Source organism: Streptomyces sp. 63XJN7_1_ISO-PGPR-S23-121, from assembly GCF_056173025.1.
Map to the genome: position 1 here is coordinate 3,810,752 of NZ_CM149653.1, position 55,869 is coordinate 3,866,620.

Genomic DNA, 55,869 nt, shown 5'->3' on the forward strand with positions numbered 1-55,869 from the left:
AACACGAAGTCCTTACGCCGCGGCGTCGAACGAGGACTGCCGGGCCATGCGCCGGGCGGCCGAGGCGGGGCTGCGCCGGCCGCGTGAGGACGACGTGCTGCGCTGACGCCGCTCGGCGACCGGCGCGGTGATCGTCACGGGGATGCCGGAGGGCGTCCGGGCGCCGGTGATCCGGCCGAGTGCCTCTTCACCGGCGCGGACCTGGGTGGTCTGGGGCGTGATGCCGGCGGCGGTCATGAGACGGGTCATGTCGCGGCGCTGGTTGGGGGTGACCAGGGTGACGACGCTGCCGGACTCGCCGGCGCGCGCGGTGCGGCCGCCGCGGTGCAGGTAGTCCTTGTGGTCGGTCGGCGGGTCGACGTTGACGACGAGGTCGAGGTTGTCGACGTGGATGCCGCGGGCGGCGACGTTCGTGGCCACGAGCACGGTGACGTGCCCGGTCTTGAACTGGGTCAGGGTTCGGGTGCGCTGCGGCTGTGACTTGCCGCCGTGCAGGGCGGCGGCCCGCACCCCGCTGTTCAGCAGGTCCTGCGTCAACCGGTCGACGGCGTGCTTGGTGTCCAGAAACATGATCACCCGGCCTTCGCGCGCCGCGATCTGCGTCGTCGTCCAGTGCTTGTCCGCGCCGTGGACGTGGAGCACGTGGTGCTCCATCGTGCTGACCGCACCCGCGGACGGGTCGACGGAGTGGACGACCGGGTCGGTGAGATAGCCGCGGACCAGGCGGTCGACGTTGCGGTCGAGGGTGGCGGAGAACAGCATCCGCTGGCCCTCGGGGCGGACCTGGTCCAAGAGCGCGGTGACCTGGGGCATGAAGCCCATGTCAGCCATCTGGTCCGCCTCGTCGAGGACGGTGATCGCGACCTGGTTCAGCCGGCAGTCACCGCGGTCGATGAGGTCCTTGAGCCGGCCCGGCGTCGCGACGACGACCTCGGCTCCACTGCGCAGCGCCTTGGCCTGCCTGCCGATCGACATTCCTCCGACGACCGTGGCGAGACGGAGCCGCACCGAGCGGGCGTAGGGGGTGAGCGCGTCGGTCACCTGCTGGGCCAGCTCACGCGTCGGCACGAGGACCAGCGCCAGCGGCTGGCGGGGCTCGGCGCGCTGTCCGGCGGTGCGGGCCAACAGGGCCAGGCCGAAAGCGAGGGTCTTGCCGGAGCCGGTGCGCCCGCGTCCCAGGGCGTCGCGGCCCGCGAGGGTGTTGGGCAGGGTCGCGCCCTGGATCGGGAACGGGACGCTCACACCTTGCGCGGCCAGCGCGGCCAACAGCTGCTTGGGCATGTCGAGGTCGGCGAACGCCTCGACCGCGGGGAGTGCGGGAGTGATCGTCTTCGGCAGGGCGAACTCGCCCTGGACCACTGCGGGCCGTCGCCCGTAGCCGCCCGAACGGCTCTGACCCCCTGAACGGCTCGGGGTGGACGATCCGAAACGGCCGTCCCGCCTCGAACCGGCACCGTAAGCGGGGCCGTCGCCACGGCTGCGACGGGAAGAAAGGTCATTGGTACGTGCGGAGTTCATGGAGAACCTTCCTTGATGCGGCACGTATCAAGGAATTCCCGCAGCGGAAGCAGCGCGGGGAATCACAAGAACGGACCGAATGGAATGCGAAAAAGAATTAGGAGTGCAGTAGATCTGACGCGGATTGCATCGACGGAATTTCTGACGCCATAGGGGCGTGAAATCCCGGACGCCTACCGGTTGCGCCTTGGACGAGGCGCGCATCCCTGGACGAGGGACCGCGGACGCTTCTCGTCCCGCAGGTCGCACCACTGCGGCAAATGTCCGTAGCTGGGGCCCGCATCCCGAAGGATGCGGGCCCCAGCTACGAAGTGCGCGTCAGCGTCAGGCGAGGACGATGTTCTCGGCCGTCGGGCCCTTCTGGCCCGCCGCGATGTCGAAGGTGACCTTCTGGCCTTCGAGTAGCTCGCGGAAGCCCTGAGCGGCGATGTTCGAGAAGTGGGCGAACACGTCGGCACCCCCACCGTCCTGCTCGATGAAGCCGAAACCCTTGGCTGCGTTGAACCACTTCACAGTGCCTGACGCCATGTCATATCTCCTCTTGGACAGTACGCCGGGACCCGCGATGCACGGATACCGGGTCGCCGCGATGATGCCCCGCCCGGAAAACGACCGGCCATACGAAAAAACGCCGCCAGCGACTGAAGGTGCCGACGAATGCGCTTGAAGTTTTTGGGAACCACAACTGCAACTGGGATCGACAGTAGCATGAGATGGGGGGCCGAGTCCGGTAAATGGCTCCATCCTGCTGATTGCAGCAAAAACACTTTCCGTGCGACGCGTCAAACCCTCACCTCGCGGCCATAGATATTGACCGACCCGAAGCGTAGCGTCTCAGGAACAGTGACCGCCGTTAAGCGCTCAAAAGAGCGCGTATTTCCGGTGGAGATTTCCTGCCCCGGCGTGCGCCCCGGTGGCCCGTGCGCCGGTCTCGCGGCGCATCCGGGCCGCTGGTGAGGCGAGCGGGCGGGCAGGCCGACAGGCCTACAGGCGTGCAGTGATGTGGGGGTCAGCAGGTCGCCAGGAAAATGGCGACGTAGTGCGCGGCGAAGGCTGCCACAGTCAACGCGTGGAACACCTCGTGGAAGCCGAACCAGCGGGGGGAGGGGTCGGGCCGTTGGAGGGCGTAGACGACCGCGCCCGCGCTGTAGAGAAGGCCGCCGGTCACGATCAGGGTGAGGACGGCCACCCCGCCGGTGTGCAGGAAGTCGGGCAGGTAGCGCACCGGCGCCCAGCCCAGGGCCAGGTAGCACGGGGTGTACAGCCAGCGCGGGGCTCCGATCCACAGGACCCGGAATGCGATGCCGGCCAAGGCCCCCGTCCACACGATCCACAGCAGCACGGATCGCTGGTCCGTCGGGAGGAGGAGTACGGCAAGGGGGGTGCAGGTGCCGGCGATGATCAGGAATATGTTGACGTGGTCGAGACGTCGCAGAAGAGCCTCGCCGACCGGCCCCCAGGTGCCGCGGTGGTAGATGGCACTTGTTGCGAACAGCAGCCAGGCGGTGACCGAGTACACGGCGCAGCCCAAGGCCGCCTGCGGGGTAGGAGCCCGGCAGATAAGCGCGACACCTGCGACCAGCGCCGCGGGGACCATCCCGGCATGGAACCAGCCGCGCAGCCTCGGCTTGATCGGTTCCACCAGATCGGCCGCCCGCTCCACCAGAGCGGCAACCGTATGGGCGTTCTCTCCCGCGCCGTCACTTTGTGGTCCGCGGGGCAGACCGGCTTCGCTCTGCTCTCCACGCTCTGAAACGACGTGCACACGCTCGACCTCAGCGGTGTCACGCGACATGGCTTCCCATCCTCCCCCGGACTCCCGGGCGCCCCTGGCAAACATGTGCTCATGCTAGGAGATCTCACCAGACAGCCTTTCGAGAGGCTGGTCCGAAAACCAGACGCCGCCTCAGCCGGGCGTGGGCTCTCTCACGGGGGATCGACGCGGTGCGGCTCCCAGATCCCGCCAATTGGGCCGCCCTAACCCGAGTAGAGCCGCTGGTCCAGGGGAACGATCAGGGCTTCCGAACCGGCATCTCCGCTCGCCTACCCGCAAGGATCACCGATGCTTCCTGAGGTCCGCCCCCACGTGTCCGCCCCGCTCGCAAACCAGTTGGAACACCAATTGGGCCTCGTCTCCGACCTCGAAGCCCGGCATCTCGATGTGGAGCGCGTCGCCGGCATCGCGGTCGTCGCGGCTGCCCACTCCGGCGGCTACGCGTCCACCGGCCATCTCCTCGGGCTGCTGGCCGCGCTCCCTGCTCCCACCGAGGCAGGCGAACACTTCTGGTCGAACCTGTGGAGAGCCTCGGGCACCGCCTACCTGCTACCCGCCAACATCAAGGCCGAGGTGCTGCAAGCCCTGACAGGCGAAGGAACCGCCCTGGCCCGACAGATCCTCTCGGCTGTCGATGAGATGACCCCGCCCCAACGCGTCGCGGCCGGGGAGGTGATCGGTCAAGCGCTCGTCGAGTCCGACCATCTCCCCGACCTCAAAACACAGGTCATCGGAGAACTGTGGCTCCGCGATCTCGAGCTCACCGCCTGGCACGTCCTGCACGCAGACCGCAGGTCGGACGACCCTGCTGGACGGAAAGCCTTCCTCGAAGCCTGGACGAGCGTCTGAACGTCTGCTCCCCAAACCGCACGACAGCCGCACCGGGCATGCGGCGCCCCGCCGCCCGCGGCCTCAATCCTCCGTCCCGGTACCCCTGTCCCTTCCGAGCCACACCCTGGTCGCCAGCGACCAGCACGCAGGCGACCAGGACCGCAGCCTCGTCGCTTCCAGTCTCGGCGACGGTTGAACGCTCTCAGGCGATGCCGACATCCAGGAACTCTCGGCCGAGGCAGCTCCGTCCGTCCCCAGCTGCACCTCGGGTCGCGCGGCCCATGGCCGAGCGACCCCGATCCTGTCTGTGACAGGCCCTCTCCCACCCGCGACAGGGGGCCCCACTGTCCGGCCGACAGCACCGCACGCACGGGCGACGGCAGCTACCGGACGCGGCCATGTCTCAAGCCGTCCAGCCGATGTACGCCTCTCGCAACATGCGCGAGGCCGAGGTGACCACCTGGTCCGGCAGCACAGTTGAACGCCCACGCTGAAGACGTGGGCGAAGGGAACTTCTGAACCATGAGAGCTGACGCAGGCGCCGCAGGCCCGTACACCCTGTCATCTGAGGCAATGACCGGGCACTGCCTCAGGCTGCGGGCGGTTCGGACGCTTCGGCGGCGCGGCGGTGTTCGGCGTTTATGCGCTGGGCTTCTTCGAGTTGGTCTTCGAGGACGATGATGCGCCAGGCAGCCTCGATGGGGGTGCCCTGGTCGACGAGTTCGCGGGCGCGGGCGGCGATGCGCAGCTGGTAGCGGGAATAGCGGCGGTGTCCGCCCGCGGAGCGCAGCGGGGTGATGAGGCGGGCTTCACCGACGGCGAGGAGGAAGCCCTGCGTGGTGCCGGGCATCTCGGCGGCCCGACCCATGGTGCAGGCGGGGTGGTCGTCGTCGAGACGCCCGAAGGAATCGTCTGCCGTCGTTGCACCTCTTTGTGGAACCCGTGGAGGGGCCCTGGCGCCGTACCGGCACCAGAGCCCCGAAGGAACTGCTACACCATCTGCCGGCCCCGGTAATGCGCCGGCCTCCTGTTTCCGCGTGCCCGGCCTGAACTCTGCCGGGAGTGCGGGGATCGCGGATGCGTGACCGGAGACCACCTCACTATCGATGTCCTGCGGTACCCGGACCCACTGCTCGTCCGGGCGATCCTGATGGCGCTCGGCTCCTCCGTTCTTCCCTCTGATCCATGTACGCGCGCCCGCAGTCAAACGCCTTTACCGGGGTACCACTGGAAAACCGCACTGCGGGTACTCAGGTTCGCGGCCTTGGACGCGCTCGGCTGCCGTAGCAGCGGTGAAGTGAGCGCGCAGCGTTGCCTCGGGAAGGGCCGGGGCCAGGTAGGTCAGGCCGACGCTGCCGTACGTTGCCCGGTCATGGACGACTACGAACCTCTCGACCTCGACGAGACGCTCGAGGAGGTCCACGACGTGCTGCGCCTGCTGGTGACGGTCGCGCAGGCGCCTCGCCGGGATCAGGCCAGCCGCGGCCGATCAAGCGCGTCGGTCGCGTGGGCGCACGTCCATGAGGAGAGCCGTGAGCGGTCGTTTTCACTGACGGGCCTGACCTTCGCTCGTGGACGAGATTCGGCCGGCCCGATCGTTACGGCGTAGAGAACAGTCCGGGACCCGGAGGCGAGGAGCCCTCGGCCTGGACGCCGTTGGCGACCCGCAGGAACTCCAGCTTTTCCGCGTCGGCGGAACCCGCGGCCACCGTATAGACGACGAGTCTGATGTCGCAGGAAACCGGATCGTCGCGTAGGCATACCCGATCTGGATGCGCCCGTCCGCCTCGGGTTCGGGACCGTCCGTCTCGGCGTAATCGCGCAGAGCGTCATCGACGTCGAACACGATGGACATGTCGAGCTCGAGCGTGCTGCTCATGGAACAGTCGACCGGTTCGCTCTCGAAGTGGGACGTGAACGGCAGGACGAGCCGATCCCCGCCGGGCAGGCTGACCTTCAGGTGCCGTGCGATCTCGTGGCTGATCAGTGAGCGGGCCTCACCTATCCAGTCGGGCGTGGCCGCTGCCTGCGTGTGGTCTGGGCTGTCGGGGGCGTTCCGCGCAGTGACGGGGTTGCAGAGTGCGAGCGGCCATTGTTCTCAGGATTGCGGGCCGGTCGGGCTCGGCGAGGTCGGTCAGGAGGTCTTTCGCGAGGAAGCCCATGGCGCGGTCCGCGGTGAACAGGCCGAGGGCCCCTTGGGGAGCGGAGGTCAGGTGGCCGTAGTGCTGGGCTGCGGCTTTGAGAAGCGCGGCAGCCGGTAGAGGTGTGTCGGCAGCGCGTTTGTACTGGATGCGCCGGGTAATGCGCTGGGTGTCGTATCGCAGCCGCAGGAGGAGCTCGTCTGCTTCGGCGCCCGGAGCGCCGTCGGTCAGTTGCTGCAGGGCGGTGTCGAAGGTGTGCTCGGAAGGTCGTCGTCGGGGATGCCGAAGACCATGTACCGGTCGAAGTAGTCGATGCCGCGCCGCAGCGCGATGGCCTGGGTGTTGGCGCCGTAGCCCAGTGCTTGGCGAAGTGGTGCGAACAGCATGCCCATCAGGCCGATCACGCCGTCCAGGTGCTGTTCGGCGACTCCGGCGTCCTGCAGCCTGGTGCGCCAGCTCTCGATGCTTTGTTCGGGCCGCTCGTCGCAGCGTGAGGGCAGGGTCACGCTGGGTACCGGTGAGTTCGGCTCGGTGCTGCGTGGTCGAGGAGAGGCTCGTCATTGAAAAAGTGCGCGTCGGTCATCCGCCCATTGTCGGGACAGGACGGAAGCCGGGTGCGGCAGTTCGCGCTAATCAGGTTGCAACGAGGCTGGCTGTGGTGAGGAGGTGTTGTTGGTCGGGGTGGAGGAGTAGCCAGCCGCGGCGCTGGCTCTGAAGCCAGTGGCGGACTGCCGGGTGGCGGGGATGTGCGCGGGCTTGGTGGTAGGCGCGTTGCCTGTGGGGCTACTGCTGATGGGCGGCTGGTCGCGCGTGAGTGAGTCCGCTCCACCGCTCCAGTTCGTCCCAGTGGCTGCCGACCGCTGTTGCCCGAGCGACCTTTTCGGCTTCGTTCGGTGTCGGCTCACCATGGCGGGTGATCAACGTCAGCGGCCAGGTCGGAGTGCCCGACTGCTCACCGTCGAACGGGTGCCAGTCCCAGGCCGCGTCGAACCTCCAGGCGCGTCCGTTCCGGTCAGCAACCGCATCGCCCAGTTCGAGGAAGGCGTACGGACGGAAGAACAGCTCAATGTGTATGGGTTCGCCGCCGGCCGGATCAATCGTGTAGCCCTGGTCCTCAAGGGAGGGATCATGGGTCTCACCCTGCTGCAGGACCTCGAGGTAGGACGCGGGTCGGGGCAGCATGCCAGTGAGCCTTTTCCAACCTGCCGTGCGGATTGAGCAGTTGGCCTGACAGCGAGGCGAAGCCCCTGGTAGATGGGTTTTCGACCAAGAGAACCGTCTCCACCAGAGGCTTCACATGCTTGTCTACTCGTCCGGCATCGACGTGTCCAGTTCCACCCTGCGCTTCCTCGCACGGCAACTGCGGGCGCACCATCGTGCGATCGGCTCCCGGTGGCGGCGGCTGGGCGCGGGCCGGCAGGCCCTTCTCGCGCTCGCTCACCTGCGGGTGGGACACACCTACGCCCAGCTGGCCGCCGGCTTCGGCGTCGGGACCACGACCGCCTACCGCTACGTCACCGAGGCCGTGGACCTCCTGGCCGACCTCGCGCCCACCCTGGCCGACGCCGTCCGCACCGCTTCGACGAAGGCGTTCGTCCTGCTCGACGGCACACTTCTGCCGATCGACCGCATCGCGGCCGACCGCCCCTTCTACTCGGGCAAACACAAGAAGCACGGGATGAACGTGCAGGTCCTCGCCGATCCCTTCGGCCGACTGCTGTGGGCCTCAGCGGCCCTGCCAGGGGCCGTCCACGACATCCGCGCGGCCCGCGAACACGGCATCGTCGACGCCCTCGCCCAAGCCGACGTCACCTGCTGGGCGGACAAGGGCTACCGCGGCGCCGGCGGCACCGTCCGCACCCCGTACTGGGGGCGCTGGAACAGCCTTTCCACCGGCCAGCAGGCGGTCAACCGGTCCCACGCGAAGATCCGTGCCCTCGTCGAGCACGCCATGGCCACCCTCAAGTCCTGGCGGCTCCTGCGGAAGCTCCGATGCTCCACCACCCGGATCACCGCCCTCATCCAAGCCGTCCTGGCCCTGCATCTGGCCAGCTCAGGCCGATGATGGAAAAGGCTCAGTGACCAGGGGCGGATCAAAGCGGTGGACCGCCTGGACGTGCACCACGGTCGTGGGGATACCCACCAGGCAGATATCCCCCGGCTTCAGTGCGGTCTCCGCGGGTTCCGTTTGGAAGATCTCCCATTCGCGGGCCGCGGGCGTTGGAAGCGCCCTCTGGCCGTTCCACCTGATGTTCTCGGCTTGGGGGTCCACTTCCAACCACGGCCACCGCACGGATACGTAGTAACGGGTGACCCCGCTGACGGCGGTCTCAGTGAACGGGCACTCCAGCAACAGCACGTCACCGGGCCTGTAGTCGTGACTCATGAACGCATTGTGCATGCCGTCACTGACGGTGGTGGTCGATTGCCTTGGCCAGGTGCTCAGCATGGTCATCGAGCAGCGGCTTGAGGGCGCCGTAGTAGGGCTGGTGGTCCGCTTTGCGGAGCCACTGGAAGACGTTGTGTCGCTCCCGGGTCCAGAAGGCCCGTAGCGTTGGGTCGGGCGAAGCATGGAGGCGGTGGGCCAGCCACAGGACGAAGCCAGACAGGGACTCGCCCTCCATCGGGTCGAGGCTGAGTCCGAAAGGCCGCAGCCCAGCGCCCGTGGTCGCGTCAGTCACCTGCGGCCGGCCTGCTGGCACAGTGCCCGGTCCGTACGGGTGCGGTTTTCCGCAGGGTGAGTAGTGCGGAAAACACCACCGGACCGGACGGCAATCCGCATACCGCCGCTGAGCTGCGATTTCTAGCTTGGAGGGCAGTCGGGTGCCTGTCCCGGCTGACCCGCCAGCTGGGAGGCTCGCATGCACCTCATGTCCACGGCTTTGCCGAATGAACCCGCCGACGGCATCGCGGGCTGGGCCGCCGATCTCGTCGACACCCTGGGCGGTCCCGGAGCCGGCCTGGCCATCGCGCTGGAAAACCCCTTCCCACCGCTGTCGAGCGAGGTGATCCTGCCGCTGACCGGCTTCGCCGTCGGGCAGGGAGTTCTCACCCAGCTTCGCCTGGCCCGTCCTCTCACCGAGGACTTCCGCCACCCCTGGGAGAAGTCGGCCGAGCCCGGCCGACTCACCCCCGCCTGAGTCCGCCGCGCGTTTCGGAACCTCCGCGCTCACCTGCCTTGCCCGGCACGTGCACCGAAACCGAACCGGCCGGGCCCCGGCCGGCCTCTCGGCTAGAAGCACAGACAGCCCGCCATCCGCTACGACGTGGGCAGAACCGTCAAACGCCCGGAGACCCGGATCGCACGTGCTCAAGCCCGTCGTGCGGCCGTGATCGGGGTCGTCGGTCGTGCCGGGCAAGATACGTTGCCATGAGCCTCCACTACGAAGTCGTCCTCACCTGCGTCCTCCAGGACGACACGCCCGACACGGTCCTGGCAGCCCTGCGATGGCACCTCGGCCTGGCCTTGGAGCGGCCAGCAGAGCTCGACGCGGAGGAGCATTCATATCCGCTGCTCTTTCCGGACCCGGACAGCCGCCTGCCAGGAGGAGAATTTGCATCCTTGCGACGCCAGTCCCGCGGCTTCACCACGGCCGGCGGTGAACGCCACGTATGGGGACTGTTCAGCCGCAACCTCTGGCTCGACGACATGATGGGTGACCTCTACACCGTCATGGACCTGCTCGCACCTCACATCGCAGAACCTGGCCACTGCGGACACTTCCGCGAGGAGTTCGATGCCGAGCCGACCGTCTTCACCTTCCGAGACGGCGCCTTCGGGGCGCTGAAACTCTGATCCAGTTCAGTCCCTGAACAAGCTGAGCTTGTTCTGCAACCTGAGCGCAGTCGGGCGCGCAGGACTGCCGCACCGTGCCCCTCAAGGTCCTCGCAGGCCGCTGCGCGGCCTGCCATCCCCATCACCAGCGAGAGGGTCGGCCCCCGGAGCAGATCCCCCGAGCCGGTGGTGAACGGTCCGTCTGTGGCCTCGACCCGCAAGCCCGCGAGTGCAGTCTTGCTCGCGACGGTGAAATCGCGGCTGGCGAAGAACCGGGCCACGGCGGTCGTCGTGGCCACCGGGGGTGTCCGCACAAGACCCAATGGCCGGCGGATGTCCTCGCTGTGGACGACGATCTCGCCCAGCCAGGCCGCAGTATGTCCTGTCGGCCCGGCGGGCCCGGCGACAACTTCGCGAAATCGCCGCAAGGTCTCTTCAGGTGTAGCACCACGATGCTTTGCGAGCCGTCGGTCGTTGTGCAGATCGGGGTCGAACCGCGCGGCCAGCATGCTCAGCAGCCAGCGCCACATCCTCGTGCTGGCACCTGCCGTCAGATGGGCTACGACCTCCTCCACGGTCCATCGTTCGCACAGTGATACTTTCGCCCACTGGGCCTCGCTGAGGTCGGCGAGGTCTTGAGCGAGCGCCAACCGCTCGACGTGGATCGCCCGTTCCAGAGCTTTCCGAGTTTCCAGAACGTGTGGCTCAGCCATATGGGCAGCCTCCAGAGATCGGGTGTCCCCCATCAGACCCCTATCGCCGCCCAAACTCATCGACTGCGCCGCGTAGCGGGGCCTGTTCGGCCTTCCAGTGTCGAAACGGTCCTCGAACTAAACCGCTCACCTGGGCATTCTCGTGCCGCTGAGGCGGTCTTCGTCTGATCATGTACTCCGATCAAGGTGTGCTGAACGAGACGAAGGTCGTGAGAGTGGGTCTGCTGCCTGAAGCCGCCGTAGGAGAAGCGTCACGCTTCCGGGACGAGTTATACGCCAGTTAGACCGGACGTGGTGATGAGCTGTTCGAGCTGGCGGACGCGGTGCTGTGTGCGCCCGGCGCGGTGCACTCGGCAGTCGAGCTGACCCTCCTGCCGGAACACCGCCGTGGACACGGTGCGATGTACGACGGCCTCAACCAGGGCCGGATCAACATTGACCGGCTGCGGTCGTCGCTGGCTGGCCTGTCGCTGCCACGCTTCCCGGACGGGCGCCTGGTCCTGGCCGTCGACGTGTCGCCGTGGTTGCGGTCGGACGCGCCGTGCTCGCCGGACCGCCTGTTCTGCACGTCTACGGGCGGGCGAAGGCGGCCTCGCAGTTCATCCCCGGCTGGCCGTACTCGTTCGTCGCCGTGCTGGAGATGGGCGCCACCTCGTGGACGCAGATTCTGGACGCGGTCCGTCTGGGACCGGCCGACGACGCCACCGCGGTTACCGCCGCCCAGCTCCGCGGCATTGTCGAACGGCTTGTCGCGGCGGGGCAGTGGGCGCCGGGTGAACCGGACATCGTCATCGTGGCGGACGCCGGCTACGACGTGACCCGTCTGGCCTGGGTGTTGCGCGATCTGCCCGTTGAGCTGGTCGGCCGTGTTCGCGGTGACCGTGTGATGCGGCTGCCGAAGCCGCCGCGTGTCTACGACCCGAAGGGCGGCCGCCCGGCCGAAGCATGGCCCGGAGTTCCGCTTCGCCAAGCCCGAGACCTGGCCCGAGCCCGCCGTCACCACCCGCACTGCCACCGCGAACTACGGCAAGGCGACCGCGCAGGCCTGGGACCGGGTCCACCCGCGTCTGACTCATCGGGCCGCCTGGCTAGACCATGATGGCGAACTCCCGCTGGTCGAGGGCACGCTGATCCGGCTGGAGGTTGAGCACCTGTCGAAGGACCGGGCGGCTCCGGCGGTGTGGTTGTGGTCCTCGAAGACTGGCATCGACAATGCGGACGTCAACCGGGCCTGGCAGGCATTCCTGCGACGCTTGATAAGGAACACACGTTTCGCCTGTTCAAGCAGACGCTGGGTTGGACGCGGCCCCGGCTGGGAGAACCCGAGGCGGCCGACCGGTGGACGTGGCTGATCATCGCCGCCCACACCCAGCTCAGACTCGCCCGCCCGATCACTCTTGATCTGCGACACCCGTGGGAGAAGCCGACCGCACCACACCGGCTCACTCCCGCGCGGGTCCGGCGCACGTTTCGGAACCTCCGCCAGCACATGCCCTGCCCCGCCAGAGCACCAAAACCACACCGGCCCGGCCCCGGGCGACCGCCCGGCACTCCGAACAAGCATCGGGCACCCCGCTATGACGTGGGCAAAACCGTCCGCCGCGAGAAGACCGTTACCGCCCTACAACGGTTGAAAGGTTGAAGAACAAGCTGAGTGCCTGTTTCTGAACTCTGTATCAGCAGGTGAAAGGGTGTCAGTGGTGAGCTGACGCCCCCGAACCGCTACCGGACGAGGTGGCTCTCGATGTGGTCGATCACCGCTGACACGGCCTGCCGGTAGGCGGTGCTCGACCGGCGGACCTGGGACAGCAGCATGCCGCCCTGGATGGCGGCCAGCAGAGCGGTGGCGAGCGCGGCGGTATCGGCGCGCTCGCTCAGCTCGCCCCGTGCCTGCATGCGCGCGAGTCCCGACCTGATGGGGCCTTCCCAGCGGTCGAAGGCGGAGACGAGTCTGGTCCGTGCCGACTGGTCGCTGTCGGCGAGTTCGCTGGCGAGCGAGCCGATCTCGCAGCCGCCTTCGCATTCTCTTGCGTCCTGTCGGCTCCCTGCCCTGTCGCACCACTCGCGCAGGGCCTCGATGCTGTCCAGGTTGTCCAGCAGCGGACGCTGCTGGGCGAGCCGGGTGTCCGTTTGGTAGTCGATGACCGCCAGGACCAGGCCCTGCTTGTCGCCGAAGTAGTGGTAGATCTGCGACGCGCTGACCCCGGCGGCCGCCTGGATGTCCGGGATGCTCGTGCCCCCCGCGCCGCGGTGGAACATCAGCTCCGCAGCGGCCTCGATGATGCGTTCGCGGGTCTTGCGGCCCCCCTTGGTGAGCCGCTGTCTCTTCGACTCTCCGGTCTTCGCTGGTGCGCTCATGTTCCCACGCTACTCAAGTTGGAATTGACATTCCAATTGTGCCCTACCGATGATCCTGGAAAGTTCATTCCATGCCGGGTGGCCGTCTCTTCAGACAGGTGAGTGTCATGCCCCTCGACCCCCAGATCGAGATTCTGCTCAAGGAAGTGGCCGCAGAAGGCGGACCGGCTCCCCAAACCCTGACGGTGGCGGAGAACCGCGCGTTCGGGCGCGCCTTCGGCGCCCTGGCCGGCGCTCCCGTACCGGTCGCCGACGTCCGGGACACCACGGCCGCTGCCAACGGCCGCGACGTACCCATCCGTATCTACCGGCCTTTCACCGAGCCGGATGCCGGGCCGCTGCCCGTGACGCTCTTCTTCCACGGCGGCGGATGGGTTTTCGGCGATCTGGATACCCAGGACAACATGGCTCGCATCGTGACCAGCCGCTCCGGCACGGTCGTGGTCTCCGTCCCGGCGTCGTGTTCGCGGCCCGGGCCAGATCGTTCAGGTGACTGCGCTCGGTGTCGTCGAGCCGCAGAGCCTGCGCAAGCGCGTCCAGCACCCCCTCGGACACCCCGCCGAGATTCCCGCGCTCCAGCCGGGTGTAGTACTCCACACTCACCCCGGCCAACATCGCGACCTCACTCCGCCGCAAACCGCTCACCCGGCGATTTCCGTACGAAGGCAGTCCGGCCTCCTCGGGCGTGATCTTGTCCCGTCGAGATTTGAGGAAAGCACGCACTTCAGCCTGATTGTCCATAGACCCAGGCTAGGCACGAGCCCCCGAAACTGAGAGACCCTGCCAGTACCCCCACCAGCAGTAACCCCCCGCCTGCCGCTACCCTGCGCGCCAGCTATCGCACTCAGAGTGCGGGATGTTGCGTTCTATCGGTGTTGTCATCGCTCGATGGTGTGGCGTTGGGGCATCGCTGCCGGTCAGGAGTTCGGGGTTCGCTCGGGTTATGGCATGAGCATGCGCAAGCCGTACCCGAGCGATCTCACCGATGAGCAGTGGGAGCTCGTCGAACCCGTGATCACGGCATGGAAGGCCCGGCATCCGTCGGTCAGCGGGCATCAGGGGAAGTGCGCGATGCGGGAGATCGTGAACGCGATCCTCTCTCAGAACCGCACGGGCTGTCAGTGGGAGTTCCTGCCCCATGACATGCCCCACCCGGAGCGGTGAAGTACTACTTCTACCTCTGGCGCGACGAGGGCACCGACCAGGACATTCACGGCCTGCTGCGCTGGCAGCTGCGGGAGAAGCGGAAACGATTACCGCGCGCGGCCTTCGCGAGTTCGTCGCGGATCTGCTCGAAGGAGTAGGGCATGGGGCTGTTCATGAGGCGCTCTGAGGTTGAACTCGCGGTGTCGTAGGGGCTGACGGCTCGTCGCCCGTGCGGTATCACGGGGGCATGCGGTATCCACAAGGGGGCGGACTGACCGTCGAACGGCAGCAGTTCCGCGAGGAGTTACGGCTCAAGGCGGCCGAGAGGTTCGCCCAGGGCGAGGCGAGCTCGGTGATCGCCAAGGACCTGCGGGTCAGCGTCCGCTCGGTGCAGCGATGGCGGCGGATGTGGGATGAGGGCGGTCCGCGGGCTCTGCGGTCACAGGGGCCGGCGTCGCTGCCGAGGCTGAGCCAGAAGCAGTTCGCCCAGCTGGAGGCGGAGCTGGCCAAGGGGCCTGCCGCGCACGGCTGGGAGGACCAACGCTGGACGCTCGCGCGGATCAAGACGGTGATCGGCCGGCGCTTCCACCTGACCTACACCATCCAGGGCGTGCGGAAACTGCTGGTGCGAGGCGGCTGGTCCTGCCAGGTCCCGGCCCGACGTGCCATGGAGCGGGACGACGACGCGGTGGCCGGATGGGTGAAGGAGGTGTGGCCCTGCGCGGAAGGCTCGCGGCGGCCCGTGGAGCCTGGCTCGTCTTCGAGGACGAGGCCGGATTCTCCATGACGCCGCCGCAGGCCAGGACCTGGTCCCAGCGCGGCCGGACCCCGGTGGTGCGGGTGCGGGGCCGTTCCCGCAGACGGGTGTCCATCGCCGCGCTGACCTGCTGCAAACCCGGCCACCGGTCCTGAGCTGCCCCGAGTTTCGTAGAGTCCGGTGATCGTGTTTCAGGCGGACTGGGGGGTGGCTTCCTGTTGTCGCCACCAGTCACGTTCGTACTCGGCGGGTGGTACGTAGTCGAGGGCGGAGTGGAGCCGTTCCTCGTTGTACCAGGTGACCCACTGGAAGATCGCACGCTCGACCTGGTCGACGTCCCGCCAAGGGCCTTGCATCTCTATCAGCTCAGCCTTGAAGGTGCCGTTCAGCGCCTCGGCCATCGCGTTGTCGTAGCTGTCCGCGACCGAGCCGACCGACGCTGAAGCCCCGATCTCGGACAGCCTCTCGGTATACCGGATTGATACGTATTGCGACCCGCGGTCGCTGTGATGAATGAGGCCGGAGTCCTTCTTGATCCGGCGTCTCCACAACGCCATCTCCAGTGCGTCCAGAGGCAGTTCGGTCCGCATGTGGTTCGCGACCTGCCAGCCGACAATCATCCGCGAGTACACGTCCAGGACGAACGCCACGTACGCCCAGCCGGACCAGGTGCGCACATACGTCATGTCCGCCACCCACAGCTGATCCGGGCGCGAGGCCGTGAAGTCGCGGTCGACCAGGTCCGGGGGCCTGGGTGCCGACGGCTCAGGCACGGTGGTCCGCCGCCGCTGACCGCGGATGACGCCCTCCATGCCCAGCTCAGCCATCAGCCGCTCGACGGTGCAGCGGGCCACCTGCACACCCTTGCGCCTGAGCGCGCGGGTGATCCGGCGGACACCATAGGTGCCGCCGGACTCGGCATGGACCTGTTCGATCAGCGGGATGAGCTGCTCGTCGCGCAGCCGGCGGGCCGACTTCGGCCGCTTCTTGCGCGCGTAGTACGCCGACTCCGAAAGCCCCAGCACCCGGCAGGCGAACCCGACCCCGAGGCCCTTGTCCCTGAGGTGCTCGATCACCTGGTCGGCCTCGTCCGGGGACGGTCGAGTTCCGCCGCAAAAAACGCGCTCGCGGCTTTGAGGATCTCGTTCGTCCGCCTCAACTCCGCTACTTCTTTGCGGAGTTGCTTCAGTTCCTCGTGCTCGGCGGTGGTCAGCCGGTCGTCGCGTTCGCCGGCGTCCGCCTCGGCCTGGCGGACCCAGCCGCGCAGGGCCTCCTTGTGGATGCCCAGGTCCTTCGCGACATGAGCGATCGGACGGCCCGTGGTGCGGACCTCGCGCACGGCCCGCTCGCGGAGCTCGTCCGGATATTTGCGTGGTGCTGGCACTGCTCGTGGTTCTCCTTCGGGCCAGGATCATAAGCCTGGCTTCAGGGACTCCACGAATCCGGGGTCAGCTCAGTCCCGGCTGATCTACCGGCCCCGCCGTGACGACGGCAACCGCGACGGCCGCAAGAGTTTCTCCTGGCGTGACTACCGGGACCTGCTGATCGCCGCCCACCAGCAGCTCGGCGGCCCGATCGTGCTCGTCTGGGACAACCTCAACGTCCACAAGGCCGCCGACCTGCGGAAGTTCGCCGAAGCCCGGGACTGGCTGACCATCTACTACCTGCCGCCCTACGCACCCGACCTCAACCCCGTCGAAGGGATCTGGTCACTGCTGCGGCGCGGCTGGCTCTCCAACGTCGCCTTCCACACCCCTGAACACCTCGTTCAGCGCATCCGACGCGGCCTACGGCACATCCAGTACCGCAGCGACCTCATAGACGGCTGCCTCGCCGAGACCGGCCTGACCATCACGCCCACCTGAGCAACGGCACGACATCACGAGTTCAACCTCAGTAGCCGACCCGAGCCTGGTGGTCCTGGACACGCAGAGCATCCACGTGGCCGTCGGCGTCCCGGCCACGACGACGGGCCGGGACGCCGCGAAAAGGGTGCCGGGCAGGAAGAGATGCCTGGCCGTGGACGTGCTGGGCTCTGCCTGCTCTTCGCCGAGTTGACGCAGGTCGTCGTTGAGGTCCGCCGAGTCGTCCACCAGGAACAACCGTCGTACCGTCACCCCCCCCGCGCTATCGATTCCACGGGCACGTCCAGGTCGATCAGCTGGTCCACATACCGCCGCACAGTGCGCCCTTCGACGCCGAGCCGGTCGGCGAGTTCGGCTGCAGTCCGGGTTCCGCCCGACTGAGCAGCTCCAGGAGGGTCAGCACGCGGGCGGTCGGGCGAGGCATGTTCGCAGCCTAAGCGAATACAGGACCGATTCTGTCCACTATTTCTCCTAGCCTGCGACGTGCACGCCTCCAGCACAGCCAAGGAGATCCCCATGGACTTCGTCTCGATCCGCATCATCACCAGCGACGTAGCGCGCCTCGTCGAGTTCTACGAGCGAGTCACCGGGGCGCGGGCGACGTGGGCCACCGAGGACTTCGCCGAACTCAAGGCCGCAGGCGCCACCCTCGCGATCGCCGGCACCCGCACCGTCCCGCTGTTCGCCCCGGGCTCTGCCCGCCCGGCGGACAACCACAGCGTGATCACCGAGTTCCTCGTCGACGACGTGGACCGCGTTCACCAGAACCTGACCGGCTTCGTCACCGACTTCGTCAACGAGCCCACCACGATGCCCTGGGGCAACAGGTCGCTGCTGTTCCGCGACCCCGACGGCAACCTCGTCAACTTCTTCACCCCCGTCACCCCGGCGGCCATCGAAAAGTTCGCACGCTGACACCACGCGAGGCCGCTCACCCGGGGTCCTGGGATTCCAGGGCTCCTGGGTGAGCACGGCCGCCGAGTCCGAAAGCGCCAGAGACATGACAGTCGATGGTTGAGCCAGTCGCCCTCCCCTGCCGTCAGACCGCGGGATGAACACCTGACGAGATCTGTGCACCGTTGCGGAGATCACCGTCCACACCAACCCAGGTGCCGGGCGGCCGTTCCTGGCCCATCAGGCTCGCGGCCACGACCGCCAGTTCCATGCCTACCGCCAGTTACGACAGGCGCTATGTCGACACCGATCCTGAAAGGGCTCCGATGAGCAAGCCGTACAGCGACGCCGCCAACATCCCGGTCAACGCGTCGCAACCCCTCCTCACCTACTACCCGATCACCCTCGACGTTCCCGGCCGGCCCGTGCCGCTGGAGGTCAAGGTGTCGATCCCCGCGACCGGCACCGACCTGCCGCTCATCCTCCTGTCCCACGGGCACGGGCCGGCGAACTTTCTGTCCTCCTACAACGGCTACGGGCCGCTGGCGAACTTCTTCGCCGCCCACGGGTTCGCGGTCATCCAGCCGACCCACCTGGACTCGACGGCCCTCGGTCTGCGCGACACCGACCTCAAGGACGCGCCCCTGTTCTGGCGTGACCGCGCTACCGACATGCACAACATCCTCGACCGCCTCGACGACATCGAGGCCGCCGTCCCTGGTCTTGCCGAACGGCGGATCGACAGGGACCGTGTCGGTGCCGTAGGACACTCCCTGGGCGGCAACACCGTCTCCCTCCTCCTCGGAGCCCAGATGCTGGACCCGGACGACGACCGGCCGAAGGACCTCTCCGACTCTCGTGTCAAGGCGGGAGTGCTCATCGGAGCTCCAGGTATCGGCAACGACGAGCACTTCGCCGAGTGGGCCAAGACGAACTACCCGGTGCTGTATTACACCGACTTCGAGCAGATGACAGGCACCGGCCTGATCATCGTGGGCGATCAGGACCTCAACCCCAACTTCTCCAATCGGCTCAGCTACCGTGCTGACGCTTACTCGGCCAGCCCCGGCGGCAACAAAACCATGGTGACCATGTACGGCGCTGGTCACATCTTCGGTGGCATATCCGGATACGACGCGGCAGAGACGGACGACGAGAATCCCGAGCGCGTGGCGACTCTGCGGGCTCTCGTGTGGGCCTACTTGCGCAGCCAGCTCTACTCGGCCGACCCGTCCTGGAAGAACGCGGTGAACGCCCTGGAGAACGGTGAAGACCCGATGGCCCAGGTCGAAACGAGGTAGTTCCGCGCGGTGGGCGGCGGCGCGACGGCCGCCGCCCACCGCACTTCATCGCACCGCGACCTTCCACCCCAGCACGGATCGCACAGGAGCAACCGCCATGTGGACCACGTTCGCTGCAACCGTCGGCGGAAGCGCCGCCGGCCTCACCGGCCTCACCTTCATCGTTGTCGCCTTCCGCTTCGACGTCGTCGCCACCTCCCAGGAATACCGCAACCGCGCCGCGCAAACCGTCTCCCTGTTCCTGACAACCACAGTCACCGCATCGCTGGTCACCCTGCCGCAACCGACCTGGGCGCTCGGGGTCGAACTGTTGGTCGCCGCAGCAGCAAGCGCAAGTCTGCTCTCGGTGCTCGACCACGCAGCCCGCCGTGGCACGTCCCAGCATGCGCGGCCCATCCTCGTCGTCGCGCTCGTCGTGTTCGCGGCAGGTATCGCCGCCGCCGGACTGTTCGCCACCGTCGGCTCCACCAACGGAATGGGCTTCTACGCCGCGAGTTCGCTGCTCGGCCTCATGTGGGGCGTCTACGGGACGTGGGTCTTCCTCACCCAGGCGGGCACAGATCAGATCAACGCGGTGGCAAACGTGCATGACCAGCCCGGCACCGTGCCGGCCGCCTGACCGTCTTCAGGGCACTTCTAGAAGGGTGGTTGTCGCAGTCCCCGCTGTTGTGGCGATGAAAACCCAGACGTCTGTCATGCCGTAAGTCTGGCCAGGGGAGAACTGCCGGGGGAAGACGCCGGCGAGTCTTCGCGTGGGATCTGCAATCCATATAACCGAGGGGGCGTAATCGGTCGTTTGTGCCTCCCCTCGCTCGCGATCAGAACGCCAGTGTGGTCTCCGTGGCCGTGAGTCCGTGTCCGATGCCGAGCCGTACCGCGGTCGGGTCGTGCGCGCCCCGCGGGGGGCGCCGGCCATGTAGCTTGGGCCAGCCGGCGTCGCGTTCAGTCGATGCGAGCAGTGAGTCAGGCTGTGGTGATGGTGAATACCTGGTCGGAGGCGCCGGTGCAGGCGGTCTGTATGGCTTCGGCGCCGTCGGTGACTGGGGGGAGGAATCCGATGCACAGGCCGCTGTGGAGTGGGCGGAGCCGGAAGCCGCCGGTGGAGGCCTCCAGGCGGAATTTCTGGCTGTCGTTTGCCTGGCAGTTGTCCCACGGGACGAGCAGGGCGCCGGGAGAGGTGGAGGCGTCGTCGACGGTGAGGCATCCCAGGCCCTTGTCGGGGTCGGGGTGGTACCAGCGGATGCGGTAGACGTCTTGGCTCAGCTTTTCGAGTGTGACGCGGGGCAGGGGGGAGTCGGCGCAGGAGTGCTGGACGGCGATCGGGTCGGTGTGCCCGTTGCGTTCGCGGCCTTCGGTGAGGCAGCGGGAGGGTGTGGAGGCGGGATGGATGCGGGCCGCTCCGGAGGCCGGCATCCGGGTGGTTGTCGCTGTGTGCGCGGGAGTGGGGTCGGTGCTCGGCGTTGTTTCTTCCCGTCCGGCCGGCGGGTCGGCAGGCGGGGGGACAGGCTCGGTGGTGGGGGAGGGGCCGGGGTCCTTCGTCTGTCTTCCCGTGCCGGGCGTGGTATTCGAGGGCTGGTCGCCGGCGGGCGCGCTGGTCGTGGTGCTCGAGGAGGGAATGCTGGTGGGTGTGCTGTCCGCGCGGTTGCCGTCGGAGTGGTTGTCGTGTGGCCAGAACGTCAGTGCCAGCACCCCGGCGACGGCGCAGGCGGCGATCGCGATCTGAGGTTTGTGGCGCCGCCACACCGACGGGGCGGGCGTGGCACGGGCCGGGTTTTCAGCCGGGTGAGGGTCTGCTTGCTCCGCCGGGCGGGACGCGGGTGTCGCGTCACAGGAGCCGGTTTCTTCGGCTGGCTGGTCGCCGTCGCCGGTATCCGGGGCGTCCTGGTCCTCGTGGGCATGGGCCGCGAGGTCCTGCGGTGACTCCTGGGGGGGGGTGTCCTCGTCGCCCGGGGCAGCGGCGGTCGCGGGTGCGCCCTCGGGAACGGGCGGTGGTGCCGTGGGGTCGGACATCGACAGGCGCCGGCGGGCCTGAGCCAGGCGGCCACCGTTTCGTCGTCGCCGCCGCAGGCTCGCACGTAGGCGGCCAGGAGTTCCTCGCGGGGCAGGTCGTCACGGCCGAGGGCGGCCGAGATCGTCGCGCGGGGCAGGACGTCGCCGGCATCGGTGGCGTTGCGTTCCAGCTGCCGGTAGCTCACGTCCGCCCAGCGGCGTAACTGCCGCATCACTGCCACGAATTCAGCCGGGCTGCTTGCCGCAGCCGGTTCCGGCCCCCGCTCCATCAGCTCTCCCCTGTCTCTCGGGTACCAGGGGAGCCTAAAGCCCGTTGATCTGTTCATGAGTACCGTTTCCCAGCTTCGTTCGGATCGTTCGACTGCTCGGTGGCGAAACCCGTCCACGGCCGCGTCAGCACGCGTTGCGTGCGGTTCGGTCAGGCTCGTATGTGGCGGTAGGCGACGACGTCGGCGGGGGCGGGCAGCGGCGCGGTGGTGACGGTGGTGCCGGGCCGGGGGGCGTGGATGACCCTGCCCTTGCCGATGTACAGCCCCACGTGGCCGCCGCCGTAGGACAGGACCAGGTCACCGGGCACCAGGCGGCTGCGGGTGGTGGCGCGGCCGGCGCGGATCTGGTCCCAGGTGGTGCGCGGGAGCTGCACCCCGGCTGTGGCCCAGGCCCGCATCACCAGCCCGGAGCAGTCGAAGCCGCGAGGGCCGGTGCCGCCCCAGACGTAGGGCTTGCCCAACTGCTTCTCGGCGTAGGCGATGACGGTGCTCGGCGCCGACTTCGCGGACCTGGAGGTCTTGGGCTCGGCCGTCTGGGGCTTGGAGGTCTTGGGCTTGGCCGTCTGGGCGGACGGCCTGTCGTGCGCGGGAGCTGACGCCGGGGACTGCTGCTGTGCCGAGTGGGCTGCCGTCTTGCCGGCGGGCACGTTCAGTTTCTTCCCGGCGTAGATCAGCGTCGAGGAGCCCAGGGCGTTGAGCCGCTGCAGGACTTCCACGCTGGTGTGGTGGGTGCGGGCCAGCTTCCACAGCGTGTCACCGGACTGCAGGGTGACCTTCTCGACGTTCTTCGGTTCCTTGCCGCCATCGGGCTTGGCGGGCGCGGGCGGCACCTGCGAGGGCTCGGTGCTGGACGGCGGTTCCTGCTGGAGGGTGACCGACGGGCTGTCGGCAGCCGACGACGAGTCCGTCGGGCCGTGCACGGCCAGCAGCGCACCGGTGATCAGGGACAGCACGAAGGCCGCGGCCAGTCCGGCCGTGCCCCACACGAAGCCGCGGCCCCTTCTGGTGTCGGTGATTCGAATGCGCGGCTTGCGGTGGGTCCGTAGGGCCGGCCGGGCCTCGGGCTTGGGGGCCGGCTTCCGGTGAGTCCGCGCCGGGGGCGGGAGCAGGGTCCGCTGTGCCATGACGACCTCCTTGGGCAGGGCCGCGATCTGCGGCCTGGAAGGAGGCTGTTGCGCCGTGCGGGTGTCTCGCTAGCTCTGGTGGCGTCCGGGACAGTCCCGGCCTGTCCACGCCCCGCAGCACCGCGGCGAGAGGGCGGCGTCTACCTGTGGGCACCGGCTGTGACCTGCATGGACGATGCGGGACTGTCCGAGCCGCCGCTATCTGTTGCCCCGCGCTCAGCGGCTGGGCAAAGCTTCTCTCACCGCCCCGCACCGCCCGGTTGGTGCCTCGTTCAGGCGCCCTCCCGGCGACGGGTGCTGGTCCCCTCCCGTCCGCCCGGCATGCGCTCTCGCCCGGGCCCGGCAGGAGCGTCCCTCTTCCCCGCTTGGTCGCCGTCCTTCGGGGATGCGAGGAAGTCCATCACTGTCACGAGGAGCATCAGCATGCGCAGCACACGAATGTCCAAGACCCGGGCGATGGCCGTCGCCGCCGTCGCCACGGGGCTGCTGGCCGGCGGGGTGGCCGCCGGCACGAGTGGCGCCTTCACCACCGCCAAGTCCGCGAGCACCACCACCGACACGGTCGTCAACGCGGGCTCCGCGGCGGCCCAGAAGAAGTTCTACGGCACCTTCCAGCAGATGGACGGCTGCCCGTACCTCGTCACCTCGGGTGGCACCCACTACTACCTCGAGGGCTACACGATCGGCGGCAACGGGGGGCTCTACAAGAAGCGGGGCGGCTTCATCGCCTACCCCGGCTGGCGCATCCAGGCCAACGGCACCAAGAAGTACCGCTCCGCCAGGAGCACGACCCTGTGCACCACCTGGGGCTCCAGCCCGTACCTCAAGGCGAAGTCGATCTACAGCATCCGCTGACCCACACGAGACACCGCCACCCGCAGCGAAGCCTGCGGGACGAGAACCACCCGCAGCGCGATGCCGTCACCGCCCTGCGGCATGGCATCGCACCATTCCTCACACACAAGGAGTATCAGCATGCGCAGCACCCGTACGAGAAGGACCCGCGTGCTGGCGGTGGTCGCCGTCGCCTCGGGGCTGCTGGCCGGCGGGATCGCCGCCGGCGGCGTCTTTTCCGTGGCTGGCCCCACGGATACCGCCACGGACACCATCGCCAACGCAGCGGCGGGCGAACCCGGGAAACCGTCTGCCGTGAAGGGGCTGAAGTTCACCCTGAGCGACCGTTCAGTGAAGCTGGACTGGAAGAAGGTCGCCGGTGCCGACGACTACCGCATCTACGCCGAGTACTCCTGCGACAACGTGCCCCGCAGCACCAGCAGCTACCAGCTCATCAAGGACCGCCTCGGGAAGACGACCGAGTGGACCCACCAGAACATCAAGACACCCTGCGTCAACTACGCGGTCGCCGCGGTGCGCGACAGCCAGCAGGGCGTTCTGCCCTCGGTCGGTAAACGGGTGGTGATCTTGATGTCCAACCGCGACCACTCCGCGGCCGACCAGCGGTTCTTCAGCGCCGTCCCCCGCTCCGGCGACCAGGTCGCCAGGACCCGCGTCGCCCCCGGCAAGGACCGCGGGATCGTGCTGACCCGCGCCTACATCCGGAACAAGACCGGTTTCACCGACGCCATCGGTGACCACCGCAGCTGGACCGCAGACCCGGCCGCCTCCGCGAAGATAACCCTCGCATGGAACACCGGCACCGGTGAAGTCGCCGCATACGCCCACAAGTCATGCGCCGTCGGCGCCACCGTCCCCAGCGGCTCCGTGGAGACCCTGTGCCGTGACGCCCTCCCCCTCGCGTTCGTCTCCGATGCCGCCTCCGTGGGCGACACGTCAAAGGACGCGCGCAACCTGATCAGCGTCTCGCGCACCAGTTCCGGCGGCCTGTCCGTAGGCGTCTCCGCCATGAACTCCTGGGAGCGCACCTGCGTCGGCGATACGTGCGTCGGCCCCGGCTTCGGCCGGATCAACGCGCGGTTGACCCTTTCACCGAGAAAGGACACCTTCACCGCGTCCCTCACCGCCGACAAGTTCCCTGCGTGGGAAATCCTCCGCTACCCCCACTTCGTTCAGGGCGCACCCCTCGGTGAGGCCCAGATCATCGGCTTCCGCGACCAGACCGAGATCGGGGACCTCACCAGCGGCCGGCAGTCCACCTGCACCAGCAAGGGACCCGAGAACCTGCAGTTCACCAACCCCATGTCCTGCTGACCTCAGTACAGCGCAACAGGCCGTTCCCCCTGCTGAAACAGGACGCGGCATCGGGCCGGGGCCCCACCCCGGCCCGATCCCGTCCCTGCGGGCGGGACCTGGTTCGGGTTCGTGGACCAGGCGGCCGTAGCTGCGGGCGTCCGTCATGGCCGGATGGGCGCCGTGGTGCAGAAGGTGTCCTGGCCGACTGTCCCGAACTCAAGGCCCTTGCCGGACACGTCCGGTCCTTCGCCCAGATACTCACCGAGCGCCAGGGCGAGCGGTTGCCCGAGTGGCTCGACGCCGTCCGGCGAGACGACCTGCCCAGCCTGCACACCCTCGCCGCAGGCATCGATCGTGACCGCGACGCCGTGATCGCCGGCCTTACCCTGCCCTGGAGCTCGGGCGTCGTCGAAGGACACGTCAACCGGATCAAGATGCTCAAGCGCCAGATGTTCGGCCGCGCAGGCTTTGCCCTCCTGCGGAAGCGCGTCCTGCTTTCCTCATGACAGCCGCTGTCAGTGGTCGCTGCAATGATCACCGCACGTCAGCGCGAGGAGATCATCATGGGAACTTGGGATATCGGCCCTTTCGAGAACGACATGGCCGCGGACTTCGCCTACACCCTGGACGAGACAGCCCCGGACAAACGCGAGGGCCTGGTGCGAGCGATGCTCAGCCGCACCATCCAAGCCCAGGACTACCTCGAAAGCCCAGAGGGCGCAGAGGCTGTCGCAGCTGCCGCTCTCATCGCGGCACAGTGCCCGGGCGGTGAACCGATCAGTACAAGCTACGGGCCCGAGGAAGCCCTTCCGACCTTCACCGACGATCTTCGGCCGCTTGCTGTCGAGGCACTCGACCGAGTGGTCGCCGAGAAGTCCGAGCTCGCCGAACTCTGGGATGAGACACCAAGTGGCCCGACGTGGCGGCAGAGCATCAGCCGCCTTCGTGCCGTCCTCGCACCCGAATCCAATTATCAGGAAGAGGCTCTGTTCGATATCTGACTTGGTAACCCACTGTTACTGATCACGGAAGTTGTGCCAGAACCCATTTTCGTTCAAAACGCGGTCACTTGCGGTCATTCATTGTGATCAGCACATTTATGGTCTGACTCTCGGTAATGAGCGGGTCGTGTCCGCGTCACGGGCTCCAGTTCCGTGCCCCGGCCCGCATGGGTGGTGGAACACCATGCCGGAGGAGATCGACAAGGTCGGAAGTGTCAGTCAGCGCCGCTACGAACAGATCGTGGCCGAGCTGCGGGAAGTGGTTGAGCAGCAGACACAGGGCTCGTTCACGATCGGTGACCGCGCTCTGGAGATCGAGCCGATGCGTGAGCGGGGCGGTGGCCAGCAGGTCGCTCCGGGCCAGGAGTTGTTCACGGTCAGCGAGACACTGCACCGTCTCACCGAGGACATCGGACTGGCCTACCGGACCGTGGAAAAGGCGAGGTGGACGGCGTCTCGGTGGCCGAAGGACAAGCGGCAGAAGGGCGTGTCGTTCCGGGTCCACAGAGTCCTGGCCCAGATCGCGGATGAGGCTGAGCGGTTCGCAACCATCGCCAAACCCCCCCCGCGGACAGGTCGCGGTGGACGTCGGACGAGGCCAATCGTAAGGTGGGCCGACAGGTCGAACGTCCGGCATCGCCGCAGGAGAAGATTACCGCGATCCACCATCTGGCCCGGGACGAGGACGTCGCCGCGACGGTGACCACGGACTCCCTCAAGCGTCCGACGGTGGCGGCCAAGGTCTCCGACCAGGACAAGGTCCGGGTGGTGGAGGAGTTCACCCGGGACGAGCACGTCGCCAGCCAGGTGACGACCGGTCTGCTGCGTCGTCCCGAGGTCGCGTTCAAGGCGATGAGCGACGACACCGCCCGCAACCAGGTCAATCACGCCCAGGTCGAGCGGGGCCGGCAGGCCCGCGAGCACTTCGAGGACACCAGCCCGGTCGCTCCGGCGGTCCGCCACATCGACCGGACGGTGGAGTTCCTGGACTTGGTCACCGCCTGCCACTCGTTCGTGGCCGCGGTCGGCCGGGCGGTCCCTGGTCTGCGCGACCGCACCCTGGGCGAGGACGAACGTGCGATCGTCCACGAGAACGTGGCCAAGGTGCGGGCGACGCTCGACTGGATCGAGACCGCCGTCGACACCGGCAAGGTCGACATGGAATTGTGACCCTCGCCCCGCCCCTCCAGCCGATGCTCGCCGAGGCCCGCTCCGAGCTGCCGCCCGAGCGGGCGCTGCCGGGCGGGCTGGCCTACGAGCAGAAACCCGACGGCTACCGGGCGCTGCTCTTCGCGGGCCCCGGCCGCGCGCACCTGCAGTCGAGGAACGGAGCCGACCTCAGCGGCGCCTTCCCCGAGATCACCGCTGCCGGGCGGGCCCTGCGCGAACCCCTGGTCCTGGACGGAGAGCTGGTCGTCGCCACGGAGGGCTGTCTCGACTTCGGTGGGCTTCAGGACCGGGCCCGCCGCCGTGGCGCCGGTGCCCGGCAGGCCGCCGCACCGCGCCTGCACATCCGATCGTGTTCGACGTCCTCGACACCGCCGATGGCTTGCTGCTGGATGAGCCGTACCAGGCGCGGCGGGCCCGGCTGGAGAAACTGTTCGCTGACAGGGTGCTGGCCGCGCCGTTCGTCCTGTGCCCGGCCACCACCGACCGGGCGATGGCCGAGGACTGGCTGGATCCGGCGTGGGGCGCTGCCGGTATCGAGGGCGTCGTCGTGAAAGGCCTGGCCCAGAAGTACCAGCCGGCCCGCCGGGGCTGGATCAAGGTGCGTGCCCGTGCCAGCGCGGAGGCGGTCGTGGCCTCGGTGACGGGCCGGGTGGCTGCGCCGTCGACGCTGCTGCTGGGCCGCTACGACCAGGCGGGCCGGCTGCGGTTCATCGCGCGCACGGCACCCCTGTCGGCGACGGTACGGCGCGAGGTCGGCAGCCTCCTCTCCCCGGGCGGCGCCGAGCATCCGTGGCAGCACCGCCGCTTCTCCGTCGGCTGGGGCACCCGCGAGGCGATCGACCACCGGCCGGTCGCGCCCGACATCGTGGTCGAGTTGGCAGGGGACACCGCAGTGGACGAGGGCCGCTACCGCCACCCCGTCCGCTACCTGCGCGTCCGCGACGACCTGGACCCCGAGCAGCTGCCGCCCCCAGGTGTGTAGCCCGGCGCCACGCCCGCCCCCCTCGGGGCGGACCAGGACGGGTCAGCTGCAGTCGGCCAGGAAGCGGCCTTCGCGATGGTCGGGGCTGAGGAAGATGAATCCGCTGCCGTAGCCGAAGTTGAGGAAGAAGGGATCGTCGCCCGGTTCCTCGCCGCGGTCGGTGAACTGGCACAGGAACAGCCAGGAGTCGTCGTCGAGGCCCCAGGCGCGGCCGTTGGGCAGTACCGCGGTGCCGCCGAGGAAGTCTTCGGGCTCGTCGCCGGACGGCAGGCCGACCTCCGGGCCCCCGTGCCGGATGAAACGCCACCAGGCGGCGTGGTGGTCGGCTGCCGCACCCATGTCGGGCGGTACGGGCTCCAGTTCGACGAGCCATTCCACCGGGATCCGCGTCTCGTCACGGCCCCAGCGCCACAGTGACCGGCCCCGGGTCCCGACAGGCCCGATCACTGCGAACGGGGGCACTCTGCCGTCGGGCTGGATGAGCACGACGGTTTCACCGGACGTCGGGTCCATGCCCATGACCCCGTCGTCTTCCGCCAGGAACAGGTTCGCCAGACGCACCTCGTCCCCGGGCACCCGGAACTGGCCGATGAACACCAGCGGCTCGCCGGTCTGCGGATCCACCGGCCAGGCCGGCTCCTGAAGCCACACCGGCTGCCCGCCGAACTTCGACACCGGTACCGTCACCGGCTCCTCGGCTTCCCGCAGGCTCATCAGCATCCGAGGCAGGAAAGCGGCGTCGTAGGGGCCCTGAGCCTGGCCCGTCGGTCGCGAGATCACCGCTGGACCGTACGACACGGCACCGACACATCGCGCAGGGGGCACCTGACCTACCGCCTCCAGGGCGATGGCCCGCGTGGACGCCGCCCTGCGCGCCGTCCAGGACGTGTAGGCCGCAGGCAAGTCACTAGAAGACTTCTTCTGGCTGGAATGCGGCTTTCGGCTACGGACCCCGCCGCAGCTCCGATCATGGGTAAGCAGGCAGGTAGGACGCTGTTACAGGGAGCAGATGTGGACACGCGGAGCGACACCGGCCAGCATCACGGGGCCGATTACACCGCCTACGTCGACCACCTGAAGAACTGCACCGAATGCGGGCGCACACGCTGCCCGGTCGGTGAGACCTTGTGTACTGCCTACCTCACCCGCGTCCGGACGATGACCCGCACGGCTCTTCCCTGACCGGACACCCAGCGCCGTGCCGCGGCTGCGGGACGCAGGACGGTGAGGTGAACAGAACCCTGGCCGTCAGCGCCGTGGGCGTTCGTAGCGTCTGTCGCTCGCGCCCACGGCAAAGTTCCAGAACAGGCCCCGAGGGCCCGCGTCGGCCGGTGCCACGCGCATCCGCACCAGCTGGTCCACCGAGGCGCAGATCCTGGGCGTCGCTGCTACCGCGGGCCTTGGCCCCGGCCCGGTGCGGGTGGGGGAGAGGGCCGCTGGGACGGTGGCCGTGGCGGCGACGGTGCGGTGGGCGGCTGCGCGGGCCGGGTGCGCTGTTCCCGGGCGGTCAGGAGCCGGTCGGCCATGGCGCGGATCTCCTCGGCCCGGTCGGCGTAGGGTCCGGCGGCGGCAGGCTGTGCGGTATCGGGGGCAAGCCGGTATCCGGCTTCGTCGTAGCGGGCCCGGTAGGCCGCGCTGGCCTCCTGTGGCCAGTGCGGTGCGATGGCCGCGGCGACCGGCTCCGTGAGGGCAGCGGTGTGTGTCACCGCCGGCTGCCCAGCCGCGCGCCAGGACAGTGCGGCCACCTCGACCGCGATGTCGGCGCCGGCGAGGAAATCGATGCTGGAGGGCAGGGCGGCGAAAGCGGGCAGGCCGGCGGCCGCCAACGGGTTCAGGGTGAACACCAGGTGGGTGGCTATTTGTGCGGGGACCGAGTCCTGGAAGATCTCCTCGTGGAAGGCATCCGCGAACGCCGCGTGCCGGGTGGTGTTCCAGTAGGTACGCGGCAGGTTGCCGTGCCCGAGGTGCTCCAGCAGCGCGCGGGCCCGGTCTGCAGCCTCCTGGGCGGGGTCATGGACGTAGGCATCAAGAGACGGCGGCAGGAACAGCCGTACCGCCCCGTGCAGTTGCTGCCTCGCCGGGTCCATGCCCGCAGGCCGGGCCGGCAGGAGGAAGCGAGTGTAGTCGTCGGCTTCCTGTCCCAGACGCTCGCCGTAGCGGTAGACGTCGCTTCGGTGGCCGTCCAGGGCGTAAAAGGCGTTCAGGTGGGCATTCTGCGCCTTGTCGGCGGCCACCTCGACGGCGTCGAAGTAGACGGCCCACTCGGCGGGCGGCCGGTTGTGCACGTTGCGCTGCGGGTCGGGCTCACGGTAGCTGTTCCACCACCAGGTCCCCTCCCTGCTCCGGGCACCATGATTGATCCACGCCGCCGGGTAGGCCTCGTACAGCGTGTCCATGAGCAGACTGCCCACGCCACGCCGCCGGAAGCCGGGCTGGACATCGAGCATCCACACCGCCACGGCCTCCTTCTCGGGATGGACATGGACATCGAGGTGACCGGCGACTCTCTGGCCCACCAGCGCCACCAGCCGGCGCCCCTCCCACGACAGCCCGGTGGGTACCTTCCAGTCGGTCAGCCACAACGACAGCCCCTCCTCAGGCAGGCCGCCCCCATGCCCGGGCACGGCTATCCGGCCACATCAGATGCACCGGTGACGGCGATGACACGGCTGCGGGCCGCCAGCAGGCCGGGCACCCCCGCCAGCGCCGCGCGGGAGGCCTCCTCCAGCCGCAAGGCGCCTGCGCGGCCGTCGGCACCGGGCCAGGAAGCAGTGTCGACGGTGAGCGCGCACTGCATGACGACCTCCGCACGCCCGCCAGCCGCCACCGGCCCCGGCAGGGGACGGGTGGCCACCCGGGCCGTGCAGGCGACATCGCCCCGCGCATCCGGCTCCGTGCGATGCTCGAAGATGATCTCGCCGACCCCGCCCAGCGCGGCCATCAGACGGCCGACCGCCTCGGGCGGACCGGTGAACTGGACCCTGGTGTAGGAGGGGCCCGGATTCTCGAAGGCCGAACTCACAGCTGCTCCCCACGTGGTGCGGACGGTTCCATGACCACAACCTCTCTCCCTAGCCCCTCAGTTCCCCCGCAGCGGCTTCGGTGTTCCTGGCACGCTCCGCACACTGCACTCACAGGAGCCCCGGCCAGGCACGGCCTGCCAGCCGCCGCCACGGCGACCAGCGCGCAGCCCTGTCTGGTCACCCACCGCATCCGCACGGCCGACCCACCCGCCCGCTCCGCGCCCAGTTCACCGCGCCCGCAGAACAGGCGGAACGCTGCGCGCAGCACCCCCAGTCTCCAGACCGTACGCCGTCACCTGCAGTACTACTGCCGACGGCCGCACCTGGACACGACTGCCGCTGCACGCCCTGCGCGCGGACGCTGGCGCAGCCACTCCGGCCGGGGCGCCGAGCAGGCCGCCTGGGACACAACCGACCACGCGAACCGCGTCGACGACCTCGCCCGCGCCCACACCACCGAGGGAACACCACGCCAGAGAGGCGAAGGCATCGTAGCCGCCCAGCGAAACCTCACCGCTGTCACCCACCACCACGACGACCACGTGACCACCCACGCCGCTCGCGGACACCTGCACAGGCTGGCCGCCACCCTGGTCACCCTCGACAAGGCCCAGCGCACCCTTCACGAAGGTATCTGGGACATCGCCGCCGCACGCCGCGTCCAGCACGACCACGCAAGGGGGCCTGGAACGGCTACGACGAACAGCGGGCCACGGCCGACCTCACCCCCGCCCTCACCGCCGGCGAAGCCCGAATCGCCCACCTGCGCCGGCGCCATCTCGACGCCACCCACGAAGCCCTGACCGTCCTGATTCCGCAGCTCACCGACCTCCCGCGAGACGGCCACCGCCACTATGCGATGCGCAATCACCTGGCGCCCCTGGACCTGCTGCGCCAGGACCTCAACACCCTGGCCTCGCTCATCGACACGCGACGCCGCACCTGCACCGAATTGCGCACCCGCCTGGACAGGGGCCCGCGTTACGGCCAGGACCCCGCCACTGCCCACGACCTGGCCGCCGCCGAAGAAGACCTGCAGAGCCTCGAGCGGCGCTACGCCGACACCCAGACCGAATTCGCCCTGTCCGTCACCCTCGGCCGCACCTTCGACCAGGTACGCAACCCCACGCCCCCCGATGCAACCGCCGTCGCCCCGCACTCCGCCGGCGCCGCACCACGCCCCTCCCGCCGCACCGCCCCCTCCACACCGACAGGCCACGACCAGGCCACCGTCGCAGTGCTACGCCCGGGTCCTGCCGCTCACGGCAGGACGGCAGGCGCCTGACCGAGCTGCCGCAGCAGGCTCGCAGCCCGAACAGGCCCTCTCACACACGGCGCGCAGCATGCGGCCACGGCCGTCGACACGGCGGTACGGAGCGGCGTTCATGCACGTGACGTTCATCTGGTCAGCCTGAGACACCAGTGCACGATGCCCGACACGACGGCCCTGGCCCAGATGAGTACCCCGAGTCCCACAAGCAGGGGACCCAGAGCCACAGCACCGAGAGGGGCACCTGGCAGCTGCCCGCTCCCGGGCCCTCGCGGTTCGCTCACAGAGGGGACACTTCGCTGTCCGGGCCTCTAGTCGAAGACACCCAGAGCGGTGTCGGGACGGCACTGCGGGCACGGTTTGACCCCGTCCGCGAGGGCGCGCCTGGCTTCGTCCCGTGCGATGCCCTTGCTGCGCTTGCCCGCATTCCAGCAGCCGCCGGCGTGCACGTAGACCGGTGGGCTGTGTCCGTTCAGGCCGTGTTCCACAAGCCAGTCGGGCGGGGCCGGCTTCGCCTCGATGCCGCGCTGGTGCTCGGCCTCGCGGCGTTCCACCGCCGGGTGCGTTCCAGGTCACGCAGCTGCACGCGCTCCAGGAAGCGGAGCAGCACGAGACGGGTCGGACCTGGATCGTTCACATGTTCGATTCTATGATGTGCTGGTCACGCAGCAATCCAGGGGTGGGCGAATGTCCTCTGACAGGTGATCTTGACCGTTTGCCAGGTGAGTTTGACCGCTGCTGGGTTCCTGCCACCCGATCTCGGCCAGCGGCCGGCGCTCGGTGAGGGGCGGTGGGATCAGTGGTTGCGGAACGGTGCCCAGGGGTCGGGGAGGGGAGCGCTCGGGTCCTCACCCTCGGTGGACAGTCCGACATAGGCGCGTAGGGCGGGGTGGGTACCGGGGAGGCCGTACTGGGTGAACCGCTCGTGGAGGTCGGAGCCGAACGGCACGGGCTGGAAGTCCGCGGTGGTCAGCAGCTCGGCCAGGACCCTCAGCAGCTCCCGGCACCCAGGGGAGAGCTCGGCGAACACCGGTACGGTGTCCGCGGGGTCGAACAGGGCTTCCAGCAGGTTGTCGGCGCGGACCGCCAGCGGGCGGGGCACGACTCCGGTCTCCTTCGATACGAGGCAGGACCCGGACGATCTCCAGGAGGACCCCGTCCGGGTCCTCGGCGGCACCCATCAGGTGCAGCAGACTGCGGACGGTGTAGCTGCGCATGTCGCCCGCGTGGTGGGCGGTGGCGGTCTCGGGGGCCGGCCCGGCGCCGAAGGCCGCCAGCTCGGCGGCGATGCGCTCCGCCGGCGGCAGGCCGGACGCGGTGGCCGGGTGTGCGACAGCAAGCGGGTCAGGGCGGTGGCGGCGGCCCAGCGCGGCAAGGGGTGCTCGTGGTCGAGGTGGTGCCGGAGTCGGCCGTCCGGGTCGTGGTCGGTGATCAGCCCGACCGAGACGAGGACCGTGGCGACGCAGACTGGGTCCCGCTCGCCGTCGAGGCAGGCCAGCAATGGGAGCAGGGTGGCGTCGGCCTCCTCGGGGAACCAGCCGAGGAGGTACGCGGTCTTGGTGCGGATCTCCGGGTCCTGGTCGTCGAGTAGTTCGAGCAGGACGGGAAGCTGGGCGCGGACCGCGTCATAGGAGCGCAGTGCGCCCTCGCGGGCGTCGACAGGGTGCCCCGCCGCACAGTACGCCCGTCCCTCGCGCAGGTTCTTCAGCCGCTCCTCGTCGGTCTCGGCGGCGATCTGCTCGTCGTACCAGCGCAGATTCTCTTCGGGGCTGATGGCTGCGGCGCGCCACGCGGCGGTATCGATGCCGAGCGGGAGATCGTACTCGTCGTGCCAATCAACAGCCAGACGGGTCAGCAGCAGCAGCGCGTCGGCCCGGGCGCCGACCGGTCCCGCGACGGCGATTCGGGTGAGGAACGGCACGGCGTACGGAGAGGCCGAGTACCGGGTGCCCTGGTGGAAGATGTTGCCGAACAGACTGCGGAAGGCGCTCTCCCGGGCCTCCTCGTCCAGCCCGCACACCGTCCGGAGCTGGCCGGGCACGTCCTCGGCGCTGCCATAGGCGTGCCCCAGGGCTGCCCAGTCGATGTCGTCCAGCCCTGCCAGAAGATCGTCGGACCCTGCCAGGAGATCGTCGGATCGTTTCATGATCCGTATGCTCGCAGGGACCGCCGACACCGATCCCGCAGGCGAGCTGTCATCAATCGCAAGATCGCCTGTCAGAGGACATGGGCGAACGGAGACGCCATGGAGCCCGCCGACCTGGTCACCCGGCACGGCATCGACCCCACGCATTCGGGCTCGGCCCCCCGCCCCTCCCGCACGCGCGCAGGCCCTCGCCGGCCTGCCGGCAGCGGCGCGTTTGGCGTTCTCTTCTTCGTTCGAGGCAGCCGAAGCCGGCCGCCGATACGAGGAACCACGATGACCGCCCCTGTACCGATCCGGACGCCTCCGCGTGCATCTGCCCCGGCGACCAGATCGGCCCGTGCGCCGCATGCCGCCACCCACAAGTACGGGCGTGGCGCCCGTTCGCCATTGTGCGAGTACTGCGATGCGAAGACCGTTGAGCGGTGAGGCAGGAAGCTGCGCGCCAGCTGATCCGACCGTCGGGCCCGATGCCTGACCATCAGGTACGCAAGGGCTGACGAGTACGCCGCTGCGCTGGCTCGTTAACACGGCCTTGTTTGTTTCGATCCGCAGGGAGAATGCCTGCGGCCGTAGGTAGGACCCCGCTACACAGCCGCATCGGTGGGGGGTGCGTCCCACTCCGGAAGCAGCTCGGGCATCCCCTCGACCAGTACCACGACGCCGACTACCTCACGGGCCTCGGAACGGCCGACCCAAACCGGGTAGGTGCCGTCCCCGGTCGTCGCGAAGGACATGAACTCGCCGCCGGAAGCCTTGTCCCAAGTGCGCTGCATGAACATGGAACCGTCGTCGATGTCCTCGTACCCGTCCAGGTCCGACTCCCCCCGGACCAGCCCCCGCTCGAAGAGCGCGATGAGCGGCTCCCAGGCCCCGGCGTCGGCGAAGCAGCCGGTGGCGCCGTCGGTGTCGAAGCCGGCTATCTGCTGCTCGATGAACAGCCGGGCATCGTCGTCCGGACCGAGGGCCATCTCCCAGGTCGCTGCGGGCGTCTCGCTGGTGAGCAGGCGGACGGCCGTGGGTTGCGTGGTCGTGACCTCGGCGTCCCGCCACTCGCAGTGGTAGCTGAAGCGGACCCGCGCCTCGTCGAGTACGTACTCTCCAGGCGGGACGGGGACCGTGATGCGCGGCCCGTCGCCGTGGTCGATGTCCGGGCCGGAGACGGCCAGCAGCCCGCTGGGTACACGCAGGGTGCCGACCCGGCGCGGCTCCACGACGGTCATCTCGGGGTGGTACCCGTCGGTCACGCGCACCCCGGGCCGGAACAACTCGTTGATCGGCCCGGGCTGCGCGGGACGCGGCGGACGCCAGCAGGTGACGGGTGCGTCTCCGTCACCTGGCTCGGCCAGCTCAGCCGCCTCGAAGGCCGGCGGCTCAATGAGCCCGTGTACCTGGGCCGAGAGCAGCGGCCACTCCCCGAAGGCAGGACGGTTTGTCCAGCGCTCGTCATCCCGGAGTCCGGGCGAGGTGACGTAGGAGCCCCCGCCCTGCCCCTGCCGCTCCTCCGTCCGTCGGCCCCTCCCGTCCGGGAAGCGGTCCATAGTGATGCGTGGGCACGCCTGGTCGAACTCCGCCATCTCTGGGCCTGTGTAGTACCAGCCGACGGAGTACCGGCGCAGCAGCCGCGAAGGCTCGTCCAGCAGCCGCATGTCCAGGTAGTAGGTGCGGCGGCCTTGGGCATCGTAGACCCACAGCCCGACGTAGTGGTCTCGCCAGGAAACGAGCCGCACTTCCAACGGAGCCTCCCGGCCCGGCTCCCGGTACACCACCACGTATGGAAGCCCGGCGGCATCCCGCTTGCAGGCCTCTTCGGCGGATACCGGCCGCCAGGGCGCACAGGCCTCCAGGTCCCACGCCTGCGCGTACCCCACCTTGACGACCATTGCCGCTCCTCTTCCTGCAACCTGCCCTGGTTCTGTGCTGAGCTGCAAGGTAGTCGTTGCCTGTGACAACGGCTCTACTGACAACACCCCCTGGACTGCCTGCCGCTGCGCATCGAAGGCCACGAACAGGGGTGACCGCTCTCCCGCGCAGGATCAACCCGCTGGTCATACCCGCACCGCGCAGGCCGTCTCCTTGCCCGGCATCTGAACGCCCCCGCCCACGGCAGGGGCCGGGCCCGTATGCTGCGCCCGTCCGGCGCACTGCCCGCAGGAGGGAAACCGCCCCACCGTGTTTTCGCAGACCCCTGTCTACGACCGCCTGATCGCCGAACGCGGCGACATCCCCGTCCAGGTCCGCGGCGAAGCCGACCGGATCCACCGCGACCTCGCACACGTACTGCGCCAGACGTCCGCCGCCCAGCCGGATGCGCCACGAAGCGCTTTCGAACCGAAGCAGCCTCCCACCGCCCTATAGCGGCTCAGGCCCAGGGGTTCTGTCAGGCCAAGGCCCGGCAGAACCGGTGGTCCGGGCGGTGCCGCACCTGCCGCCGCACCATGACTGTGGCAGAGCGCTATGAGGTCATGCGGACAGGTGGCGCCCCCCGCAGCCCGCGGCGCGGGCCAGCGGTCTTGTCTGTTTTGATCCGCTGGGAGAACGCCTGCGGCCGTGAGCTGCTATCGCTGCTCCTGTGTGACGGCTCCGCCGCTGTGATCGCCACGTGGTGATCAGCAAACCGTGCGCGCCTCAGGGGCCGGCCGCTGAGAGGGCCGTTCGGACACGTTCCAGCCGTATCCGGTTCTCCTCCAGCCAGTCGTCGGCGACGTCGACCGGCACGAGGACTGCGATCTGTGTGGACGGTGAGTCGTGGACGGTCACCTCGAACGGGTCGTCGGGAACGATGTCCATCCAGGCGCTGCGGTCACCGGCCGGCCACACGGCTCCCTCCTCGGCCTCCAGGGCGTCGAGGCAAGCGTTCCCACTCGTCCAGATCCGCGGGGGACACGACCAGGCGGGCCCGTCCGTTGACGAAGTCGCTCTGCACAACGATCTCTGCCGGGTAGTACCGCTCCTCACCGTCCGTCCAGGGCGCGTCGCATCTCACCTCCACAGTGACGCTCTGACCTGCGTCTGCGAACCGGAACAGCTCCAGCGTCTGCGCGTCGGTGACCACGGTTGCCTCTCGAACGTGTGACGAGCCAGGGTGTCCTTGATCCTCTCGCATACGGCCCATGCCACGCTCGCAGGCCGGAACTGCCGTACGTATCGCGTACACATTGCGTACCTTGCCCGTATAAGTAGGCCGACGAAGGGCGGAGTGCTTGCTCGGTAGGGTGCCTTCATCGGCTGTGCTGCCTGCTGCCTGCTCCGGATCGAGGATGAGCGTGATGACCCTGGTCGAGTTGCCGAGGTCCGGCCGCCCGGTGAGGCAGGTTCTTTTTCCTGATCAGGTGGAGGCCGTCGAGCGGCTGGTGCGGCATCTGCACCGTCCGGGCTCGCGGGGTCTGTTCGTGTCGGCGACGGGGACCGGTAAGACCCTGGTGTCGGTGCGGGTGGCGGACGGGCTGGGTGCCCGTTTAGTGCTGTTCGTGGTGCCGACGCTGGATCTGGCGGCGCAGACCGCGCTGGCCTGGCGCCGCGACCATCACATGGAGCACATGGTGATCGTCTCGTCCCTGGACGCCAGTGGCCGTGACGACCTGGTCGCGGCGAGGGTCATGTCGACGACGAGTCCGCATGCGCTGGGCGGGCTGATGTCGGTGGTGGGGGAGGGGCAGGACCAGATTCCCGCGCTCACCGTCATCTGCACCTACGACTCCCTCGACAAGATCGAGGCAACGCAGCGCAGCGGGTTCGAGGTGCCGGCGTTCGATCTGGCGGTGATGGACGAGGCGCACCGGATCGCCGGTAGGGCGGACAAGAAGTGGGCGGTCGTCAACGACGCGCAGCGGATCCGGGCGGAGCGGCGCCTCTACATGACCGCCACCCCGCGGATTTTCGCCGCCCCGGAGTTGGCCGAGTCCGCCGATACGACCCGCCCGCGCCGCCGCGCCTCGGAACCGGGGCCGGAGGTGGATGCGTTCGCCAACTCCATGGACAACGAGGCCGTTTACGGACGGAAGGTCTTCGAGTATCCGCTTGCGCAGGCAGTGGCCGACGGCCGCGCTGCGGACTACCGCGTCGTGGTGCCCACCCTCACCGACGCCGACCTGCGCCGCCGCCTGAACCTCCCCACCCCCACCACCCCCGGCGACGGCCGCGGGGACGGCGGCGGGGAGGACCAGGACGGTGCGCTGCGCACCACCGCCCTGCACCTCGCGGTCCTGCGGGCGATGACCGAGCACGATCTGAAGAAGGTGCTGGTCTACTTCAACCTCGTCTCCGACGCCCGCCGCTTCGCCCGCGAACTCCCCCACACCCTGCGCCTGCTGGCCCGCACCGACCCCCACCTGACCCCGGACGCCGCCCCGGCCCTGTTCTTCGCCCACGGCGAGCACACCCCCGCACAGCGCGCCGGCATCTTCAACGGCTTCGCTACTGCTGACCGTGCGGTCCTCGCGAACTCGAAGCTGATCGCCGAGGGCGTCGACATCCCCAGCGTCGACGCCATCGTCTTCGCCGACCCCACCCGCAGCGTCATCCGCTGCGCCCAAGCCCTCGGCCGCGCCCTGCGCCTGGACGTCTCCGGCAAGACCGCTTCGCTGATCGTCCCCGTCTACATCCCGCCCGGCGCCGACAGTGAGGACATTCTCGGCACCGCGTATGAGCCGGTGTGGGCGATCGCCTCGGCGCTGGCCGGCCACGATCACCGCATCCTCGAACGCCTCCCCGACAAAGCCAACCGGCTGCCCCGCGAGACCAGCCAGGTCATCCAGCGCCGCTGGCACTTCGACTTCACCGTCCACCCCGAACGCATCGCCCGCGCGATGGACCTGATCTCCCTCGACCCCCGCGGCCCCGGAGTCTCCCGCTCCCGGCGCCTCGGCCTCGCCGCCGCCCAGGCCTACCGCGACCACTACGGCCACCTCGACGTGCCCGCCGACCACACCGACCCCACCGGCTACAGACTCGGCACCTTCATCACCACCATGCGCGACGCCGCCAAGACCGGCCGCCTCGAGACGGACTGGATCGCCGAACTCGACGCCCTCGGCATGATCTGGGACAAACACGACGCCGCCTGGCGCTCCCGCCTCACCGCGGCCACCGACTACCTGCGCGCCCACGGCCACCTCGCCGCCCTCGCCACCACCCCCGTCGGCGCCTGGCTCGCCGAACAACGCCACCTGCACGCCAACCACAAGCTCGACCCCGCCCGCGCCGACGCCCTCACCCGCCTCGCCCCCGACTGGCGCCTCCCGCACGGCCCGGACTGGCACCGCAAATACCACCTGCTCCGCGCCCACCTCGCCACAGGCGCCGACCCCGCCACCCTCACCCGCGACACCCTCCTGGCCGGCGTGAAGATCGGCTCCTGGCTCCACCGCCAGCTCACCACCTGGCCCATCCTCCACCCCGGCCAGCAGCAGATGATGACCGCCCTTGGCCTCACACCCGACACCAACCCCCTCACCCCCGCCCGCCGCCCCCGCCGCACCTTCGAGGAGACCGTCCAGCTCCTGGAACTCTTCCTCCACCGCGAAGGCCGCGCCCCCACAGCCCGCGAGACCATCCGCGTCGACGGCGACACCGTCAAGATCGGCGCCTGGCTCGCCAAGGCCCGCACCAAGCACCGGACCGGCCAGCTCCCCGACGACCACGCCCGCCTGGTCGCCGCGCTCTTCGACGGCGACTGGACCACCGAGAGTGTCGCCCCGGCCGTCCTCGCGTAGGCGCTGTCGGCCGCCCATTGGTGGGTCGGCACTGGCGTAGTGCGGGCACCCAGGGTCGCACCTGTATTCGATTTTCGGGTTTCTGGGAGCATCGCCTGTACCGGATGATTGGATGCCGGTATCCGGTGGTGCGGCGCTTCGTTCGCAGGGCGGGGCATGGCCCGCACCACCGTGAAAGGGTGCGGTTCGAGAGGATGGAGGGCCGGCCGGTGAGTGACCGCAGCGCGATCGAGTGGACCGAGGCGACGTGGAACCCGACCACGGGATGCGACCGCGTCTCGGCAGGCTGCGACAACTGCTACGCGCTCGCGCTGGCCAGGCGGCTGAAGGCCATGGGATCGGCGAAGTACCAGGCCGACGGTGATCCACGCACCTCCGGGCCGGGGTTCGGGCTGACACTGCACCCGGGGGCACTGGATGTCCCCTACGGCTGGAAGAGCCCGCGCACGGTGTTCGTGAACTCCATGAGCGACCTCTTCCATGCCCGCGTGCCACTGGACTACGTCCGCCGCGTTTTCCAGGTGATCGCCGACACCCCTCAGCACACCTATCAAGTCCTCACCAAGCGTGCCCGGCGTCTTCGGCAGGTCGCAGACCGGCTTGAGTGGCCGGCCAACCTCTGGATGGGCGTGTCGGTGGAGAGTGCGAAGGAACTGGCCCGCGTCGATGACTTGCGGCAGGTCCCCGCCGCGGTGAAGTTCCTCTCGTGCGAGCCTCTGCTGGGCCCGTTGCACGGGCTGGAACTGTCCGGGATCGACTGGGTGATCGCCGGAGGCGAGTCCGGTCCCGGCCACCGACCGCTCGAGGCGGCCTGGGTCACGCACATCCGCGACACCTGTCAGCAGGCCGAGGTGGCCTTCTTCTTCAAGCAGTGGGGCGGGCGCACGCCCAAGGCCGGCGGCCGCGAACTGGAAGGCCGCACCTGGGACGCCATGCCTCACCGCGCCCTGGCCCTGCCCACACGCTGAGGCCGGATTACCAGCAGTGTCACCCCACTTCGGGGTCCGCAGCAGCCGTGCACTCCGTGTCCCCGGAATCCGGACTCCGTCCACAGCGTGCGGGCATGCAGGAGAGGACTCAGGTCGGCCACCATCAGGCCGGAAGCAGTCATTCCACGTCTGTAGCCGCACAGTCGGCCGGACTTGGACAAGCCATTTGTGCGCAACACCGGTACACGACCGCGGTATCTGTCGCAAAATCAGCCTAATCATGTCCTTCGAGCTGGCAGGGCGGGATCTTGGGCGCATCAGAGGCAGTGCTCGACGACGACGTTCTCGATCTGAGCGGTGAAAGCGCCGGTGAAAGGGGGCTCGACAGCAGCAGCCCGTTCTTCGTCAGCAAGAAGGCCGCCGCCGTCCTCAAGCACGCCATTCTCGACAGCTACGTCGTGCCCTTCGCCAGCAAGGTCGGCCGGTACGCCCCGGACGGCCGCGTGGTCTACCTGGACGGCTACGCCGGACCCGGCCGCTACGAGGACGGAACCCCCGGCTCGCCCGCCCTGATCCTGGACTCCGCAGCCCGCATCGCCGGCTTCCGCCAGCTCGACTGCTACTTCGTCGAACGCGCACCCAAGAATTACCAGTCCCTGGCCGCCCTCGTCGGCGAAGCCAGCGCCCAGGGCCTGGCCGCCCACGCCCTGAAGGGACACGTCGAGAAGCACCTCGGACAGATACTCGACCGCGCCGCAGGGGCACCCCTGTTCGCCTTCCTGGACCCCTTCGGCCTCGGACTGAGCTTCGAGACCCTCACCCAGCAGATCTTCGGCTCCCGCAGCGTCCACGGAACCACCGGACGCCACGCGACAGAGGTACTGCTCAACTTCAACGCCAACGCCGTACGCCGCATCGGAGGATTGCTCACCAGCCCCAAGGACACTCCCGGCAAACCGGCCACGCTCCGCGCCATGGACGCGGCCTGCGGGGGCTCCTGGTGGCGCGAAGAGTTCCTGGCTTCCCAGAACAACACCGAAGCCGTCAGACGCATCACCACCGGTTTCGCCGACCGCGTCGCCCGCGCCGTCCGCGGCGGCTACTGGACCATCGACGTCCGCAACCGCGCCCACCACCAGGTCGCCTACTACCTGGTCCACTTCAGCCGTCACAAGGAAGGCATGTGGCTGTTCGGCGAAGCCGCCAGCCTCGCCCAGGTCGAATGGCGCCGCGCCTGTCTTCCTCCGCCCGAGGAGGGCACGCTCTTCAACGCCGGCGACACCTTCGACGACGAAGAAGAACAACGCGCCCGCGCATGGGTGGCAAGAATTCGCAAGAACCTCGAAGCCCTTCAGCAGCAGCTCGGTACCTTCACCATCGACGACCATCAGAGCGAGATCCTCGCCGGCGTCCTCGGCCAGGCCCGCAACAAGCACATCAGAGCCGCGGTGAAGCAACTCCACAAAGACGGCAAGACCAGCTGCAACGGAGTCGGCGACGTACGCAAACTGCGCGTCACCCCGCCCCCACAACGGCGGCAACCATGACCGCAAACCGCCGCGACATCCAACGGCTCACCGACCACCTGCGCTCCACCCTCGGCGACGGACCGTTCCCCGCGCCCGGCGGCTGGACGCACATGGGCGCCGTCATCTGCGACGCCAGCTTCCAGGCGCGCCGCAACTACGAGACGACGATCCGCCCGCGGCTCCTCGCACTGCAAACGGCCTGGCCGGACGCCTCTACCGTGCAGGGCTTCCGAGCACGCCTGGGCACCTGTGACCTCGCCACCGCCATGAACTTCCACGATTCCCGCAGGGTCACCATCGCCCACCGCATCACCGACCTGCTGGCCGCCCACCACGTCGACACCCGCGACGACCTGAACGCCTGGCTCGACCACGCAGCAAACCGCGCTGCCCTGCGGACCGTCCACGGCGTCGGCCCAAGACGGTGGACTACATCGGCAACCTCGTCGGCCGCTCCCAGATCGCCGTCGACGTCCACCTGCGCGCCTTCGCCGCCGACGCCGGCCTCCCCGCCCTGAGCTACCAGCAACTGCGTGCCGTGTACGAGGCCGCTGCCGCCCAGCTCGGACACGACCCAGCAGGCCTCGAGCACGCCGTCTGGCGCATCAAGGCGCAGGCGCACTAGGGGGACCGCCAGACCTGCGAGCTCGCCGTTTCCGGAGAGCTCAGCGTTCCCGAGCCGCACGCCGCCATCGGATGACGCGTCCCTTCTGAGTACAAGAGTCCAAGCCCTGTTCACGGGGCGGGGGCATCCATGAGATCCGCCAACGATGCTGCCGTCCGGTCGTTCAGCGAAGGGAATTTGGCACGCCAGCGGGCACACGCTCTGGCTACGCTCCCGGGCATGAGCACTTCCGCCGCCCACTGCGACTGGCTACCGGATCACCAACTGCATGTGGTGCCCACCCTGGCCCACGTGGATCAGCTGATCGCGCACATCTCGCGAATCGTCCACGACTACACCGACCAGGGCCCGTTGACCCTCGCGGAGACCGTGCAGGGCGACCGGATGCACCTCGAAGTGACCGCCGTGGCGCCGATACCCGAGGTACTGCCCCGCCTGGTCGCGGATGCCCTTACCCAGCTCCGTGCCGCCCTGGAGCACACCCTGTATGCCGAAGTCGAGCACTGTCTTAAGCGCCCGCTGACTGACCAGGAGGCACGATGCATCGAGATGCCGGCGTGCTCCGAGTCGGCCCGCTTCGACGCCTGGCTCGCCCACGGGCAACGGCGCCGACTGGCTCCACTAGCAGTCGGTGCTGAGCTCACCGAGCGCATCCGAGGACTGCAGCCCTTCCAGCGCCGCGACGTCGAGGACCACCCGCTCCGGCTCCTGGCTGAGCACACGAACCTGGCCAAGCACCGCACCCCGGCCGTCGCCGCGACCCGCCTCGGCGCCGTCTATCCCGACCATCAGCACCCCGATCTCACCGTCGCTCTTCCTCTGGAGCGCAATCCGCAGCCAGGCCACGGCCTTCCTCTCCAGCCCGGAGACATCCTGGCCAGTGGCCCCCGTTACACCCGTATCGCGCTCTCGATTGTTCCGACCGTCTGTGTGCAGCGCCCGCACACCCAGGTCTGGCACATAGCGCTGAAAGAGCTGGGCTACCTCGAAGACTGGGTTCGGACCACGGCCATCCCGATCCTCATCACCGGATCCCGCCAGGGCACCGCGATCCCGCCTCAGCTCGATATCACGATCGGACACCCTGACCTCCGGCAAGCCCTTCAGTCGGCGGGCACCACGCCTGCAGCGGACCGGGGCGTCCTGAGCATGCAGGCCACCATCGCCCGCCGCGATCTCCCCGAAATCCTCGCCATGCCACCAGTGGGAGCCGACAGAGAGGTGATCACAGCATGGGTGGCCTCTCTGGATGACGCGACGGTCGCGACTGCGCTCACCCGAATCGCGGAGGTGAGGTCGAACCCCACGGCTCTGCTGGACTGTCTACGTCAGTTGAGCGCTGAGGCTCACGCCTCCCAGAGCCGATAGCGGAGCGACCAAGGCCCGCGTCGTGACGTCGGCCCGCAGCCAGGCGATTGTCAGTGGGGGGTGAGAACCTGCCGTCTTGACCAGAGGAGAACGAGGGGGAGAAGTGTGGGGGAATGACGGGCCGGAACGACGAGACCTGCCCACCTGGCTGCGAGGACGACAGGCACTACGTCCGGCATCCGGAGAAGACCGCCGAGCTGGCCTGGGACGGTTCGGCATGGGCTACAAGCTGGCCACACAGACTGGCGTCGGCCTGGGAAAGACCGTGGAAGCAGGTCTGATCGTCGCCGCAACGGTCGCTGAACGCCGCCTGTCTCCCCTCGACTACCTGACGGTCCTGGACGGGCAGCACCGAACGCTGTGGCTCGGACGACAACGGGAGGCGGATCACCACGTGGGCGCGGCCCGCGCTGAGCTGTCCCTGCGGCCACAGCCGTTCTCCCGTCGACGGATCCGTGCGCGGACGGTGCCACTGCAGGAGCGGTACCGCGAGCTGCGACGCAGGGTAGAGGAGCGCGAGGCAGACGGACGTCACGAGCAGCGCGCCGACACCGCAGGCTCCCGCCGGGCGCGCGACCGCGAGGCACGCGAGGCGGTCCTGCTGCGCAGTGAGGGCCGGTGTGAGAACCCGTGGTGTCTCCTGCCCGCGCTTCCCTACCGGACGGCGGCAGGCGGCTCCCTGCTGGAAGTCGACCACATCGACGACCATGCCCGAGGAGGCCGCGATCACCCCAGCGCCATGATCGCCCTGTGTCCTAACTGCCATGCCAACAAGACCCGCGGAGCCGGCCGTGCCGCGCTGCGAGAGCACCTCAGGCCTGTAGCGAGGGAACTGGACGCTGCTCAGGACAGCGACGCTGCCCGGGCCAAGGGCGCGATGGCGCCACGCAGCAAGGCCGTCCTGGAACAGTGCGCCGCGCTCCTCGCGTCTTTGGACGACGCCGACCGCGACCGGGCCCTCGCCTCCCTCACCGACCGCTTCGAGTAAGCCCACACGAAGCGTCAGCGCGGCCCGGCTCTCCCCGTCGGCGCCGGGCCGCGCTTCTGACCAACTCGAGCCGGCAGAAAGGAATGAACAGGCCGGATGCGTCTTCCCTGGACCGTGCCCCGGCCGATAATCACGCTGTGGCTGTCCATCCGAAGACCACGGAGACCAACGTCCGGCTCCCGTCGTGCGCCTTCGATGCGCTGACCGCGGTCATGGCCAGACGCGGCACCTCGCGGGATGCGACCGCGCGCGGGCTGCTGGCCGAGTACGTCGAGCGGCAGGAGCAGACGGGCCCCGACGGCAGGCTGACGCACGTCTCCACCGTGCTGCGCTATCCGCCGCCGCCGCGCTGGCGGAAGGACCCCCGCCAGGACCGCCCCTTGCGGCTTCGGGCCAGCGCCGACCTGTTGGAGAGGTCCCGCGCGGTCTCGCTGGTACTGCCAGGGCAGTACCAGCGTGCCTTCCGTGACTACCAGAGCCGGGCATTGACCGACGCCGTGATGACCGCCATCGCGGTTGCCGAACCGTTCACGGACGGCTTTCTGGACGGGCTGCTTCCCTTCCTGCGCCACGGCGCTGCTCGCAACTTGTGGAGGTTGGCGACCGCCGGGCTCTGCACCGGTCCGGAGCGCGCACTGCTGGAGGCTGCTGTTGCGGTGCGTGAAACGACAGCCGGGACACCCGAAACCGCGCTGGACCCAGACACGCAGCACCTGCTGGCTGTTGCGAAGGTCCTCGAGAAGGACGTGGCCTGGCACTCCCCGGCCCGCTTTCAGGTCGCGGCCAATCTCGCCCGCGAACTACTCACCGGTCCGCAGGCCGAGGCCAACGAGCGGCTGCTGCAGGAGGAGGGCGAGGGCTGGGACGATCTATACCTGGACACCCTCTACGCCGACGGAAACCGTCGGGCCCACCTGCAGCGGGGAACGACGAGCTACGACTGGAGCGGGCGCGGCGGGGGAGCGGTATGGCGGGCCGAGCGCCAGGTCAGCCTGGACAACCTCGGGGACTGGCTCACCAGCCGCATCCAGACGGACACGGACCAGTACGTGGTCCGTCCGCCCGGCTGGGTGCTGTCCCGCCCGCCGGGCTGGCACGCGCTCGTCCCCGACCCCACACACACCGGCCAACTGCCGCAGCCGTACGCAACATGGACGCCGCAGCCGTACGCAACATGGACGGGCCAGGGCCGCGCCCTGGTCTTCCCCTCCCGCGACGGGCAGGCCGTGTGGCCGCTGCAGCGCCAGCCCAACCGGCTGGGCTTCGAACCCGTGCTCGGCGTCGAAGCACTTCTTGCCCCCGCGACCGGCCTCAAGCCCGAGCAGGTCGTCAGCTACATCGAGGCCCTGCTCGTCGACTGGAACCACCATTTCGACGCCGACGACGACCCCGACCTCCGCCTTGCCCTGGACATCCCCGTTGGCCCAGCGTACGACTTCGGCCTCATCAGCGCCGAGGAACGCCAGCGCGCTATGGCTGAGGCACGCGCGGCGACCCTGACCAGCATGGACGAGGTCATCGACCTCCTCACCGACGGCGATTGCGGCGAGGAGGATCTGCAGTCCCTACGACACGTGCGTGGCAACGTCCGCCAGTTCACGCAGGTAGCCACCCGCCTCGACCCGTCGATCGGTGCACGGTTCCGGGCACACAAGGCGACCTGGCGGTGGCCCGGACTGTCGGCGGCCGGCGAGTTCCTCGCCGGAACCTCCACCGACCTGGTGGAGTGGCTGGCCACCGTCGCGCACGCACGCAGCTCCCTGATCACACAGCAGTCCATGCAACAGGCATGGACCTACGCGTTCGACCGCTACGCCCCCAGAGCTCGCAGTGCCCGCCGCCGCATGTGACACCCACCGATACAACACCGAAGAACCCTCGCCGTAGAACTGGATGCAGGCCGAGCAGAAAGCGCCCGGATTCCTGACATCCCGCGTACCGCACCCGTACGCCCGCCCGAGGGGGAAACCTTCGATGCCCAACCCGAACCGACCACTGATCTCGTCCGCTGCCACCGGCATCAGCGGCATCCTCCTAGCCCTGACCGGCGCCCAGTGGTGGCTGACCGCCCTGGCGTTCACCTGCTTCGCCCTCGGCCTGCTCGTCACCGCCATCCAGTCGGTCTTCCCCCAGGAATCCGCCCACCGGCTGGCCTGGTGGCGCGCCCGCTGGAACCATCAGCAGCGGCGCGGCACCCGCTACCCGGCTCCTCAGACCACACGGCAGGCTCCCGTCCCGGGTCCCGGTGCCGTTGACCGCCATGGTGAGTGACCGTCCACCAGCCAGACGTCGAGCAGACCAGACGCGGTGGCCACCGGCGGACCGGCGGTAACCGGCCCGTCGGTGGTGGCCGGAGAGTTACGGTGCTGCGGTGAGCAACGAGGTGGGGGCGCCGGTCGGCGCGAGCGGGCTGCCGGAGGTCGACGATGTCCTGGCAGCGGCTCTTGAGACTCAGGGGGAGCCGGGCGTACGGGCGCTGGGGCTGCTGCGGGACGCATACCGGATGCTGACAGGGAAGGGGTTCGTACGGCCGGCGGAGGTGGCTGCGGCGTGTGTTCGCTCCGCGGCGGACGCGCTGCTGAGCCTGCCTGGCTCCCCGGCCACGGCAGGCCTGAAGCCCGCAGCGCAGGACCTGCTGGCTGCCGTGGACGCCTTCCCGCCGCCGACCGCCGAGGACTCCTCGCCCGGCAAGCCGGCCGCCTTGGCCGACACCCCCGGCACCAACTCCAGCTCCGGGGCACCACAGGGCCCGCCGACCGCGGCGCGCGTCGGATGGGAACGGGTGTCGGCGGCGGCCGACGTGCTGCGCGGCGAACTGCAACGCCCGGGTGGCTTCCACCGGGCACGGGCCCGCGGCATCGTCGAACGGCTGACCGGGGTCACGCTCGGCACGGCGCAGGAGACCGCCCTGGACGTGTGGGGAGCCGTCTACGGAGTGGCGTCGGGCATCCTGCACGGCGGCGCCGCCAGCCCTGGCGAGGCAGTCCGGCTGTACACCGAAATCCTCGGCGCGGCGCGCGAGCTGCTCGTGCCGCTTGCCGACAGGGCGGCCCGCGTCCTGGAACTCTCCGCGCTGCAGCAGCCGGGCGCCGCCGAGGCTGCCGAGCTCGCCCGGTGGGCGGACCCGCGCGCCACCGACTACTTCTTCCGCTGCGGCCCGGCGACGGCGTGGCTGGAGGTTCTGCAGGCGCACGCACCGCACCTGCTGATGCCGGACGGGGCGGTGGGCGGACGCTGGCCGGCCGCCCCGTTCCTCAACCACGTCGCCCAGAAAGACACGAATACCGTCCGAGCATGGCTGGCCGCACCGACCGACGATGACCCGGCGACCGCCCGCGCCCAACAGGTCGCCGCAGCCGGCCGGCCGGCCCTGGATGCGCTGCTCACTCTGGCCGTACGCCACCGGGACGCCGTCGACGCAGGCCAGCTGCGCGCCGTCCTCGCCGACCCCGGCGTACGGGACGGCGGGGGTGCGGCGGTGGGGACGACGCTGCGCCTGGCCGCGAGGTGGGCGCGCGCCATCCCGCGCACCGAGCGGACGCGCGAGTGGATCCTGGTGGTTGAGGCGCTGCTGGCCGGCGCGGTCGAGGACGAGCACGCCGGCCACCAGACGCTGAGGGCGGTCGCCGAGCGCATGGCCGCCGCCGAGGCCCAGGCCGCCAATACCCTGGCCGACGGCGGGAACGTCGCCGCGGCCAAAGAGGTGCTTGCGGCCGCGCTGATGCACGAGGAGGACATACGGGAGCTGATCGCCGAGGAGGCGTCCGCGCGGCTGCCCGGTCACGAGGTCGCGGTGCTGTTGCGTGAACTCGCCTGCACCGCCTACCCGGCAGGCCGCGCCGCCGCCCAGCATCCGAACATCCGCATGATCCGGGCCGCGCTGGCCGGCCTGCTCGCCCGCGACACCGAGCTGCTGCCCGCCGCCCGCCCGCTCGTCTACGGCGCCGACCTCGCCCAGGGGAACGCCCAGGACCCGGCCGCGTACGGCGGGCCGCGGCTGGCGCGCACCCTGCTCGACCTCGCCGCGGCGGACGCGGACGTTGGCGTACACCTAGCCGAGCGCACCCGCCGGCTGGCCCGGGTGGCCGCGGTTGACGGCCGGCTGCACGACAGGCTGCTCGCCGCCCACCTGGCTGCCCACCCGCCCGCCGACTGTGCGGCGGCCGCCGACGGGCTGGGCGGGCAGGAGTGGTGGGATCAGGCCGTCGTACTCGTCGTACGCCTGGTGGCCGATGAGCCCGCGCCGGAGACGGCCCGCCTCGTCGACCTCGTACTCGACGCGTGCCCGCCCGAGCGCGCTGCGCAGCTGGAAGCGGACGTCCACACTGCGCTCGGCACCCCGCCGCCGCCCGTCCTGCTGGAGGAGGTGCTTCCCGCCGACGCCGAGCAGGCCGACGGGAAGGCCGAGCCGCTCGCCGGCTGGCTGCGAGTGTGGGACTGGTCGCCCGTCCTGCCTGCGCGGCTGCTGGCCGGCTGGGAGCCGGTGCTGGACGCAGTACGCCGCCTGAAGCCCGCCTGCCCGCCCGACCCGCGCACCGCGCCCGTGCTGGAGCCGGTCACCGAGACCACGGTGCTGGACGCCGAGGACCTGGCCGAGGTGGCCGCAGCCCGCAGGCCGACGGCGGCTGCTACCGCCCTGGCCGCCGCCGAGGACGCCGGCGCCGACGGCTACGCGATGGTCCTGCACCGCCTCGTAGCCGCCGACCCGGCCGCCTGGATGGCCGACGTGCCCGCAGTCTTGGCCGCCCTGCAGCTGCCGGAGCTCGGCGCGTTCTACCTCGCCGCGGCCGCCGTCCTCGCCGACCGCCCCGACGCTCTCTACGACGGTGCCCTCGCGGACGCCGTCACCGCGGTACTCGACGTGCGCCGCCGCCTCGACGAGACAGCCCCCACCACCGGCGCCGCGACTGCCGAGAACCGGTCCGCCGCAAGGTCCTTCGCAGACCAGGCGCTGTTCGACCTGATCACCACCGTGTGGCGCACCGACACCACCATTCCCGGCGACCAGGAGAAGACGATCCTGGCCCGCCTGCACGCCCTGGCCACCCCGCTGACCCGTTCCGCCGTCGTCCCGGCCGCGGACACCCCAGTTGACGCCCCCGGCCCGGCAGACGGCGGGACAGCGGACGCGCCGCTGTTGGGCTCGAGTCCGTCCGTGCGGGCGCTGGGGTGCCTGCTCGAGTACGCCGTCCACCAGGCCCGCACGCGGGGAGAGATGCCCGCCGACGTCCTTCAGGCGCTGTCCGGCGCGCTGACCGCGCGCGGGAACCAGGACGCGGTGGCCACTGCTATAGGGGTGCACCTGCCCGCCCTGCACCGGTACGCCCCGGCGTTCACCGCCGCACACCGCACCGCGCTCCACGGTCTCGCCCTTGGCAGGCCCTCGCCAGCCGCCTCCTGGCTGCGTTGGGGCGCGCCCGACCGAGAGGTCCTCGTCGCCCTGGAGCGCGCCGAGCTGCTTGCCACGCTGCGCGACGCCCGCCCCGGTGCCGCAGCCCACACGGCGGCCGCGCTCCTGGCCGACCCCGCCCTCCTTGGCGATCCCACCACCTTCTGGGCCGAGTTGGCCACCGGCGCCGGGGGAGTGGAAGCGACCGTTCTGCTGCTGGCCGCGATCGCCTCCCGCACCCCACACACCGACGGTCCCCTCCCGCCCGACGCCTCCGGCCGACTGGCCGCAGCGGCCGATCTGTGGCGCGCCGCGCTCACGGCCGGCCTGCCGCCCGGGGCCCTCGCCGGCGCGGGCGCCTTCGCGGACGCCGGCCTCGACGAGGATCTGTGGCTGCCACTGATGCGGGCGAGCGCCGAGCACACCCCCACCCTGGCGGACGCCGACCTCGTCGCCGAACGCGCCGCCCGCCACCCGGACCGCGAGGACGCGCTCCACCTGACCGCACAGATGGTCATCCATTCCGCCGGGACCGGGCAGAACGCAGCCGTACGACGTCACGCCCGCGCCCTGCTGGACGCCGCAACGGCACTGTCGCAGGACGAACGCCTCTCCGAGGTACAGAAGCTGAGGACGGCGCTGGTCAACGCGGGCGACGTTGATGCCGCCGCCCGCGGGTGAGTCCCCCCGGTCCTCGGCCCACCGCGGCTGCAGCCGTTCAGCACCTGGACAGCCTCACCGGCACCGTGGCGGTGAGGCCGCCGGAACCATGGGCGCGGGCTGTAGGCACGGCCGGAGCTAGCGTCGCGGGCTACTCGGCGACTACCGCAGAGAGCGCACCCCGCCTGCGGCATGGGGCATGCCTCGTCTATTGGACACTTTGACAGGAGAGAGCCCTCGAAACGTGCCAGGAGGCCGGGCGGAAACCTCGTAGGGGGCGGGCGCCTGTGCGGTGCTAGGGGGTACGCGTTTCCCGAGGGCTGTCCCGCAGCGGTCGACAGCTGCACGTTTTCGGCGCGGATCCCTGTACGGAAACGCCGCAAAATCCTACGTTGGATTGTCGGGCATTCGCCGCACACAATCTTGTACTAGAAACCCTCTGACCTGCATAGACGCCATTTGAAATACCGCCGAAGGGATGCGATGGTCTCTCTCGGCGCAACTCGGCGCAACTCGGCGCCACTGAGCAAGGGGGAATTATGTACGCCTTCATCGGGGCCATCATCGGAGCCGTCATCACCGGTGGCTGCACCGTCATCGCCGCGCACATCACCGCGCGGCGGCGGCATTCGGGGGAGGATGCGCCCTGAGGTGACGTGACGCGAATCCGCAGCTCTGACCGCGTCACATCACCTCGTGGAGAGGCGACCGAAGAGCGCGCCTGGCCGGGCGCAGCAGAAGGCGCCGGTTGGCCTAGGTGCAGAGGGACTTGCGGCTGACGCGCAGGAACGGCCTCGTCCAGCAAGCGGGCAGGCCCGGCGGGACCGGTGAGGGCGTCGTCGCTCAGGCCGTCGACAAGGTGCCTGACGTCCTCGAGGAACTGCTGCGCGGAGTCCAGTACCTCACGGCCAGCCAGCGCCGACATCCTCGGTTTCTGCGTTCCTTACCAGCTTGGACCCCGGGCCGAGCCTGCCATCCGCGTAGGCTCCCCCGCTGACTTACGCCCGTAAGGCCGCAGGGTGTCAGTGCTGCGCCGTAGTGTCGTGACCTATGAACTTTCAGCACATACCGCCGGTCCCGGCAGAGCAGATCCGTCAGTTGCCCACCCGAGACATCGCCCTCCTTCTCCTGCGACATCTCGCCAGCAGCACCGGACACCTGCAGTACGTGGGGACCGTAAACTCGGCACGCCGGGCGTTCCAGGAAGAGCCGGATACGGACGCGCTCGTGAACCGGCTGTCCGATGCCTGGTCCTGGCTGGAGGCGCAAGCGCTGCTAACTCGCGAGCCCAGCCAGTCCGAGGCGTTCCGCCGGATCTCCCGCGACGGTATGGACCTGGCGAAGGACCCCCAGGGCATCACCAGGTTCGAGGCCCGCGAACGACTCTCCGGCCCGCTCCACCCGGACCTGGAAGACACGGTACGCACCAACTTCGACCTGGGGGACTACGAGACGGCCTGCTTCGCCGCGATGAAGGCGGTCGAGGTCGCCGTCCGCGATGCCTCCGGACTCGACAACTCCCTGGTCGGAGTGAGGCTGATGCGCGAAGCGTTCCGGCCGCACGAGAACGGCAAGGCCGGCGGCGCACTCGCCGACGCAGAAGCCGAAGGCGGCGAACAGACAGCCACCGCCAACCTGTTCGCCGGCGCCATGGGCGCCTACAAGAACCCTGCCAGCCACCGCACCGTCGACTTCGATGATCCGATCGAGGCAGCAGAGATCATTCAATTCGCCGACCTGCTGCTGCGCCAAGCGGAACGGGCCAAACGCCGCCAGGCGGCGGCAACGACATAGACCCGTCCCAGTGCCTGCGGGCGGGTCAGCCAGAAGACCAATCAGCCCTAAGTCTTGATGCGTCGGTGTATCAGGTGCATGCCGAGGACGAGCAGGAGCTGGTGTCCGGCCTGGTCGAACTGGTGCTGGAGGGTGGGCTGGCGGAAGAGGTCGGTCAGCTGCCCGGCTTCGGCGGCGAGGCCACTGCGCACGGCGAGGTAGTCGGCGGTGGAAGCTCGGTAGACGGCCCGGCCCCGTTCCAGCAGCGCGCCGTCCACCTTCCCGTCCAGGGTGCGGGACAGCGCCGTGCGCAGGGCCTCGACGTGGGTCACGACAGTGTCGACGGTCATCGGCGCCCCCGCGGGGCCGAGTGCGCGGACGAGGCCGCTGGCGGCGAACACCGTCTCCGGCTCCATCACGTCCCGTACGGCGTCCAGCAGTTCGGCCCGCCCGCGCACCGTCAGTGCCTTGCCGTTGCCCAGCTCGGTGACGATCCGCACGAACCGGGCCCCGGGCGGTCGGCGTGGCCAGCTGATGCCCGACCTGTTCCAGCAGACCGACCGCCCCCTCACGCGCCACCTCCTGACTGCGCCGGCCGCGCCCCACCCACGTCACCCACGCCCGCTGCGCCTGCCGGGTGGACACGTAGCCGTCCCACCACAGCCACGTAGCCAGCGGCACCTGCGCGAGCGCGTTCAGATGCGCGACATGCTGATGCTTGTCCAGGAGCAGAAGCCGACGCTGGTTGGCGCTGTGCTCGGCCTTGTCCGAGCCACGCCGCCGCGTACGCAGACGCGGCTGGTCCAGCAGCCCCTTCGCGATCCAGTCGTGGATCCGCCGCACGGTCATGTCCGGATGGCCGGCCGCATGGGCGTCCGCGACAAGATCGTCGATGGTGCCGGGCCCGCTGATGCTCTCCCACGTGTACACGAGGTGGAAATTACATCGTTCTCCCGCCAACCAGGGCCCAGTTGAGGATGCATCACTCACCACCCCACTGCCACGATCAAACACAGCAGCACAACACCCCGGCCGCCTCCCGCGGACCGCCCGCTGCACCACCCAACCCTGCAGGGCGCGCCGCCGCGCCCTGCTCGAGCGAAGGACACCCGCCATGCCGAAGAAGAACCGCACCCCCTCCGCCCACCAGGACCGTGTGGCGCCGGCCCCCGTCTCGTGGCGGCGCCTGGTCTCCGTAGCGCTCCTCACCGGAGCTATTCGCCATATCGGAGCCCTCCTGGCAGGCCTCGCAGTGACCTGGTGGCAGCATGACTGACCCCCTACGAAGACAGCCCCAACAACCCTGTCCTCGACTTTGGCTGACGTCACCTCACCCACACGGTGCCCATCCGACCGACCTCAAGGGCACACCCCCAAATCCGGATCGACCGAAAGTTCCGAGCTAAAGGAAACAGACGACGAACCCGCGCGGACCACTCTTGGGGTCGGAGGACCTCCCCACCTCTAGCCAAGCGCCCCCAGCCACCCCCTTCCCTTGTAGCTGCCGGGGCCGAAGGCCCGTTGGCCGGCCCGCGCAGCGGGCCCGGCTTTGTGGTGCGCAGCATCACCAGGTGGCTGGAGCGCAGCGGAGGCGGCCCCTCGGGGGGCAGGCCCCGTAGCTCCGGGAGCGCAGCGGACGGAGCGTCACCCGCCCTGCAAAGCAGGGCGGGTAGGGGATCGCGCAGCGATCCCCAGCGCTCCCGCGGAGCGGGAGCGCAACACCCGCGCGCAGCGCGGGTGTTCGCTTGCTCATCGCGCAGCGATGAGGTCTGAGCTGCGGTGGCCTGCGGCCCCCGGTGGTGGCTTCCGCTGCGCTCCAGCCCACCTGGTGGCGCTGCGCGCCACAAGACGGACCCGCTGCGCGGGCCCGTCAACGGGCCTTCGGCCCGGGCATCTACAGGGGTGAGGGGTGTGGTGCTCCGGCAGTGGACTGTCAGCAGACCGTGGACTCCGCCCCCGGTGAGGCGGGAGTCGGGGCCCGGATTGACTCGTAGGAAGAGTGATGGGCCCTCAGGCAGGCGCGTGACGGCGGGTGCTCGGCAGCCTGTGCGGGGCAGCGTGGTGTACGGGCCGGCCCGTGGCGGGAACGGCGAGACGCCGCAGGGCGAGGCTCGCGGTGACGAGCAGGACGGTGAAGACGGCCAGAAGGAGGACGGACACCCACATCTGACGGCTCCCCGGGGCCTGCCAGCCGGTCCAGGCCGCGGACCCTGCCCACAGGAGGATGGCCGCAGCGTAGAAGGAGCGGATGCGGCGCAGTTGCCGCCCGGCCCGCAGGAACTGGATGCGTTCGGTCTTCGGTGCCATGCGGCACCGTGTACCCCGATGCACGCCGGCCATCAGGGTCGGACGAGATCTCGCGGAGGGGATCGGTCGAGGGTTCCGCAAGACTGCATCTCAATGTGATGCAGCATGTAACATTGGCGTATACCAGGGACACCCCAGTAGGCAGGTGTCCGCAACGTCCTGGCAAGGCCGGCGGAGAGGGAAACATGGTGGATTCCGATGCGCTGAGGCCGAGCTCTTTTCCCAAAGTGGAGCCGTGGACGCCGGCGCACCAGGCCGTGGAGGTGAGTGAGTACGAGACCCTTTCTGTGCTCCTGGACGCTGGGGCCGATCCGGACGAGGTGTGTTTCGGGCTCACGCTGCTGACTCACGCGATCGACACAGAAGGTGAC

Annotated in this window: 48 protein-coding genes and 14 pseudogenes; 35 read left to right on the top strand and 27 right to left on the bottom strand. The window is 69.3% G+C overall.

Annotated features, from left to right (window positions below):
- Positions 1-12: 12 nt before the first annotated feature.
- From AC0VYN_RS16790 to trhA, 3 genes are all read right to left on the bottom strand, one after another.
- On the bottom strand, positions 13-1,518 hold the full coding sequence (locus AC0VYN_RS16790; protein WP_475536712.1) for a DEAD/DEAH box helicase: 1,506 nt from the start codon (positions 1,516-1,518) through the stop codon (positions 13-15).
- A 324-nt stretch (positions 1,519-1,842) separates the two neighbouring features.
- Positions 1,843-2,046 (bottom strand): cold-shock protein, encoded by a 204-nt coding sequence (locus tag AC0VYN_RS16795; RefSeq protein WP_007387007.1) that lies wholly within the window; start codon positions 2,044-2,046, stop codon positions 1,843-1,845.
- A 481-nt stretch (positions 2,047-2,527) separates the two neighbouring features.
- Entirely contained in the window at positions 2,528-3,313 is a 786-nt protein-coding gene (gene trhA, locus AC0VYN_RS16800) for a PAQR family membrane homeostasis protein TrhA (RefSeq protein ID WP_475536713.1), read from the bottom strand.
- A gap of 267 nt (positions 3,314-3,580) precedes the next feature.
- Between trhA and AC0VYN_RS16805 the strand changes: the two genes are divergently transcribed.
- Positions 3,581-4,141, top strand: a complete 561-nt coding sequence (locus AC0VYN_RS16805) for a hypothetical protein (RefSeq protein ID WP_475536714.1) — start codon at positions 3,581-3,583, stop codon at positions 4,139-4,141.
- Between the two features lie 571 nt (positions 4,142-4,712).
- Here the strand turns inward: AC0VYN_RS16805 and AC0VYN_RS16810 are convergent.
- Complete coding sequence (locus tag AC0VYN_RS16810) at positions 4,713-4,991, bottom strand: MerR family transcriptional regulator (RefSeq protein ID WP_475536715.1); 279 nt, start codon at positions 4,989-4,991, stop codon at positions 4,713-4,715.
- Between the two features lie 504 nt (positions 4,992-5,495).
- On the opposite strand from AC0VYN_RS16810, the gene AC0VYN_RS16815 reads away from it, so the two are divergent.
- The gene (locus AC0VYN_RS16815) at positions 5,496-5,732 is read left to right on the top strand and encodes a hypothetical protein (protein WP_475536716.1); all 237 of its coding nucleotides are present in this window, start codon (positions 5,496-5,498) and stop codon (positions 5,730-5,732) included.
- A 759-nt stretch (positions 5,733-6,491) separates the two neighbouring features.
- Here the strand turns inward: AC0VYN_RS16815 and AC0VYN_RS16820 are convergent.
- Together AC0VYN_RS16820 and AC0VYN_RS16825 are read right to left on the bottom strand one after the other, a co-directional pair.
- On the bottom strand, positions 6,492-6,770 hold the full coding sequence (locus tag AC0VYN_RS16820; RefSeq protein ID WP_475536717.1) for a hypothetical protein: 279 nt from the start codon (positions 6,768-6,770) through the stop codon (positions 6,492-6,494).
- Between the two features lie 277 nt (positions 6,771-7,047).
- Positions 7,048-7,446 (bottom strand): hypothetical protein, encoded by a 399-nt coding sequence (locus AC0VYN_RS16825; RefSeq protein ID WP_475536718.1) that lies wholly within the window; start codon positions 7,444-7,446, stop codon positions 7,048-7,050.
- A gap of 115 nt (positions 7,447-7,561) precedes the next feature.
- Here AC0VYN_RS16825 and AC0VYN_RS16830 point away from each other — a divergent pair, with 115 nt between their 5' ends.
- On the top strand, positions 7,562-8,329 hold the full coding sequence (locus AC0VYN_RS16830; protein WP_191835362.1) for an IS5 family transposase: 768 nt from the start codon (positions 7,562-7,564) through the stop codon (positions 8,327-8,329).
- Here the strand turns inward: AC0VYN_RS16830 and AC0VYN_RS16835 are convergent.
- Positions 8,318-8,650, bottom strand: a complete 333-nt coding sequence (locus AC0VYN_RS16835) for a hypothetical protein (RefSeq protein ID WP_475536719.1) — start codon at positions 8,648-8,650, stop codon at positions 8,318-8,320. The genes AC0VYN_RS16830 and AC0VYN_RS16835 overlap by 12 nt on opposite strands.
- A gap of 19 nt (positions 8,651-8,669) precedes the next feature.
- The gene (locus AC0VYN_RS16840) at positions 8,670-8,888 is read right to left on the bottom strand and encodes a hypothetical protein (protein ID WP_475536720.1); all 219 of its coding nucleotides are present in this window, start codon (positions 8,886-8,888) and stop codon (positions 8,670-8,672) included.
- 237 nt (positions 8,889-9,125) lie between these two features.
- On the opposite strand from AC0VYN_RS16840, the pseudogene AC0VYN_RS16845 reads away from it, so the two are divergent.
- The 3 genes and pseudogenes from AC0VYN_RS16845 to AC0VYN_RS16855 form a co-directional block, all read left to right on the top strand.
- Positions 9,126-9,317, top strand: a pseudogene (locus AC0VYN_RS16845) (DedA family protein); the annotation flags it as partial.
- Positions 9,315-9,638 (top strand): annotated as a pseudogene (locus AC0VYN_RS16850) (hypothetical protein); the annotation flags it as partial. The pseudogenes AC0VYN_RS16845 and AC0VYN_RS16850, both read left to right, overlap by 3 nt.
- Positions 9,635-10,060: a hypothetical protein gene (locus tag AC0VYN_RS16855; RefSeq protein WP_475536721.1), complete on the top strand. Its 426-nt coding sequence runs from the start codon at positions 9,635-9,637 to the stop codon at positions 10,058-10,060. The pseudogene AC0VYN_RS16850 and the gene AC0VYN_RS16855, both read left to right, overlap by 4 nt.
- Here AC0VYN_RS16855 and AC0VYN_RS16860 read toward each other — a convergent pair.
- Positions 9,955-10,812 (bottom strand): maleylpyruvate isomerase family mycothiol-dependent enzyme, encoded by an 858-nt coding sequence (locus AC0VYN_RS16860; RefSeq protein WP_475536722.1) that lies wholly within the window; start codon positions 10,810-10,812, stop codon positions 9,955-9,957. The genes AC0VYN_RS16855 and AC0VYN_RS16860 overlap by 106 nt on opposite strands.
- 242 nt (positions 10,813-11,054) lie before the next feature.
- On the opposite strand from AC0VYN_RS16860, the pseudogene AC0VYN_RS16865 reads away from it, so the two are divergent.
- Positions 11,055-12,394, top strand: a pseudogene (locus AC0VYN_RS16865) (NF041680 family putative transposase).
- An 80-nt stretch (positions 12,395-12,474) separates the two neighbouring features.
- Here the strand turns inward: AC0VYN_RS16865 and AC0VYN_RS16870 are convergent.
- Positions 12,475-13,110 carry a TetR/AcrR family transcriptional regulator gene (locus AC0VYN_RS16870; RefSeq protein WP_475536723.1) on the bottom strand — a complete coding sequence of 212 codons (636 nt, stop codon included), beginning with the start codon at positions 13,108-13,110 and terminating at the stop codon, positions 12,475-12,477.
- A 107-nt stretch (positions 13,111-13,217) separates the two neighbouring features.
- Between AC0VYN_RS16870 and AC0VYN_RS16875 the strand changes: the two are divergent.
- Positions 13,218-13,514 (top strand): annotated as a pseudogene (locus AC0VYN_RS16875) (alpha/beta hydrolase); the annotation flags it as partial.
- A 31-nt stretch (positions 13,515-13,545) separates the two neighbouring features.
- On the opposite strand, the pseudogene AC0VYN_RS16880 reads toward AC0VYN_RS16875, so the two are convergent.
- Positions 13,546-13,851: pseudogene (locus AC0VYN_RS16880) on the bottom strand (helix-turn-helix domain-containing protein); the annotation flags it as partial.
- Between the two features lie 207 nt (positions 13,852-14,058).
- Between AC0VYN_RS16880 and AC0VYN_RS16885 the strand changes: the two are divergent.
- A pseudogene (locus tag AC0VYN_RS16885) lies at positions 14,059-14,366 on the top strand (transposase); the annotation flags it as partial.
- Positions 14,367-14,503: 137 nt separating this feature from the next.
- Positions 14,504-15,165: pseudogene (locus tag AC0VYN_RS16890) on the top strand (winged helix-turn-helix domain-containing protein); the annotation flags it as partial.
- Between the two features lie 39 nt (positions 15,166-15,204).
- Here AC0VYN_RS16890 and AC0VYN_RS16895 read toward each other — a convergent pair.
- A pseudogene (locus AC0VYN_RS16895) lies at positions 15,205-16,397 on the bottom strand (IS3 family transposase).
- Here AC0VYN_RS16895 and AC0VYN_RS16900 point away from each other — a divergent pair.
- Both AC0VYN_RS16900 and AC0VYN_RS16905 read left to right on the top strand, forming a co-directional pair.
- A pseudogene (locus AC0VYN_RS16900) lies at positions 16,330-16,878 on the top strand (transposase); the annotation flags it as partial. The pseudogenes AC0VYN_RS16895 and AC0VYN_RS16900 sit on opposite strands and share 68 nt — an antisense overlap.
- A 37-nt stretch (positions 16,879-16,915) precedes the next feature.
- Positions 16,916-17,047 (top strand): annotated as a pseudogene (locus AC0VYN_RS16905) (IS5/IS1182 family transposase); the annotation flags it as partial.
- A gap of 48 nt (positions 17,048-17,095) precedes the next feature.
- Here AC0VYN_RS16905 and AC0VYN_RS16910 read toward each other — a convergent pair.
- Positions 17,096-17,302, bottom strand: a pseudogene (locus AC0VYN_RS16910) (HTH domain-containing protein); the annotation flags it as partial.
- Between the two features lie 92 nt (positions 17,303-17,394).
- On the opposite strand from AC0VYN_RS16910, the gene AC0VYN_RS16915 reads away from it, so the two are divergent.
- The 3 genes from AC0VYN_RS16915 to AC0VYN_RS16925 all read left to right on the top strand — a co-directional run bounded on the left by AC0VYN_RS16915 (position 17,395) and on the right by AC0VYN_RS16925 (position 19,692).
- Positions 17,395-17,793 (top strand): VOC family protein, encoded by a 399-nt coding sequence (locus tag AC0VYN_RS16915; protein WP_475536724.1) that lies wholly within the window; start codon positions 17,395-17,397, stop codon positions 17,791-17,793.
- A 305-nt stretch (positions 17,794-18,098) separates the two neighbouring features.
- The gene (locus tag AC0VYN_RS16920) at positions 18,099-19,073 is read left to right on the top strand and encodes an alpha/beta hydrolase family protein (protein ID WP_475536900.1); all 975 of its coding nucleotides are present in this window, start codon (positions 18,099-18,101) and stop codon (positions 19,071-19,073) included.
- A 97-nt stretch (positions 19,074-19,170) separates the two neighbouring features.
- Complete coding sequence (locus tag AC0VYN_RS16925) at positions 19,171-19,692, top strand: hypothetical protein (RefSeq protein ID WP_085570912.1); 522 nt, start codon at positions 19,171-19,173, stop codon at positions 19,690-19,692.
- Between the two features lie 344 nt (positions 19,693-20,036).
- Here the strand turns inward: AC0VYN_RS16925 and AC0VYN_RS16930 are convergent, their stop codons facing one another.
- Positions 20,037-20,486: an RICIN domain-containing protein gene (locus tag AC0VYN_RS16930; protein WP_475536725.1), complete on the bottom strand. Its 450-nt coding sequence runs from the start codon at positions 20,484-20,486 to the stop codon at positions 20,037-20,039.
- A 145-nt stretch (positions 20,487-20,631) separates the two neighbouring features.
- Here AC0VYN_RS16930 and AC0VYN_RS16935 point away from each other — a divergent pair, with 145 nt between their 5' ends.
- Positions 20,632-20,796 (top strand): hypothetical protein, encoded by a 165-nt coding sequence (locus AC0VYN_RS16935; RefSeq protein WP_475536726.1) that lies wholly within the window; start codon positions 20,632-20,634, stop codon positions 20,794-20,796.
- 705 nt (positions 20,797-21,501) lie between these two features.
- Here the strand turns inward: AC0VYN_RS16935 and AC0VYN_RS16940 are convergent.
- A complete protein-coding gene (locus tag AC0VYN_RS16940) occupies positions 21,502-22,476 on the bottom strand; it encodes a C40 family peptidase (protein WP_475536727.1) in 975 nt (324 codons plus the stop codon).
- Between the two features lie 423 nt (positions 22,477-22,899).
- Between AC0VYN_RS16940 and AC0VYN_RS16945 the strand changes: the two genes are divergently transcribed.
- The 7 genes and pseudogenes from AC0VYN_RS16945 (at position 22,900) to AC0VYN_RS16975 (ending at position 27,780) form a co-directional block, all read left to right on the top strand.
- Positions 22,900-23,331 (top strand): hypothetical protein, encoded by a 432-nt coding sequence (locus AC0VYN_RS16945; protein ID WP_475536728.1) that lies wholly within the window; start codon positions 22,900-22,902, stop codon positions 23,329-23,331.
- Between the two features lie 120 nt (positions 23,332-23,451).
- Entirely contained in the window at positions 23,452-24,645 is a 1,194-nt protein-coding gene (locus tag AC0VYN_RS16950) for a hypothetical protein (RefSeq protein WP_475536729.1), read from the top strand.
- 176 nt (positions 24,646-24,821) lie between these two features.
- Positions 24,822-25,133: pseudogene (locus tag AC0VYN_RS16955) on the top strand (ISL3 family transposase); the annotation flags it as partial.
- Positions 25,134-25,157: 24 nt separating this feature from the next.
- Positions 25,158-25,628 carry a DUF4259 domain-containing protein gene (locus AC0VYN_RS16960; protein WP_475536730.1) on the top strand — a complete coding sequence of 157 codons (471 nt, stop codon included), beginning with the start codon at positions 25,158-25,160 and terminating at the stop codon, positions 25,626-25,628.
- 184 nt (positions 25,629-25,812) lie between these two features.
- Positions 25,813-26,798, top strand: a pseudogene (locus AC0VYN_RS16965) (DUF6192 family protein).
- A 23-nt stretch (positions 26,799-26,821) separates the two neighbouring features.
- Positions 26,822-27,043: pseudogene (locus AC0VYN_RS16970) on the top strand (ATP-dependent DNA ligase); the annotation flags it as partial.
- Between the two features lie 104 nt (positions 27,044-27,147).
- The gene (locus AC0VYN_RS16975; protein ID WP_475536731.1) at positions 27,148-27,780 is read left to right on the top strand and encodes an ATP-dependent DNA ligase; all 633 of its coding nucleotides are present in this window, start codon (positions 27,148-27,150) and stop codon (positions 27,778-27,780) included.
- A 42-nt stretch (positions 27,781-27,822) separates the two neighbouring features.
- Here AC0VYN_RS16975 and AC0VYN_RS16980 read toward each other — a convergent pair whose 3' ends face one another.
- From AC0VYN_RS16980 to AC0VYN_RS16995, 4 genes are all read right to left on the bottom strand, one after another.
- Positions 27,823-28,560 carry a YwqG family protein gene (locus AC0VYN_RS16980; protein WP_475536732.1) on the bottom strand — a complete coding sequence of 246 codons (738 nt, stop codon included), beginning with the start codon at positions 28,558-28,560 and terminating at the stop codon, positions 27,823-27,825.
- Positions 28,561-29,168: 608 nt separating this feature from the next.
- Positions 29,169-30,362, bottom strand: a complete 1,194-nt coding sequence (locus AC0VYN_RS16985) for a GNAT family N-acetyltransferase (RefSeq protein ID WP_475536733.1) — start codon at positions 30,360-30,362, stop codon at positions 29,169-29,171.
- Positions 30,363-30,406: 44 nt separating this feature from the next.
- Entirely contained in the window at positions 30,407-30,802 is a 396-nt protein-coding gene (locus AC0VYN_RS16990) for a hypothetical protein (protein ID WP_475536734.1), read from the bottom strand.
- 228 nt (positions 30,803-31,030) lie between these two features.
- The gene (locus tag AC0VYN_RS16995; RefSeq protein WP_475536735.1) at positions 31,031-31,477 is read right to left on the bottom strand and encodes a hypothetical protein; all 447 of its coding nucleotides are present in this window, start codon (positions 31,475-31,477) and stop codon (positions 31,031-31,033) included.
- 185 nt (positions 31,478-31,662) lie between these two features.
- On the opposite strand from AC0VYN_RS16995, the gene AC0VYN_RS17000 reads away from it, so the two are divergent.
- On the top strand, positions 31,663-32,088 hold the full coding sequence (locus tag AC0VYN_RS17000; RefSeq protein ID WP_475536736.1) for a hypothetical protein: 426 nt from the start codon (positions 31,663-31,665) through the stop codon (positions 32,086-32,088).
- Positions 32,089-32,384: 296 nt separating this feature from the next.
- On the opposite strand, the gene AC0VYN_RS17005 is transcribed toward AC0VYN_RS17000, so the two are convergent.
- The 4 genes from AC0VYN_RS17005 to AC0VYN_RS17020 all read right to left on the bottom strand — a co-directional run bounded on the left by AC0VYN_RS17005 (position 32,385) and on the right by AC0VYN_RS17020 (position 36,099).
- The gene (locus tag AC0VYN_RS17005; protein ID WP_475536737.1) at positions 32,385-32,627 is read right to left on the bottom strand and encodes a DUF6233 domain-containing protein; all 243 of its coding nucleotides are present in this window, start codon (positions 32,625-32,627) and stop codon (positions 32,385-32,387) included.
- Positions 32,628-32,869: 242 nt separating this feature from the next.
- Positions 32,870-33,175: a hypothetical protein gene (locus AC0VYN_RS17010; protein WP_475536738.1), complete on the bottom strand. Its 306-nt coding sequence runs from the start codon at positions 33,173-33,175 to the stop codon at positions 32,870-32,872.
- A gap of 78 nt (positions 33,176-33,253) precedes the next feature.
- The gene (locus AC0VYN_RS17015) at positions 33,254-34,219 is read right to left on the bottom strand and encodes a HEAT repeat domain-containing protein (protein WP_475536739.1); all 966 of its coding nucleotides are present in this window, start codon (positions 34,217-34,219) and stop codon (positions 33,254-33,256) included.
- A gap of 584 nt (positions 34,220-34,803) precedes the next feature.
- On the bottom strand, positions 34,804-36,099 hold the full coding sequence (locus AC0VYN_RS17020) for a DUF4241 domain-containing protein (protein WP_475536740.1): 1,296 nt from the start codon (positions 36,097-36,099) through the stop codon (positions 34,804-34,806).
- Positions 36,100-36,388: 289 nt separating this feature from the next.
- Between AC0VYN_RS17020 and AC0VYN_RS17025 the strand changes: the two genes are divergently transcribed.
- The gene (locus AC0VYN_RS17025; protein ID WP_475536741.1) at positions 36,389-36,574 is read left to right on the top strand and encodes a hypothetical protein; all 186 of its coding nucleotides are present in this window, start codon (positions 36,389-36,391) and stop codon (positions 36,572-36,574) included.
- 270 nt (positions 36,575-36,844) lie between these two features.
- On the opposite strand, the gene AC0VYN_RS17030 is transcribed toward AC0VYN_RS17025, so the two are convergent.
- A complete protein-coding gene (locus AC0VYN_RS17030; protein ID WP_475536742.1) occupies positions 36,845-37,036 on the bottom strand; it encodes a DUF5959 family protein in 192 nt (63 codons plus the stop codon).
- Positions 37,020-37,331 carry a DUF5959 family protein gene (locus AC0VYN_RS17035; protein ID WP_475536901.1) on the bottom strand — a complete coding sequence of 104 codons (312 nt, stop codon included), beginning with the start codon at positions 37,329-37,331 and terminating at the stop codon, positions 37,020-37,022. The genes AC0VYN_RS17030 and AC0VYN_RS17035 overlap by 17 nt, the downstream gene beginning before the upstream one ends.
- A gap of 145 nt (positions 37,332-37,476) precedes the next feature.
- Between AC0VYN_RS17035 and AC0VYN_RS17040 the strand changes: the two genes are divergently transcribed.
- The 10 genes from AC0VYN_RS17040 (at position 37,477) to AC0VYN_RS17085 (ending at position 53,212) form a co-directional block, all read left to right on the top strand.
- Positions 37,477-39,930, top strand: a complete 2,454-nt coding sequence (locus AC0VYN_RS17040) for a helicase associated domain-containing protein (RefSeq protein ID WP_475536743.1) — start codon at positions 37,477-37,479, stop codon at positions 39,928-39,930.
- A gap of 209 nt (positions 39,931-40,139) precedes the next feature.
- A complete protein-coding gene (locus AC0VYN_RS17045; RefSeq protein WP_388706712.1) occupies positions 40,140-40,898 on the top strand; it encodes a DUF5131 family protein in 759 nt (252 codons plus the stop codon).
- 269 nt (positions 40,899-41,167) lie between these two features.
- Positions 41,168-42,406 carry a three-Cys-motif partner protein TcmP gene (gene tcmP, locus AC0VYN_RS17050; RefSeq protein WP_475536744.1) on the top strand — a complete coding sequence of 413 codons (1,239 nt, stop codon included), beginning with the start codon at positions 41,168-41,170 and terminating at the stop codon, positions 42,404-42,406.
- Complete coding sequence (locus tag AC0VYN_RS17055) at positions 42,403-42,906, top strand: hypothetical protein (RefSeq protein ID WP_475536745.1); 504 nt, start codon at positions 42,403-42,405, stop codon at positions 42,904-42,906. Before tcmP ends, AC0VYN_RS17055 begins: the two co-directional genes overlap by 4 nt.
- 326 nt (positions 42,907-43,232) lie before the next feature.
- Entirely contained in the window at positions 43,233-44,381 is a 1,149-nt protein-coding gene (locus AC0VYN_RS17060) for a hypothetical protein (protein WP_475536746.1), read from the top strand.
- A gap of 217 nt (positions 44,382-44,598) precedes the next feature.
- Complete coding sequence (locus tag AC0VYN_RS17065; protein WP_475536747.1) at positions 44,599-45,369, top strand: HNH endonuclease; 771 nt, start codon at positions 44,599-44,601, stop codon at positions 45,367-45,369.
- 137 nt (positions 45,370-45,506) lie between these two features.
- The gene (locus AC0VYN_RS17070) at positions 45,507-47,219 is read left to right on the top strand and encodes a hypothetical protein (protein ID WP_475536748.1); all 1,713 of its coding nucleotides are present in this window, start codon (positions 45,507-45,509) and stop codon (positions 47,217-47,219) included.
- Between the two features lie 124 nt (positions 47,220-47,343).
- Positions 47,344-47,640 (top strand): hypothetical protein, encoded by a 297-nt coding sequence (locus AC0VYN_RS17075; RefSeq protein WP_475536749.1) that lies wholly within the window; start codon positions 47,344-47,346, stop codon positions 47,638-47,640.
- Positions 47,641-47,740: 100 nt separating this feature from the next.
- The gene (locus AC0VYN_RS17080) at positions 47,741-51,439 is read left to right on the top strand and encodes a hypothetical protein (RefSeq protein ID WP_475536750.1); all 3,699 of its coding nucleotides are present in this window, start codon (positions 47,741-47,743) and stop codon (positions 51,437-51,439) included.
- A gap of 1,029 nt (positions 51,440-52,468) precedes the next feature.
- A complete protein-coding gene (locus tag AC0VYN_RS17085; RefSeq protein WP_475536751.1) occupies positions 52,469-53,212 on the top strand; it encodes a TIGR02391 family protein in 744 nt (247 codons plus the stop codon).
- 47 nt (positions 53,213-53,259) lie between these two features.
- Here AC0VYN_RS17085 and AC0VYN_RS17090 read toward each other — a convergent pair whose 3' ends face one another.
- Together AC0VYN_RS17090 and AC0VYN_RS17095 are read right to left on the bottom strand one after the other, a co-directional pair.
- A complete protein-coding gene (locus AC0VYN_RS17090; RefSeq protein ID WP_475536752.1) occupies positions 53,260-53,763 on the bottom strand; it encodes a hypothetical protein in 504 nt (167 codons plus the stop codon).
- Between the two features lie 1,438 nt (positions 53,764-55,201).
- Positions 55,202-55,498, bottom strand: coding sequence for a hypothetical protein (locus AC0VYN_RS17095; protein ID WP_475536753.1), 297 nt, complete (start codon positions 55,496-55,498; stop codon positions 55,202-55,204).
- Positions 55,499-55,869 lie beyond the last annotated feature (371 nt).

Bases quoted from the DNA above. Each gene is read 5' to 3' on its own strand.
- AC0VYN_RS17085 (WP_475536751.1), top strand. From the start codon at position 52,469: ATGAACTTTCAGCACATACCGCCGGTCCCGGCAGAGCAGATCCGTCAG.
- AC0VYN_RS16805 (WP_475536714.1), top strand. From the start codon at position 3,581: ATGCTTCCTGAGGTCCGCCCCCACGTGTCCGCCCCGCTCGCAAACCAG.
- AC0VYN_RS16815 (WP_475536716.1), top strand. From the start codon at position 5,496: ATGGACGACTACGAACCTCTCGACCTCGACGAGACGCTCGAGGAGGTC.
- AC0VYN_RS16790 (WP_475536712.1), bottom strand. From the start codon at position 1,518: ATGAACTCCGCACGTACCAATGACCTTTCTTCCCGTCGCAGCCGTGGC.
- AC0VYN_RS17020 (WP_475536740.1), bottom strand. From the start codon at position 36,099: ATGGTCGTCAAGGTGGGGTACGCGCAGGCGTGGGACCTGGAGGCCTGT.
- AC0VYN_RS16930 (WP_475536725.1), bottom strand. From the start codon at position 20,486: ATGCCGGCCTCCGGAGCGGCCCGCATCCATCCCGCCTCCACACCCTCC.
- AC0VYN_RS17035 (WP_475536901.1), bottom strand. From the start codon at position 37,331: ATGGGCCGTATGCGAGAGGATCAAGGACACCCTGGCTCGTCACACGTT.
- AC0VYN_RS17055 (WP_475536745.1), top strand. From the start codon at position 42,403: ATGACCGCAAACCGCCGCGACATCCAACGGCTCACCGACCACCTGCGC.
- AC0VYN_RS16940 (WP_475536727.1), bottom strand. From the start codon at position 22,476: ATGGCACAGCGGACCCTGCTCCCGCCCCCGGCGCGGACTCACCGGAAG.
- AC0VYN_RS17075 (WP_475536749.1), top strand. From the start codon at position 47,344: ATGCCCAACCCGAACCGACCACTGATCTCGTCCGCTGCCACCGGCATC.
- AC0VYN_RS16855 (WP_475536721.1), top strand. From the start codon at position 9,635: ATGAGCCTCCACTACGAAGTCGTCCTCACCTGCGTCCTCCAGGACGAC.
- AC0VYN_RS16915 (WP_475536724.1), top strand. From the start codon at position 17,395: ATGGACTTCGTCTCGATCCGCATCATCACCAGCGACGTAGCGCGCCTC.
- AC0VYN_RS16870 (WP_475536723.1), bottom strand. From the start codon at position 13,110: ATGAGCGCACCAGCGAAGACCGGAGAGTCGAAGAGACAGCGGCTCACC.
- AC0VYN_RS16950 (WP_475536729.1), top strand. From the start codon at position 23,452: ATGCGCAGCACCCGTACGAGAAGGACCCGCGTGCTGGCGGTGGTCGCC.
- trhA (WP_475536713.1), bottom strand. From the start codon at position 3,313: ATGTCGCGTGACACCGCTGAGGTCGAGCGTGTGCACGTCGTTTCAGAG.
- AC0VYN_RS16860 (WP_475536722.1), bottom strand. From the start codon at position 10,812: ATGAGTTTGGGCGGCGATAGGGGTCTGATGGGGGACACCCGATCTCTG.
- AC0VYN_RS17015 (WP_475536739.1), bottom strand. From the start codon at position 34,219: ATGAAACGATCCGACGATCTCCTGGCAGGGTCCGACGATCTTCTGGCA.
- AC0VYN_RS16795 (WP_007387007.1), bottom strand. From the start codon at position 2,046: ATGGCGTCAGGCACTGTGAAGTGGTTCAACGCAGCCAAGGGTTTCGGC.
- AC0VYN_RS16920 (WP_475536900.1), top strand. From the start codon at position 18,099: ATGAGCAAGCCGTACAGCGACGCCGCCAACATCCCGGTCAACGCGTCG.
- AC0VYN_RS16925 (WP_085570912.1), top strand. From the start codon at position 19,171: ATGTGGACCACGTTCGCTGCAACCGTCGGCGGAAGCGCCGCCGGCCTC.
- AC0VYN_RS16840 (WP_475536720.1), bottom strand. From the start codon at position 8,888: ATGGAGGGCGAGTCCCTGTCTGGCTTCGTCCTGTGGCTGGCCCACCGC.
- AC0VYN_RS17095 (WP_475536753.1), bottom strand. From the start codon at position 55,498: ATGGCACCGAAGACCGAACGCATCCAGTTCCTGCGGGCCGGGCGGCAA.
- AC0VYN_RS17065 (WP_475536747.1), top strand. From the start codon at position 44,599: ATGGGCTACAAGCTGGCCACACAGACTGGCGTCGGCCTGGGAAAGACC.
- AC0VYN_RS16810 (WP_475536715.1), bottom strand. From the start codon at position 4,991: ATGGGTCGGGCCGCCGAGATGCCCGGCACCACGCAGGGCTTCCTCCTC.
- AC0VYN_RS16835 (WP_475536719.1), bottom strand. From the start codon at position 8,650: ATGAGTCACGACTACAGGCCCGGTGACGTGCTGTTGCTGGAGTGCCCG.
- AC0VYN_RS16830 (WP_191835362.1), top strand. From the start codon at position 7,562: ATGCTTGTCTACTCGTCCGGCATCGACGTGTCCAGTTCCACCCTGCGC.
- AC0VYN_RS16825 (WP_475536718.1), bottom strand. From the start codon at position 7,446: ATGCTGCCCCGACCCGCGTCCTACCTCGAGGTCCTGCAGCAGGGTGAG.
- AC0VYN_RS17040 (WP_475536743.1), top strand. From the start codon at position 37,477: ATGAGCGTGATGACCCTGGTCGAGTTGCCGAGGTCCGGCCGCCCGGTG.
- AC0VYN_RS17000 (WP_475536736.1), top strand. From the start codon at position 31,663: ATGCGCAATCACCTGGCGCCCCTGGACCTGCTGCGCCAGGACCTCAAC.
- AC0VYN_RS16945 (WP_475536728.1), top strand. From the start codon at position 22,900: ATGCGCAGCACACGAATGTCCAAGACCCGGGCGATGGCCGTCGCCGCC.
- AC0VYN_RS17060 (WP_475536746.1), top strand. From the start codon at position 43,233: ATGAGCACTTCCGCCGCCCACTGCGACTGGCTACCGGATCACCAACTG.
- AC0VYN_RS16960 (WP_475536730.1), top strand. From the start codon at position 25,158: ATGATCACCGCACGTCAGCGCGAGGAGATCATCATGGGAACTTGGGAT.